Consider the following 56,373-nt stretch of genomic DNA (forward strand, 5'->3'; position numbering starts at 1 on the left):
GAAGCAGTCCTGCTCTTCTTCCTGTTGAGCGGCTTCGTTCTCACGCTGCCTTTCATGAACCATGCGCCATCTTATCCAGCCTATCTTATCCGACGCACCTGCCGCATATATCTGCCCTATCTCGTTGCGCTTTCGCTCGCGCTTGTCGGCGCCCTGTTTCTGAACGGGCCGATCCCGCAGCTCAGTAACTGGTTCAACCTCACATGGACCACGCCGGTGACGCCGCAGACGATCGCGCAGCATCTGCTGTTCATCGGCGCCTATCCCAATGGCGAAGTGAACACGGCTTTCTGGTCTCTGGTTTACGAGATGCGGATATCCATCATATTTCCCCTGCTCTTCGCCCTCACCATCGCATTGCGGCCGACAGCGGCCATTGTGGTGGCTTTCGGGCTTTCCATTCTCGCAAATGGTCTTCGGTCCGATCCCTATACGGGCGGCTGGTGGATAACCGTGCATTTTGCCAGCTTCTTCCTGCTGGGCAGCCTGATGGCGCAGAACCTGCCTGCCATCCAAAGCTTCTACCGGCGGCTATCAAACCGGATGGCGATCGCGATCAATATCCTGGCTCTGATACTCGTCACCTATGGAGCCGGGCCACCCATGCTCAAAAGCTGGCTCGGAGACCTGACGGACTGGGCGACGATCACAGGGCTGGTATGGGTCATGGTGCTTGCGGTTTCCAGCGACACGTTGCGCCGCTTCCTGCTCCTGCCCCTGCCGCAATTTCTGGGCCGAATTTCCTACAGCCTCTATCTCGTCCATGCGACCGTGCTTTTTGCGCTCGTGCATGTGTTTTACGGGCATGTCGCGCTGATCGCGCTGCTGCCGGCCTATCTTGTCCTGAGCGTGGGCGTTGCTACGCTGATGCATCGCTATATCGAGTTGCCGACTATGGCACGGGGCAAACTTCTCGCGGCGCGGTTTGCCTACTGACCGGAAACGGCCAGCAGGCAGCCACCATTACCCGAGACGGAATGCCGCCTGCTCATCGCGGCGGCGCTGCACTTCGCGACGCTTGTTGACGATGGATGCTACGATGACGCCGGTGGTGACCAGCGCGATCAGGATCGTACAGATCGCGTTGATTTCTGGTGTTACACCCCGTCGCATCTGGCTGTAGATTTTCATCGGCAAGGTGCTTGCGCTCGGGCCGGAGGCGAAGCTTGCGATCACCAGATCGTCGAGCGAAAGCGTGAAAGCCAGCATCCAGCCGGAAACCACGGCGGGAAGGATCACCGGTAACGTCACCTTCATGAAAGTCGTGACCGGCGGCGCGCCGAGGTCCATGGCCGCTTCCTCCAGCGAGCGGTCGAAGCTCACCAGACGCGACTGCACGACGACTGCCACGAAACACATGGCAAAAGTGATATGGGCCAGGACAATCGTCCAGAAGCCGCGGTCGAAATTCATCGCCACGAACAACAGCAGTAGCGAAAGGCCGGTGATGACGTCCGGCATGACAAGCGGCGCATAGACCATGCCCGAAAACAGGATACGTCCGCGAAAACGCGTATAGCGCGTCAGCGCCAGCGCGGCGAGCGTGCCAAGCACGGTTGCGACGGTCGCTGAAAGAAACGCGATGCGCAACGTTATCCATGCTGCCGCCATCAGCGATTCATTATCCAGAAGCCCCCGATACCATTTGGTGGAAAAGCCGGCCCAGACAGTCACCAATTGCGATTCATTAAACGAAAAGATCACGAGGATAACGATCGGCAGATACAGGAATGCAAAGCCGAGCACGACAGACGCAATATTGAAACGCGACCAATTGCTATTCATGGTCTATTTCCCCTTTTCCTGCGCACGTGCCTGAACTTGCTGGAATATGACGATCGGAATGATCAGGATGACCAGAAGGACGACGGCCACCGCAGATGCCACGGCCCAGTCACGGTTGGAGAAGAATTCGTTCCAGATCGTCTTGCCGATCATGAGCGTTTCCGACCCACCCAGCACATCCGGGATCACAAATTCGCCGATGGCAGGAATGAACACCAGGAAGCAACCAGCCAGCACACCCGCCAGCGACAGCGGGAAGGTAATTTTCCAGAAGGCGGAAAATGGTGTGCAGCCCAGATCCTGCGCCGCCTCGATCAGCGAATAGTCCATCTTTTCCAGCGACGAATAGATCGGGAGCACCATGAAAGGCAGATAGGAATAGACGATACCGATAAAGACCGCCGTATCCGTATTCAGGATAGTCAGCGGCGCATCGATAATATTGAGCCACATCAAAAACTGATTGAGCAGTCCTTCCGGCTTCAAAATGCCGATCCACGCATAGACGCGGATCAGAAACGATGTCCAGAACGGCAGGATCACCATCATCAAAAGCGTCGGGCGGATCGTCGTCGGCGCACGCGCAATGCCGTAGGCCATCGGATAGGCCACCAGCAATGTCAGGAAGGTTGAAATCGCCGCGATGCGGACACTCGACAGATAGGCCTTGTAATAGAGCGGATCGTCGAGCAGCCAGAGATAATTGTCGAAGGACAGTTGCTTGATCTTCGCCCAGTTCGCGGCAAGCCCCTCAGCGATCCCAAAGGTTGGAACATAAGGCGGGATCGACATCGCGACCTGCGACAGCGAAATCTTGAAGACGATGAAGAACGGGACGAGGAAGAATACCAGCAGCCAGAGATAAGGCACCGCGATGACGAGACGGCTGGCAATGGAAGCAATCAGCTTCTGCATGGGGCAATCCTCACGCTGTGAGCACCAGACCGGCGTCGGTATCGAAGGAAACCCAGACACGCTCGTCGTAGGTCAGCGGATTTTCGGTCCTGCGCACGGCATTGAGGCTTGCGGCCTTGATCGTGCGGCCATTGTCCAGCCGCACATGGAACACCGTCATGTCGCCGAAATAGGCGATATCCCAAAGCTCGCCTTCCACCGCGTTTATCGAAGCATCGTCCGGCTTTTCGCGCGTGATCCGCGTCTTTTCGGGACGCACCGCATACCAGACCTTCTGGCCCGGATTGAGTTCTTCGCGGGTTTCCGTCTGGATATGAAAGCCGAATTTTTCCGTGGCGATCTCAGCCTCGCCGTTGGCGGCTTTCACCACCTCACCTTCAATGATGTTCACATTGCCGATGAAGTCGGCCACGAATTTGGAGCGCGGCGCTTCATAGACTTCCGCAGGCGTCGCCACCTGCTTGATGCGCCCCTTGTCCATGACCGCGATGCGGTCGGCCATGGTCATCGCCTCTTCCTGATCGTGGGTGACGACCATGAAGGTCATGCCGAGCTTGACCTGCAGATCCATCAGCTCGAACTGGGTCTGTTCGCGCAGCTTCTTGTCGAGCGCGCCAAGCGGTTCGTCCAGCAGCAGCACCTTCGGGCGCTTGGCGACAGAGCGCGCAAGCGCCACGCGCTGGCGCTGGCCGCCGGAAAGCTGATGCGGCTTGCGCTTGCCATATTGCTCAAGCTTCACGAGCTTCAGCATTTCGGCCACGCGCGCATCGATTTCCGATTTCGCCATGCCGTCCTGTTTCAGGCCGAAGGCGATATTCTTCTCGACCGTCATGTGGGGGAACAGCGCATAGGACTGGAACATCATGTTGACCGGGCGCTTGTAGGGCGGGATGCCGCGCAAGTCCTGGCCGTCGAGCATGATGCGGCCCGATGTCGGCTCCTCGAAGCCTGCCAGCATGCGCATCAGCGTGGTCTTGCCGCAGCCCGAAGCGCCAAGCAGCGCAAAGAACTCGCGATTGAAAACATTGAGCGACAGATCATCGACGGCTGTAAAGTCGCCGAAAATCTTCGTCACATTTTCAAAAGAAATGAAGGGCTTGGCCGCAGGGTCGTTCCAAGGCGCAAACTTGCGGCGAAAACTGCCAAAAGATTCCATTCCGTTCCCCTATAAGCCTGCCGGAACCTGCATGAATATGCTGTTACAAGATTGAAAGCGGCCCCCTGATAAACAGCGAGCCGCTCTTCACGATTTTACCGGGCCTGCCCTCGGCAGGGATTACTGGCCTGTGACGATCTTGGTCCAGGCGCGCGTCACCACGCGCTGGGTCTTGGTGTCGTAAGGCGTCGGCACGAAGAGTTTCTTCATGACTTCTTCGGTCGGATAGATTTCCGGATCGTCAAGGATTTCCTTTTCGATGAACTCCTGCGAAGCCTTGTTGCCATTGGCATAGAACACATAGTTCGAAGCCTTGGCGGCCACTTCCGGGCGCATCATGTAATTCATGAATTCAAGCGCTTCCGGCACATGCTTGGCGTCTGCCGGGATCGCCATCTGGTCGAACCACATCAGCGCGCCTTCCTTCGGGATCGAATAGCCGATCTCGACGCCCTGCTTTGCCTTTTCGGCACGGTCGCGGGCCTGGAAGATATCGCCCGAATAGCCGACGGCCATGCAGATATCGCCATTGGCCAGTGCGTTGATATATTCCGACGAGTGGAACTTGCGGATGTTCGGGCGGATCTTGAGATAGAGATCCTGCGCCTTCTGCAAGTCGTCAGGCGATGGGGAATTCGGGTCGAGACCCAGATAGTTCAATGCCGGGCGCAGCATTTCGCTGGCGGAATCGAGCAGGTAGATGCCACAATCCTTCAACTTGGCCGACTGTTCCGGATCGAAAAGAACGGCCCATGAATCGATGGTGTCGGTGCCGAGCGCTTCCTTGATCTTGGCCTTGTTGTAGCCGATGCCGGTCGTGCCCCACATGTAGTTCACGGAATATTCGTTGCCCGGATCGTAGGTTGCCGCGCGGGTCGAAATTTCGTCCCACATGTTCTTGAGGTTCGGCAGCTTGTCCTTGTCGAGCTTCAGGAACACGCCTGCGGGAATCTGGCGGCCAAGGAATTCGCCCGATGGCACCACGAGGTCATAGCCGCTGCCGCCAGCCAGAAGCTTCGTTTCCAGAATTTCGTTGGAGTCGTAAACGTCGTAGACGACCTTGATCCCGGTCTCCTTGGTGAAGTCCTTGAGGATGGTGTCGTCGATATAATCCGACCAGTTATAGATATTGACCACCCGCTCCTGCGCGCTCGCGGAAAATGTGGCAGCTGCGACAAGGCCCGTCACGACGGTCGTTGTCAGAAGGAAGGATTTAATCCCCATCATTTGCTCCAATCTGCACAATAAATTCCGGTGCAGGTTCAAGGTGGATATACGGTTTCTTTATTGCACTTTTTTAGATTGCGCCGCGTTCGTCAACAGGGTCGTGACAGGACGAACATAAAAATTGCACCGCAGCCCCCCGCCCCAACCGTGGGGCAATGAGATTTGGGCTGTGCTGAGCCGAAAATGGTGGGGCTTGAGAACCGGAGCGGAGCGTACTTTTGGGTAGGTGAGCACCGGAAGCGAAAAGCCACGCCATTTGCAGGCCAGCAAAGCCGAAATATCGCGCCCCTACTGGAAGTCGAAGGCAGAAAGCCCCGCCACCATCTCGTCCAGCCCGAGCGGTCGGGTCAGCGGCGGCTCGGCGCGGGTGATGCAGCCCTGCCTTTCGCACAAACGACAGGCGGGACCGATCTCCGTATTGCCGGCCTTTGAAAGCGATGCGCCATAGACCGTGTCGGCTCCAGCTTCCAGCGCACAACCAAGCAGCAGTGCGGTGCGGCGCGGACGTTCGCTGAATGCGCCCTGCGGCCCTTCCAGCGTGCGGGCAATAGTCAGAAAGGCCGAGCCGTCCGGCAGTTCCACCGGCTCGACCAGTACCTGGCCTGCCTGGGCGAAAGCCGCATAGACCGGCAGCTTGGGACATTGCCCGCCGAAGCGGGTCGGAAAACCTTCCGCACCCGCAACCCGCAGGCGGTTGCCTGCATGGTCGATCTCCATGACGAAGAAGGGCAGCGCACTCGCACCTTGACGCTGCAGACTGGTCAGCCGGTTTGCCGCCTGCTGGAACGAGACCCCGAAGCGCGTGCGCAGCACGTCGACATCGTAACGGGCCCGCACGGCTGCATCGCGAAACTGGCGGTAGGGCATCATCAAGGCCTGCGCCGCGTAACGCGCCAGCTCGAACCGGGCGATGCGCTTCGCCTCGCCGGATGACAGCTTCAAGCCTTCCGTTTCGGCGCCAATCACCACCTGCATCCGGACAAGTGCTGCCTCCATGGCGATTTCCTGCAACTGATCGAAGGGCGACAGGCGCTCGGAAATGAAAAGCCGCTGCGAATGCCGGTCATAACGCCTGCGCCAGTTCGGCATTGTGGCAACCGGCAGCGTGCGAACCGTAATGCCGTGCTCGCGGCGCAGCCAATCCTTCAGGGCGCTCGATAAATCGCCGTCCGGTTTAAGAAGGGTGTAGAAACTCTCAGCCTCTTCCTCGATGCGCGGATAATGATTGATCCGCCGCGCCATCACATCGCGCACTTCATCGAGCGGCAGACGTGTGGCGGAAAGTTCCGCCCCGCTTCCCTCATGCGACAGCAATTGCGAAAGGTCGGACAGGCGCTGCTGCTGCTCGCGATAGGCGCGGTAAAGCTTCATGATGCCGACGGCGGCATTGGGCGCCGCCTCCCCGATCTCCACCAGTTCCTGATCGCCCGGCAGTTCGCCGGTCAAAAGCGGATCGGAAAACACTTCCTTCAGGCCCGTGATCGTGGAGCCGCTTTCAGCCTGGAGACTGTCGAGGTCGAGCTTGTAGACGCTGGCAAGCTTTAAAAGAAGCTGCACCGTCAGCGGGCGCTGGTTGCGCTCGATCAGGTTCAGATAAGACGGCGAAATGCCGAGCGCCTCGGCCATCGCCGTCTGGGTCAAACCGCGTTCATTGCGGATGCGCCTGATGCGCGGCCCGGCAAATATCTTGCGCTCGCTCAACTCGACCCTCCCGATCTTTACAATTCATGACAAGATAGACGCAAAGATCGGTTTTGACAATATTTACAAATTTACATGGCTTGCCAGTCAAAACACCGACAGCATTACCTCAATTATGCGGCAGTTTTGTCGGTTTTTGTGGCGGCAAGCCAAACACGATTGTAAATCTGGTCACAGAAAGAGCGCAGGAAAATTGCTCTTCCCGAACCAGTTCAAAGTGTGAGGAGACACCGAAATGACAGATTTTTACAGCCTTATTCCTTCGGCACCCAAGGGTCGCTTCGACGGCATCCAGCGTGCGCATACGGCCGAGGACGTAAAAAGGCTGCGCGGTTCGGTGGAGATCAAGTATTCGCTGGCTGAAATGGGTGCCAACCGCCTCTGGAAGCTGATCCACGAGGAAGATTTCGTCAATGCGCTGGGCGCGCTTTCCGGCAATCAGGCCATGCAGATGGTTCGCGCCGGTTTGAAGGCGATCTACCTCTCCGGCTGGCAGGTTGCAGCGGACGCCAACACGGCCTCGGCCATGTATCCCGACCAGTCGCTCTATCCGGCAAATGCCGCCCCTGAACTGGCAAAGCGCATCAACAAGACCTTGCAGCGCGCCGACCAGATCGAAACCGCCGAAGGCAAGGGACTTTCGGTCGACACTTGGTTCGCGCCGATCGTTGCCGATGCGGAAGCAGGCTTCGGCGGTCCGCTGAATGCATTCGAGATCATGAAAGCCTTCATCGAGGCAGGTGCGGCAGGCGTGCATTATGAAGACCAGCTCGCTTCGGAAAAGAAGTGCGGCCACCTTGGCGGCAAGGTTTTGATCCCGACGGCCGCCCATATCCGCAACCTCAACGCGGCGCGCCTTGCGGCAGACGTGATGGGAACGGCCACGCTGGTCATCGCCCGCACGGATGCGGAAGCCGCCAAGCTTTTGACTTCCGATATCGATGAGCGCGACCAGCCATTCGTCGATTACGATGCAGGCCGCACGGCGGAAGGCTTCTATCAGGTGAAGAACGGCATCGAGCCATGTATCGCCCGTGCGATTGCCTATGCGCCCTATTGCGATCTGATCTGGATGGAAACATCCAAGCCCGACCTCGAACAGGCCCGCCGCTTCGCCGAAGCCGTGCACAAGGCGCATCCGGGCAAGAAGCTGGCCTATAACTGCTCGCCGTCGTTCAACTGGAAGAAGAACCTCGACGACGCCACGATTGCCAAGTTCCAGCGCGAGCTGGGCGCGATGGGCTACAAGTTCCAGTTCATCACGCTGGCCGGTTTCCACCAGCTCAACTACGGCATGTTTGAACTGGCACGCGGTTATAAGGACCGGCAGATGGCAGCCTATTCCGAACTGCAGGAAGCGGAATTTGCAGCCGAAGCCAACGGCTACACCGCGACCAAACACCAGCGCGAAGTCGGCACCGGCTATTTCGATGCCGTGTCGCTTGCAATCACCGGCGGCCAGTCTTCGACCACCGCCATGAAGGAATCGACTGAAACAGCGCAGTTCAGACCGGCTGCTGAATAAAGCATTTCCAGCCAAAAGTGGGAACCGGTTTTGCGTTCGGAAATGCGCAAACAAACGGAATGCCAGTTATCAAACAGGAGGAACAGTTCCATGAATTCGCCAGCACGCGTCAAGGAAAGAGCAGAAGAACAATCTTCAAGCATGACCACGGATCAGCAGACCGTTATCCGTATGCTCGCCAACGATCTGCATCGCCTCAACTACACCGTCATGAAGGCGGTCGAGGCAGGCGTTTCCGTGGAACTGGTCCGCTCGGCCCGTCATCATGGCGGCGACGGCAACTGGGGAGACTTGCTCATCCCTGTCATCGTCACCCACGAGAAATGATGGCGCTCTCGACCATCGCCGTCGCTGCCATGCTCACCCATCTGGGTTTTGGCAGCGACACAATGTCCAAACGCGCTGTTGTCCGTAAAATTCGATGAAACGGACTTGATATACCACTCGCTTTATGGTCGGATTTCCTCAACTGACCTCCCCGGCTGGTCCTGCCAGTCGGGGCTTTTTTTTGCCTCGGGCAATCGGGACGCGGTGGCGACCGCCAATACCGCAATCTGAATCTTGACTGAAAATTCACCGAACCCCGACAAAGCGGCGTCCCATGCATTGACGCCGGTGCCTCATTGATGGTCCCTGCATCCCGGCCCGGTTTCTGTTTTCGGGTCGCCTGTAGATGGTTGGGGCGGAAGCCGTAGCGCCTTGCCTCCAACCGCGGTTTGAACCGCCCCTTGCGGGGGCAAGGAATACGGAATTTTCATGTCTCTCCAATCTCTCATCGATAGCATCGCCACCAAGATCAACATCGATCCGCAGCTTGCCGAAAAGCTCGCCGGCTCGGTGTTTTCCGTGCTGCAGCACAGCGCGCCTGAAATCGGCAACAAGATTTTCGCGCTCCTGCCGGATGCGCAGCAGCTCGCCAGCGCCCACGACGTGCTCGCCAACAGCGCCGGCGGCATCATGGGTGCGTTGTCGGGCCTGATGGATAATGTGGCGGGCGAAAAGATGAGCGCGCTTCTGAAAGCTGCGGCCACGCTTCGCTCCAGCGGCCTTTCCAGCGACCAGATCACCGAAGCAGGCGGACAGGTAATCAACTATGTGCGTGACCATGACCCGCAATTGATCGACCAGCTGGTGGCGAACGTGCCCGCGCTGAAGGGCCATTTCGGCCTCTGACACATGGATTTTCTTTTGTGTGCGCTTTCTGCGACGGCGCACACAAAAGCTTGGCCAACCCATTTGTCATTGCGGCCTGTCACGGCTATCATGCCGATATCGAAATCATTTTCTGGTGATGGATGTCTGCTGATACGACGGAAAAGAAGGTTACGCGCGCGCCGCGTCGCCGTACGCCTGCCTATGTCAAATCTCTTCGCGGTGTGAAGAACTGGAAGCAGGCAACCGAATGGCTCGCCTGGCGCGACATCGAAGACATCGAATGCATTACCCCCGATCAGGCGGGGGTTGCCCGCGGCAAGATGATGCCGTCGAAGAAATTCACCTCCAATACCTCGCTGGCATTGCCCTCCGCCGTCTTCATGACGACGATTTCCGGCGATTACCCGGAAGACGGCTACGGCTTCCACTATCCGGAAGATGACGGCGACCTCAAGCTGATGCCGGATCTTTCGACCCTTTCGGCTGTGCCGTGGGAGTCCGATCCGACGGCGCAGGTCATCTGCGATCTGGTCTATCAGGATGGGCGCGCGGTGGAATTCACCCCGCGCAACGTTCTGCGCAATGTGGTTGCCGCCTATAACAAGCGCGGATTGAAGCCCGTCGTGGCGCCGGAAATCGAGTTCTATCTGGTTCGCAAGAACCCCGATCCCGATTATCCGCTGACGCCGCCCGTCGGCCGTTCGGGCCGCGCCATTGGCGGTGGTCAGGGCTATTCGATCGCGGGCGTCAACGAATTCGACGAACTGATCGACGATATCTATCATTTCTCCGAAGGTCAGGGGCTGGAGATCGACACGCTGATCCACGAGGAAGGCGCAGGCCAGCTTGAAATCAACCTGCGCCATGGCGACCCGGTGGAACTGGCCGATCAGGTGTTCATGTTCAAGCGCACCATCCGCGAGGCGGCGCTGAAACACGACATGTACGCCACCTTCATGGCCAAGCCCATTCAGGGCCAGCCGGGATCGGCGATGCATATCCACCAGTCCATCGTGGACAAGAAGACCGGGCGCAACATCTTCACCAATGAGGACGGCAGCGAAAGCGAGGCTTTCCGCCATTTCATCGGCGGCATGCAGCGCCATGTGCCGAACGCGCTCGTCATGTTCGCGCCCTATGTGAATTCCTACCGCCGTCTGACGCCGGACGCTTCGGCACCGGTCAACGTCAAATGGGGTTATGACAACCGCACCACCGCTTTCCGCGTTCCGCGCTCAGACCCCAATGGACGGCGCGTGGAAAACCGCATCCCCTCCTCCGACGCCAACCCCTACCTTGCCCTTGCTGCGTCCCTCGCCTGCGGCCTGATCGGCCTTGTAAACAAGATCGAGGCGGAACAGCCTGCGACCACGAGCGTCAACACCAAGGAAATCGACCTGCCGCGCGGCCTTATCGACGCGGTGGAACTGTTCGAGGAAGACGCGGAACTGCGCAATCTTTTCGGCAGTTCCTTCATGACCACCTATGCCGCCATCAAGCGCGCCGAATTCGAAACCTTCATGGAAGTCATCAGCCCGTGGGAACGGGAGTTTCTGCTGCTCAACGTTTAAGGGAGTAAGGGAGTAAGGGAGTAAGCAGATATGCGGGGGCGTGGCTGTGGCAATCAATTCTTATCGCGATATACTTGCGTGGCAACAAGCAATGGAGCTCGTGACGGTCATATACAAATCGACTGACACCTGGCCGAAAGAGGAAATTCATGGCCTTATCGGCCAGATTCGGCGCGCTGCCGTTTCCGTGCCAGCCAATATTGCCGAAGGTTACGGACGCGACACGCGCGGTTCCTACCAGCAGTTTCTGCGTATTGCTCAAGGCTCACTGAAAGAAGTCGAAACTCACTTGCTCATTGCTGAAAGGTTGGGTTTCATCAGAAGCGAGAAAATGGAACCCATAATGGCCAAGAGTGAAAGTGTCGGAAAACTGCTACGGCTTCTGATCCGCAAATTATCGGAAACCTGACATACTCCCCTATTCCCTTATTCCCCTACTCCCTTAAACGGAATCGCCCATGCCCTACCAGTCCCCAATCTCGCCCGGCTATTCCTGGTACGAGGCGACCGTTCCGGACCGCCCGCAATATCCGGAGATGGATGGGGCGCGGCAGGCGGATGTCGTTGTCATCGGCGGCGGGTATACGGGGCTTTCGGCGGCTTATCATCTCGCAAGGCAGGGCGTGGACGTCACGCTGATCGACGGAGCGCGGTTCGGGGATGGGGCGTCGGGCCGCAATGGCGGGCAGTTCGGCACCGGCCAGCGCACATGGGCCGAAGACCTCGAAGCCCAATATGGCTTTGAACGCGCCAAGGCCCTTTTCGATGTGGCGGAGGAAGCCAAGGCCCATCTTCTCGCCTTTGCCGATCAGCACGGGATCGACATGGAATATGTGCCCGGCCAGATTTCGGTCGTGCACAAGCCGCGTTATCTGAAATCGTATGAGCGTCATGTCGAGCTGATGGCGAGCCGGTTCAACTATCCGCATCTGCGTCTGCTCGACCGTGGGGAAACGGCAAGCCTGCTCGGGTCCGAACGGTATCTTGGCGGCGTCTATGATGCGGGGACCGGCCACATTCATCCGCTGAAACTGCTGGTCGGAACCGCAAAAGCGGCGCAGGCGGCAGGCGCAAAACTGTTCGAAGACACCAGAGCCACCAAAATCAGCACGGCGAGCGGACGGGTCGAGGTCGAAACCGATCGCGGAACCATCGTCGCGAAAAACGCCTTCATCGCCGTCAATGCTTACGGTGGACTGCTGGAGCCGGTCAGCGCATCGCATGTCATGCCGATCCGCTCCTTCATCGGGGCGACGGTGCCGCTGGGCGATAACAGCCCGGTTATTCCGGGCGGTGAATCCATCGACGATTCCCGCTTCGTGGTGCGCTATTTCCGCCGCTCGAAGGACGGCAGGCTGCTTTTCGGCGGGCGCGAGGCCTATACAGCCGACAATCCGCGCGACATCAGCACCCATATTCGTCGCCAGATCGCCGAGATTTATCCGGCGCTGGACAATGTCGAGATCACCCATGCATGGGGCGGTTCGGTCGGCATAACCATGCCGCGCCAGCCCTTCGTGCGCGAGGTCATGCCGGGCGTCATTTCAGCGGGCGGCTATTCCGGCCATGGCGTCATGCTGGCCAACTACATGGGCAAGCTTTATGCGGAAACCCTTGCAGGCAATCGCGACAGGCTGAAACTGTTCGAAGAACTGCGCATCCCCGCCTTCCCCGGCGGCCGCACCTTCCGCTCGCCGCTCCTGTTCCTTGCCCTGTCATGGTATGCATTGATGGACAGGATCTAGGCCGGACTGCTCTCAGGAAAAAGGCGGGGTGCAGTCGGCACCCCGCCATTCTTACCATCGTCCGGTGCTTCATGTTCTACGCTACGATTGCACCTGCCTTCGCGGCCAGACGCTGATAGGTTTCCTCAACCACGTCCCGCACAGGGAGAATGCCGCTCATGCACAACAGCGCATGGATGTGCTGGCGGGCACCTTCATAGCCCATCAGCGGCGCATAGGGCTGCATGATGATATTGGCTTCCTCGGGATATAATTCCTGATATTCGGCAAAATTGGTGAAACTCCTGTAGCTGTCGCCGCGCATCAGGTAGGTCTCCACGGCAGCCCCTTCCGCCAGCACGGCATCATGGCTGTCGAGAACGATGTTGTAATAGTCGATCAGCTTGTCCATCGACACGCGCGCGATGCTCTGCCCGTTGACCAAATCCTTGACGCGGATCAGCACGTCATCGATGAGCAGCGCATGGTTGGGCGAAAGATAAAGGTCGCGCTGCGGTGTTTTCCCGTCGATGGCATGGCGCCTGACGCGGATCGGCATCACGCTCTCGTCCCATTGCATGCCGCCCTTTCTGTGGCTCTGCCAGCCGACCCACTTGACGGGGCGTGCGTCGCCCCGGACCGTAGTCACAAGATCGCCGACAGACAATGCCTCCACCGCCACCGGGCCGCCGGGCGTTTCGATCAGCGTTCCTTTCAGGAGACAATTGGCGCCGGAGCCTCCTCCGCCGCCACCGCCATGTCCGCCATGCCACCATTTCGTGCCCAGCGCCTGTGATGGACGGGAAGACACCGTTGCCGCAAACACGCCCAGCGCCGCAACCTTGGCGGCAGTGGCGGCTGTGAGGCCCAGAAAATGCCGTCGCGCACGACTGCGCGGCGAATGCCCGTTCTTGTCTGAAGACATGAATCCCTCCGCTCTTCTCGTTACGGCACCGGCCTGAAAATCAGCGTGGATTTCTAGCAAAGCACGATGCGCAGCTTCAAATTCCGAAGCGTCGTTCCGCGTTGCCCGGACCAGCGGCGCTTCGATGCTTTGCCCCAAGTTACGACTCCGATATTAGCCGATCCCGCCCCCGAAAAGATTCCTGCAATCAGGCCATAAGGCCTCTCGAATAGGTGTAGGTCCTACCGCTAAAGGTGAATTTTTCTGCCGTTGAGAGGCGTTGCCAGCGGTCGTTCCAACTGAGGTTAAACGCTCCCCATGAAAGTGTGATTTGTAACATGCTCAAAAATAGTATACCCCCCTATTCTAACAAGGGAGCGTTTCCATGAGCACGCATCACCATGCCGACCATTCCGGGCGTCATCCAGTCTCCGGACACGACCATGTCTTTCTGGGAGAAAACCACCGGCGCAATGAAAAGCGGACATGGCTCGTTATCGCCATCACGGCGACGATGATGATCGTGGAGATCATCGCCGGAAACCTTTACGGCTCCATGGCGCTCACCGCCGACGGCTGGCATATGTCCACCCATGCGGCGGCGATGCTGATCGCGGCCCTCGCCTATGTTTATGCACGCAGACACGCGCATAATGCGCGGTTCACCTTCGGCACCGGCAAGCTCGGCGATCTGGCAGGCTTTGCCAGCGCCATCGTTCTGGCGCTGATCGCACTCCTGATCGGCTGGGAAAGCTTCTGGCGGTTCAGCGCACCGGTCAACATCGGCTTTCAGGAGGCCATTCTGGTCGCTGTCATCGGGCTGATCGTCAATCTCGTCTGCGCCTGGCTCCTGAGGGACGACCATTCGCACCACCATGGCCATCATCACCATGAACCGGGCCACGATCATCATCACGGTCATGACCAGAACCTGCGCGCCGCCTATATGCATGTGCTCGCCGACGCACTGACATCGGTGCTTGCCATCGCGGCGCTTCTGCTGGGCAGTCTTTATGGATGGCTTTGGCTTGACCCGGCGATCGGCATCGTCGGTGCGGTGGTGATCGCACGCTGGTCGTGGGGGCTGATCAAGGACACCGGCTCGACCCTGCTCGACTACCTGCCCGATGGAGAAGACCTGCCGGACGAGATCGCCGAAATCATCAGCCGCGAGGGCGGGGAGATCGCCGACCTGCATGTCTGGCAGCTCGGGCCGGGCCATCACGGCGCCATCGTTTCCATCATCGCGGAGGAGCCGCGAGCGCCGTCCTATTATCGGAACAAGCTTGCTGCAATCCATGATTTGTCGCATGTGACGGTGGAGGTTGAACCGCGCACCGCGTGAATGCCAGCTACATTGCCATGAAGGACCGAAGCGCTCATGACCCATACCATCCGCGAGAAGCAGAAGCTCATCAACCGCGTGCGCCGCATTCGTGGCCAGCTGGAGGGCGTGGAACGGATGCTCGAAGACGAAAAGGGCTGCGCGGAAGTCATGCAGGTGATTGCGGGCGTTCGCGGCGCGGTCAACGGGCTGATGGCGGAAGTGATCGAAGACCATATTCTCGTGCATGTGGCCGATGGCGCCCTTCCGCAAAAGGAGCGTGATGAAGGCGCAGGCGAACTTGTCGACGTGGTTCGCGCCTATCTGAAATAAACCACATGTTGACATGCGCCCGAAGCAGGAATAGCTAGACGGCATGAACAAAGCACGCATCAGCACCCGGTCTTATTACGCCCCGCGCACATAGCGGCGGGTTTGCTTTGTCATAGTTCAACCGCTGCATTGCCAGCGGTTGAGTTTCAAGGACAGCGCCTCTGGCCATGCGGCCCTTAAGAGGTCAGTCCATGTCTCGCGACAGAAATCAGCATACGAAAATCGGCATTATCGGCTTTGGTGCATTCGGGCAGCTTATTGCCCGTCACCTGAACCCGTATTTCCGGCTCTATGCTTACGATCCCGCCGCAGAGCTGGAACAGACCGCACTTCTGCACGGCGTTGCCCTGGCCTCCGTGGAGCAGGTTGCGGCCTGCGATATCGTCATCCTTGCAACGCCGGTTGCGACGCTCGAAAGCGTGGTGGATAAGATCGCCCCGCATCTTTGCCCCGGCACGCTCGTTCTTGATGTCGGCTCGGTCAAGGTCGGGCCTGCCGACATCATGCGGCGTGGTCTACCGGCGCATGTCGATATCGTCGCCACGCATCCGCTGTTCGGTCCGCAAAGCGCGCGCCACGGCATTGCCGGACTGAAAATCGCCGTCTGCCCCGTGCGCGGCACGCGCTTCCACCGCGTTGCGGCCTTCCTGAAAAAGCACCTTTCCCTCGATGTCATCATAACGACACCGGAGGACCACGACCGCGAGGCGGCAATGGTTCAGGGCCTGACGCATCTGATCGCCCGGGTTCTGGTGCAGATGGAGCCATTGCCAACCCGCATGACGACGAAGAGCTTCGATCTTCTGATGCAGGCGGTCGGCATGGTGCGTCACGATGCGCCGGAAGTATTTCAGGCCATCGAACACGCCAACCCCTACGCTCCGCAGGTGCGAAGGCACTTCTTCGCACTGGCCGATCAGATCAATGAGGAACTGGCGCGCGTGCAGCCCATGGCTGCCAGAGAGGAGGCTGCATAATCGCATCCCCCCGACAAATGCCGCTACAGGGGCATTTCGGAAGTCTGCTTGACCGTCTGGCTCGGTACGTCGGTCTTCAGGTTCTGAACGCCCTTGATCCGGCTCAGATATTCCGACTGGAAGCGGCGGTAATCCTCGATATCCGCCGCGACCACCCGGATCATCGCATCATAGTCGCCCAGCATGAAATAGCATTCGAGCACCTGCGGCAGCTTCAGGATTTCCTTGGCGAAGGTCTGCAGCGTCTCCTCGTCCTGCTGGTCCAGCCGGATGCGCGTGAAGAAAGTCAAACCCTTGCCGACCTTGGCCGGGTTCAACACGGCGACATAGCGGTCGATCACGCCCGCCTCTTCCAGAAGCTTCACCCGCCGCAAGCAGGGCGAAGGCGACAGGCCAACCTCGCGTGCGAGGTCGTTATTGGCGATGCGGCCATCGCGCTGCAGCACGCGGAGAATCCGTTTATCGATCTCATCCAGTTTCATTGGCTTCAGATTCCATTTATGGCGATATCTGTGGCATTTCCTGCCAAACATTGACCCATACCGGCGTAATTCGCAACCAAATTGCCGAAGAGAACGGTTATAGTTGCGAAACCTCTCAAGAAAGCCCGCAAGAGACTGACCAAGGGGCGGCCGCGAACCAGCGGCCAGCCACAGTATCTTGCAGCCAGATGAGACGCCCGACGCTGCACAAGCGCCGCCAAACAACCAGACAGAGCGCACCGCTCCAGCAGGAATTCTATGGATATTTCACAGGCCTATGCGCCTCAAAAAAGCAGATCCGGGCGCGGCTCGGAATTCCGTCGCGGGGCCGCAGCCGGTCTGCCGGTTCTGCTTGGCATCATTCCCTATGCGCTGGTGCTGGGCGCGCAGGCTGCTCAAAAAGGCCTCAGCATCGTGGAAGTGCCGCTGATGACCGGACTGAACTTTGCAGGCGGGTCGGAATTTGCGGCCATCCAGCTCTGGACCTCACCGCCGCATGTCCTGCTGATCGTCGCCATCACCTTTCTGGTCAACAGCCGCCACCTGCTGATGGGTGCGGCGCTGGCCCCGTTCATCCGCCATCTGCCCAAGCGCAAGGCATTCGCCAGCCTGTTTCTGATGTGCGATGAAAGCTGGGCGCTCGGCCTTGCCGATGCCAAACGCCGCCAGTCGAAGGGCATCAATCCGGCCTTGAGCCTCACCTTCTATGCCGGCGTGGCGATTCCTTTCTACCTTGCATGGGTTTTATTCACCACGCTGGGCGCTGCCTTTGGGCCGATGATGGGAGACCTGCGCCCCTATGGTTTCGACATGGCGTTTCCGGCGGTATTTCTGGTGCTGCTGGCGGGCATGTGGAAAGGCTTCGCGGCCGCGCGGCCCTGGCTGGTCAGCCTTGTCGTGGCCGCACTGACCTATCTCACCATTCCCGGCGCCTGGTATGTCGCCGCCGGGGCCTTGTCCGGTCTCGTTGCAGCCTATCTGCTGGCAGGTGAAGAATGATCGATCCGTTAGCTGTTCTGACCATCGTCCTGATGGCAAGCGTCACCTATCTCACGCGGATCGGCGGCTATGTGCTGCTGCGCAACCGCACGCTCAGCAAACGTGCAACGGCGGTGATGGAAGCAGCCCCCGGCTGCGTCCTGATCTCGGTCATCGCGCCCGATTTCGTGTCGGACAAGCCTGCCGACCTGATAGCGCTCGCGATCACCATCTTCGCTGCAACGCGCTTTTCCATGCTGCCGACCGTGCTGATCGGCATCGGCGCGGCGGGGCTTTGCCGCTATTTCATCGGATAGCCGCGCTCCAGTTCAGTGCAAGTGCTTCAGCTTGTCGGGATTGCGTACGACATAAATCCCGACGATCTTTCCTTCTTCGATATCCAGCGCCGTCGTCTGGATTTCTCCATCGGCTTCTTGCGTGATGAAGCCGGGCAACCCGTTGATGAAAACCGTGCGCAAGAGCGCGGACTGGTTGCCGCTGAAATAGGCGGCCAGTTTCTCGTGAGTCTTCATCACCTCCTCGAAGCCGAAAACAGGCTTCGGGAAAGCCGGACGCTTGCCGCCGCCATCGGCATGAAGGTTCACATCTGCCGCCAGCATCGCACCAAGCGCATTCATGTCGCCACTGCGTGACGCCATGAAAAAGGCCTGCGCCAGTTCGAGCCCGCGCTGCCTGTCGACCTGAAAACGCGGACGCTCTTCGCGCACATGCTTGCGGGCCCGCGCCGCAAGCTGGCGGCAGGCTGCGGCATCGCGCTGGATGGTCCGCGCTATCTCGTCGAAATCCAGCCCGAAGACATCGTGCAGCAGGAAGGCCGCACGTTCCAGCGGCGAAAGACGCTCCAGCGCCAGCATGAGCGGCAGGGTCACGTCATCATCCGCTTCTTCTTCCACAACCGGGTCGGGAATCCACGGCCCGAAATAGGTTTCGCGCTGGTTGCGCCCTGATTTCAAAAAATCGAGACATAGACGGGTGACGGTGCGGCGCAGGAAGGCTTCCGGCTCGCGCACCTCGCTGCGGTCGGCGTTCATCCATCGGATGAACGCCTCCTGCACCATATCCTCGGCATCGGCGACCGAACCCAGCATACGATAGGCAACGCGGATCAGTTTCGGGCGCAGCGGATCGAAGCTTTCGGCTGCATCGCCTTGGGAGGATATGTCGGTCATCAGACGGCTGCCTTTGCGACAGGCTGCTTGGTTTCGGGTTCGAACCAGAGATTGAAGCCGACCGCCATGCGGTTCCAGCCATTGATGATGTTGATCATCAGCGTAAGGTTCACCTGTTCTTCCTCGGAGAACTGTGCCTGCATGGCGCTGCGTGCTTCTTCCAGATCGTGGCCTTGTGACAGGCGGGTCAGCGCGTCGACCCAGCCCAGCGCCGCACGCTCGCGCTCAGAATAGCATGGTGCTTCGCGCCATGCCGACAACAAATAGATGCGCTGTTCGGTCTCGCCCAGCGAACGCGCCTCGACCGTATGCATGTTGATGCAATTGGCGCAGGCATTGATCTGCGACGAGCGGATTTTGACGAGTTCGATCAGGCTCGCTTCCAGACTGGAGGCGATGGTCATCGAAGCGGCCATCCAGGATTTCATCGTGGCGGGGGCAACGTTGAACGGGTTGAGCAGAGGGGTCATGGTATCGTTCCTTTTGGTTGAAGGGCTTTCGATAGACATGACGAGCGGGCAATGCCGAATGTGACATGAGACAGAAAAAAATTTGAGCGCCTGGCGTTCTGGCGCTTATGCGATGGAGCAAGTCTCCCCCGTAGAGCGACGAAGGAAAAGACGCACGAGCAGGCCCCACGATCGGCATTGCATGTTTTGACTGGACAATTGGACTGCTGCATCTGGATGTTTACGCGGGTCTCCTCCCCGTTGCGATGGTATCTCCCTTTCGCTGTTCTCTTCGCACCTGCCGCCACCTTCCCGGCTTTTCATTGCCCGGCACGCTGCTTCGCCCCCGCCTCTTTCTCCGTTTCCCAATCCGTCCCTCCTTTCCTGTTATCCTCGGCCCGATCTCCTCACCGTGTCTCCCCTTCCTGAAACAACAGTTGCGTTCCTCGTGATGCCGGGCGGCAAAGAACATTTTTTGCGCTCCGGTGCTCGCGTATCCTTAACCCCGCTCCCCTCCGTGCTCGAAAATCGCTCTGTTCGCCACGACCTGATGAATGTGCAACTGTAGTGCTAGCTTTTCACCCGCGTTGACAACATACCAACTGGTCGGTATTGTTTGGAGAACAAGGCGGAGATTGCATCGGAAAGCCCGGCTTCCATTTGAAGTGATGTTGAGGAGGAACCATCATGACGAAAACGCCTTCCAGCGGCGACAGTCCGCCACGTCCTATCATCACCGCATTTGAAAATTCTCCCGATCGCGGCCGAGGGATGGCGCGGGACATGCCCGTTCGATGGGCGCTTGAAGAGACCGGGCGGGACTATGATATGCGCCTCGTCTCGTTTGAGGCGATGAAAGCCCGCCCCCACCTCGATCTTCAACCCTTCGGGCAGATACCGACCTATCAAGAGGGCGATCTGGCGCTGTTTGAATCCGGCGCGATCGTGCTTCATATCGCGGAGCAGAACCCCGGTCTTCTGCCGGATGACGCCAATGGCCGCGCACGCGCCATCACATGGATGTTCGCTGCGCATAACACCATCGAACCGGTAATCGTCGAACGGGAAATGGCCGGTTTTGTCGAACGGCAGGAAAGCTGGTACGAGCAGCGCATGCCGATCGTGGAAGCGCGTATCCGCAAAAGACTGGACGCACTTTCCGCCTGTCTGGGCGATAATGACTGGCTTGAGGGCGCATTCAGTGCCGGTGATCTTTTGATGGTGTCCGTACTGCGGCGGCTGAAGAGTTCAGGCATATTGAACGACTATCCGAACCTTGCCGCCTATGTCGCGCGCGGGGAGGCACGCGCGGCTTTCAAGCGCGCATATGACGCCCAGCACGCGGTTTTCCTCGCCGCATCGAAAGATTGAGCCTTTCTGCTGCCATCTATCCGCAGTCGAGTTCGCTCAATATCCATTCCCTGAATGCGCGGATTTTTGGCGTGGTGCGGCGGGATTTGGGATAGACCAGCCAATAGGCGCGACCATCGTCGCCGAGAATGTCGAAGGGCTGGATAAGCTGGCCGGTGGCGATTTCCATCTGGTGGAAAGCGGGCGTCAGGATGCCGACGCCCTGCCCTGCGGCAGCCGCCCGCCCTTCAATGTGCTGCGCTCCAAGCCGGTTCTGCGTATTGCCCGGTAATTGCGGGTTTTCGATCCCCGCCGCCTCGAACCAGATTTTCCACCAGGGGTCGCTCGCGTCGATGATCTTGAGCCGTAGCAGGTCGGCAGGTTCCTTCACCCCGCCGATGGTTGCGGCCAGAGCCGCGCTCAGCATCGGCGTGAAACTCGCCTTGATGAGCTGATGCGCTTCCAGTCCCGGCCATTTGCCGAAGCCGCTTCGGATCGCGATATCGACATTGGTCGTCGCGAAGTCGATCAAGCTGTCGGACGTGTCGAGCCTGACCGCAAGCGATGGATGCCGCATCTGGAACGAGCCGAGCCGATGCGCCAGCCAGTTGGCGGCAAAGGTGGCCAGAACGCTGATCGACAGGGTGCCCTCCGCATCCTCCCGCAGGCTGGCAAAGGCATTGCGCATCGTCTCGAACGCCTCCGTGATCGCGGGCGCGAGCTGCTTGCCAAGTTCGGTCAGCTCCACCTGCCGCGGCATACGCAGAAACAGGGGCGCGCCGACGCGCTCCTCCAATATCTTGATCTGGTAGCTGACCGCAGCCTGCGTCATGCCCAGCTCCGCCGCAGCGCGGGTGAAACTTGCATGGCGGGCGGCGGATTCAAAAACGCGAATGGCCGATAAAGGGGGAAGCGCTGTCGTCATGATGCATAAGTTCTCCTTATGCACACTACTCGATGTTCAATTGGAAAACAAAGGTTTTCCGGCGCATAGCTATAGGCAGAATTTAACAGGCGGCTGCCTCCCACAGCCGCTTCATCCGATAGGTGAGATCATGAAAAACCTCGATTCTGCCTGCGCGACCGCCACGCCCTGCCCGATCAGCCACGCAACGGAAAGCGGCTGGAGCGCGCTGTTTTCACGCCTGTTTTCGTTCAGGCGCACCCGTGTCACCATCAACGAATATTCGCCGGAGTATCTCTTGCGGGATATCGGCATCGGTGATGGGCGCACGCAATATTATTCGCGAGACGGGCATAAGCTGCCCGAATGGCGGTGACCCCGTCACGCGCTGATGACGGCAAAGCCGCGCGCCTTGAGGCCGCGACGGTCCTCGTGCAGATTGCTGACGAGGCGGCTGCGGCTTCCGTCCAGATGCGCGCCCATCAGCGCCGTCGCCTTTTCGGCATTTCCTTCGCGCACCGCGTCGAGAATGGCGCGGTGTTCGGCCCATGCGCGGGCAAGTGCTGCCTCGTCGCGCACCTCCAGCCAGCGCGCCCGTGAGAGGCGCTGCATGGCATCGCGCACGCCACGGCTGAGAAACTCGTTGCCGGAAAGCCGCGCCAGCTCGATATGAAAATCCATGCCGATCCGGTGCCATTCCTCGCGCGAGGTGTCGGCATCGCAACTGTCCAGCATGGCCGCAATCGGCTCTACGCCGTTGCGATCTTCCAGCGCGCAGGTCAGCTTTAACGCGGCGATTTCCAGCGCCTCGCGGTAGACGCCGATCTGTTCGATTTCGCCAAGATTGATCGGCGAAACCGTCCAGCCGCGCCCTTCGCGGCAGATCAGCCCCTCCGCTTCCAGCCGCAGAAGTGCCGCCCGGATCGGGGTGCGCGAGGCGGCAAACTGCGCCTCAATCCAGCGTTCGGTCAAACGCTCGCCCGGCCCCAGTTCAAGGCCGAGGATCATGTCGCGAAGCTGCGTTTCAACCTGCCTCATCTGTGACATTGGCAACCATTCTCCGTTTTAAGGCAGCGCCCCGATTGACAAGTCGTTTTGACAGGCGCATTCATGCATACCGTTTTGGTATCCCAAAATGGAATACATTGCAATCGCGAGACATGACATGAGCACCGCCCAAGCCGCTGCCGACGATGAGACCGCAGCCTGCCAGGAAAATGTGACCGCCGAAGACAACCCGGAACGCTACTGGAAGCAGAACCTGCTGATCTGCCTCCTCGGCTCCTTCACCACGCTCATCGCCATGTCGCTCCTTCTCCCCTTCCTGCCGCTCTATGTGGAACAGTTGGGTGTCGCGGATCATGCGGCGATCGTGCAGTGGTCGGGCATCGCCTACGGCGCGACCTTTCTGGCCGCAGCCTTCGTCGCGCCGCTGTGGGGCAAGCTCGGCGACCGTTACGGGCGCAAGCTGATGCTGATCCGCGCCAGCCTCGGCATGGCCATCGCCATGTCGCTGATCGGCATGGTGACGAGCGTGTGGCAACTGGTGGCGCTGCGCCTTTTCGTCGGCATTGCGGGTGGCTATTCGTCCGGCTCCATGATCCTCGTCGCCACGCAGACGCCAAGGGAAAAAACCGGCTGGGCGCTGGGCGCGCTTTCTGCGGGCATCATGGCGGGCAATCTGGCAGGCCCGCTGCTCGGCGGCGCATTGCCGCCGCTGATCGGCATCCGCGCAACCTTCTGGCTGGCGGGCGGCGTGATCTTTCTCACCTTTCTGGCCACGACATTCCTGATCCGCGAAGAGCGCAAGCCGCCCAAGCCGACGAAAGAGCAGAAGGCGGAATCCATCTGGGCAGCCGTCCCCGACAGGAAACCGGTTATCGCCATGCTGGTGACGGGCATGCTGCTGCTTTTCGCCAATATGTCGATAGAGCCGATCATCACCGTCTATGTGATGCAACTGATGGACGACCAGACGAAAGTGACGCTGATTTCCGGCGTGGTGATGGCCGCTGCCGCACTTGGCAGCATCCTGTCGTCCTCACGGCTCGGTCGCCTTGCCGACCGCATCGGCCATACGCGCGTCATCATCGGCGCCCTGTCGGTTTCCGCACTCCTGTTGATCCCGCAGGCCTTCGTGACGGAAGCCTGGCAGCTGATCGGCCTGCGCTTTCTGATGGGGCTGGCACTGGGCGGCCTCCTGCCCTGCATCAGCAGCGTCATAAGGCACAATGTCCCCGACCGTGTGGCGGGCGGCATTCTCGGGCTTTCCGTCTCGGCGCAATATGTCGGCCAGGTTGCCGGGCCGGTCGCGGGCGGCTTTGTCGGCGGTCACTTCGGCATGCGCTCCGTGTTCCTCGGCACATGCCTGATCATGATGCTCGGCGCATTTTATAACTGGACCGTGCTGCGCAGGAACCCGTAATTCTGTCATGGACCGAATCCCCAACCATGGCGGAACCAGCATGACAGCACATATCTTCGCGCCCTTTGAAACGCTCGCCGAAAGGCTGCTGCCCCATGCGCTCGAACATGGCGAGGACGGGTCGCACGACCTGTCCCACCTTGCCCGCGTCTGGAAGAATGCAGCCGCCATCCAGCGTCATGAAGGCGGCGATGCGGAAGTGCTTTGCGCCGCTGCACTGCTGCATGATTGCGTGAGCGTGGAGAAGAATTCGCCTGACCGAAACCGCGCTTCGCGTCTGGCGGCGGAAAAGGCGACGGGGCTGCTGCGCGATCTCGGCTGGAATGAAGCGAGCATCGGCCTTGCCGCCCACGCCATCGAGGCGCACAGTTTTTCGGCGAATATCGAGCCTGTCACGGTGGAAGCGAAAATATTGCAGGATGCCGACCGGCTCGATGCCATCGGCGTCATTGGTGCAGCGCGGTGCTTCTACATTGCGGGCCGCATGGGCAGTGCGCTTTACGACTGGCGCGACCCGCACGCCGAAAACCGCCCGCTGGACGACAAGCGTTTCGCGCTCGACCACTTCCGCACGAAACTGTTCGGCCTTGCCTCCGGTTTCAAGACGGAAACCGGAAAGCTCATGGCAGCCGAACGGCACAGGCGGCTGGAAGCCATCTTCGATGACTTCCTCGCCGAAGCCAACAGCTAGATTGGTAGATTGTGGTTATGGCGAGCCGAAAATGGTGGAGTTTGAGCACCGGAAGCGCAAAACAACGCCATTTGCAGGCCGCCAGAGCCACAATCTCAGATTGAGTAACCGCCGTCGATATTGAGTGCCGTCCCTGTCACCATGGAGGCGGCGTCCGAGGCCAGCCAGAGAGCGGCTTCCGCCACATCGTCGGGCGTCGAGAACCGGTCGAGCGGAATGGTCGCCTTGAGCGCTGCCCGGGCTTCCGGCGTATCCTCCTCCAGAAACAGCTTCAATGCCTCACCCTCGCTTTCGGCAGGGCAGATGCAGTTGACGCGGATGTTCTTTTCCGCCAGCTCCAGCGCCATTGCCTTGGTCGCGCTGATGATCCAGCCCTTGGAGGCGCTGTACCAGACAAGCCCCTTGCGCGGACGCAGCGCGGTTGCCGAAGCCGTGTTGATGATGACGCCGCTGCCCTGATGCTCCATGATCGGCACGACGATCTGGGTCGAATAATAAAGCGCCTTCATGTTGACCGCGGCGATCAGATCGAAATTGTCCTCCGTGACTTCCGTCAGCGGCATGTTTCGATGTGTGAAACCGGCATTGTTGATCATGATGTCGATGGAGCCGAATGCTTCAAACGCCGCGCGCGCCACGCGCTCCATGTCGTCCTTGCGCGAAACATCGGCCTGCACGGCAAGGCCGTTCTTGCCGATCTCGGCGAGTTCATCCTCAACATGCTTCACGTTCACATCGGCGAGAACGACCTTGGCACCCTCGGCTGCAAATCGGCGCGCCATGCCTGAACCGAAGCCCGAACCGGCGCCGGTGATGATTGCGACCTTATCCTGCAGCCTCTTCATGTCATTCTCCTTTGGCATAACGTCGTAAATCTATTCGTTAATTGGGTTTGCCCCAGAAACCCAAAAATCTGCTTCAATTCCGCTCGTTCGGGCAGGCAGCTCTATCTGCTTTCCCACCCTTCCGTCGAGTGCAATTCGATTTCAGAGCCTGAATCAAATAGGTTTTGAAGCGGGTTCTCAGGCGGCATCCGGGCGTGAACTGGTGAGATGATAAGGCTGAAGCAATATCTCGGCGGGAATACCCCACGCGCGATTGATCTTGTAGGCCATGTCCATATTCAGCGCCCTGCGCCGGTTGAGAATTTCCGAGGCACGGGAACGCGACCCTATGACCGCTGCGAAAGCGGACTGATTCAGCCCATGCATCTGCATATATGCCGTGATCGTTTCTATCGGCCCGGCAAGCGGGATCGGAAACTGTTCACGCTCATAGGTTTCGATCAATGCCGACAACACATCAAACCGGTCAGCCTCAGGCGAACCCACTTCCGGCAGCTTGTCAAAATATCCGGCAATTTCTGCCAGAGCCCATTGATAATCAGCTTCGGTTCTGATCGGACGAATATTTTCCATCACACTGTCTCCGGATTGATGCGATCATATTCCTTATGCGTGCCGACGAATTTCACCAGCGCGCGCCCGAACGGGTAAGCGACGTGAACGATCAGGCGGTATTTGTTCCCGGCGATATCAAAGATGACACGATTGTCCGCTACGAAATCAACTGTCGAACCAAACATCTTCTTGATGTCGGATGGACCGGTCCATTGCGCCTTGCTCACGAGAGAAAACCACACCACCAGAGGAATTTCGGCTTGCGGATGCCTGATCCAGAAATCCCTCAGGGTTTTGCGAGCGATGATCTGCATGAAGCCTAAGATAGTCTATTCCCATAATGGGAACAAGCCAAATGTTCCCAATCCGGGAATATTGTCTTGGGTTGCTTCACTTTCGCGGGAATGCGGCATTGCGACTGTTGAATTTAAATCGATTAGATAATAGACAAGGGCAGCGTTAAAATCGCATGCTGCCCACAGCCAGACTGATTTGCGCAAGAAGAGAAGAGAGCGATAGATGACCAGCCAGACAATCCCGGTAGAGCCCTTCGACTGCATCGTGTTCGGCGGTTCCGGCGATCTTGCCGAACGCAAGCTCATCCCGGCGCTGTATCAGCGTCAGCGTGCAGGCCAGCTCACCGACCCGACGCGTATCATCGGCGCATCGCGCAGCGCCATGACGGATGACGAATACCGACAGTTCGCACGCAATGCCATTCATGAGCATGTGAAGCCAGAGGAAGTCGACGAGAAGGAAGTCGACGGGTTTCTCGCCCGCCTCAGCTATGTGGCTGTCGATGCGAAGTCGGAAGAAGGCTGGGATGCACTCAAGACCCTGATCGGCAAGAAGCCGGAAAAGATCCGCGCTTTCTATCTCGCCGTCAGCCCGACGCTGTTCGGTGATATCGCCACTCGGCTGAAAGCGCACGGGCTGATCACCCGCGACACGCGCATCATCGTGGAAAAGCCGATCGGTCGCGATCTGGAATCCGCCATGGCGCTCAACGACACGCTCGGCAGCGTTTTCCGCGAAGACCAGATTTTCCGCATCGACCACTATCTCGGCAAGGAAACCGTGCAGAACCTGATGGCGCTGCGCTTTGCCAATGCGCTTTATGAGCCGTTGTGGAACTCCGCCCATATCGACCATGTGCAGATCACCGTCGCCGAAGCGGTCGGCCTGGAAGGACGCGCCGGCTATTACGACAAGGCGGGCGCGCTGCGCGACATGGTGCAGAACCACATTCTCCAGCTTCTCTGCCTTGTTGCGATGGAGCCGCCTTCATCGGTCGAAGCCGATGCGGTCCATGACGAAAAGGTCAAGGTTCTGCGTTCTTTGAAGCCGATTACCAATCTCAATGTCGAAGATGTGACGGTACGCGGTCAGTATCGCGCCGGTGCCTCGGCGGGCGGGCCGGTGCGCGGCTATCTGGAAGATCTGGAAAGCGACACCAGCAATACCGAAACCTTTGTGGCGCTGAAGGCCGAAATCGCCAACTGGCGCTGGGCTGGCGTGCCGTTCTACCTGCGCACCGGCAAGCGGCTTGCCACGCGCGTTTCGGAAATCGTCGTTACCTTCAAGCCGATCCCGCATTCGATCTTTGGCGAAAGCGCCGGCAAGGTGATCGCCAACCAGCTCGTCATCCGGCTCCAGCCCGATGAGGGCGTAAAGCAGTGGCTGATGATCAAGGATCCGGGCCCGGGCGGCATGCGCCTGCGCCATGTGCCGCTGGACATGAGCTTTGCCGAATCCTTCAGCGAGCGCAATCCGGATGCCTATGAACGCCTCATCATGGATGTGGTTCGCGGCAACCAGACGCTGTTCATGCGGCGCGACGAAGTTGAAGCCGCATGGCGCTGGGTCGATCCGATCCTGCAAGGTTGGGAGTTGAACAGCCAGCCTGTGCAGGGCTACACGGCAGGAACATGGGGGCCGTCATCGTCCATCGCGCTCATCGAGCGTGACGGGCGTACATGGCACGAAAGCCTCTGATTTCTGTCTTGGAAGGGAATGGAATGAGCATCGAACGGCACGATTTCACCAGCGGAACAGAACTGGCGCAGGCGCTCTCCGAAGCCATTGCGAACAAGCTGAATGCCGCCATCGCTGAACGGGGACAGGCAACGCTCGCCGTCTCCGGCGGCACCACGCCGCTCAGGCTGTTCGAAGTGCTCTCCCGCAAGATGATCGACTGGAACCTCGTTACGATCACCCTTGTGGATGAGCGTTTCGTGCCCGTCGAAAGCGACCGCTCCAACGAAAAGCTGGTGCGTGAGCATCTTCTGCGCGACCATGCGGGCGTGGCACGGTTCGTCGGCCTTTACAATCCGGCGGCGACGGCAGAAACGGCGGCGCTTGCCGCCGCCAGCCGCATTGATGCGCTGCGTCGTCCTTTCGACGTGGTGGTGCTTGGCATGGGCAATGACGGGCATACCGCCTCCTTCTTTCCGGGTGCGGACCGCCTCGATCAGGCGATCAACCCGAAAACCCGGGCGCTCGTGCTGCCGATCCATGCCGAGGGTGCTGGCGAGAAACGCCTGACCCTGACCCTTCCCATCATCGCCGAAGCCGAAATGCTGGTTCTGCATATCGAAGGCGCCGCCAAGCAGGCAACGCTGGAAAAGGCGCTTTCCGGCGATGACGAGAATGAAATGCCCGTGCGGGCTGTCTTCCATCATGCCCGCACACCGATCCAGCTTTACTGGAGCAGCTAGAGCGCATCCCGAAAAGTGGGAACCGGTTTTCGGAAAAGATGCGCGATAAAACAAACAGATCGAGCATTTCCGGCGATTCATGAAAAGCAGGAAATGCTCTGGTTATATCGGCAAAGGTGACACCCATGCCCACCGAGACGGCGCATAAACGCATTCAGGAAATCACCGCGCGCATTCGCGAACGGTCCAAGCCGACGCGCGAAGCCTATCTTGGCCGTGTGCGTGAGGCTGCATCCAACAAGCCGAAGCGGGCGGTGCTGGGCTGCGCCAATCTCGCGCATGGATTTGCCGCCTGCGGTCCGCACGACAAGGCGGCGCTGACCGGCGACGAGATTCCGAACCTCGGCATCATCACCGCCTATAACGACATGCTGTCGGCGCATCAGCCGTTCGAAACCTTTCCGCAGCTCATCAAGCAGGCTGCGCGTGAAGCAGGCGGCGTGGCGCAGGTTGCAGGCGGCGTGCCCGCCATGTGCGATGGTGTCACGCAAGGGTTCGCGGGCATGGAACTGTCGTTGTTCTCCCGCGAAGTGATTGCGATGGCGACCGCCGTCGGCCTGTCCCATGATATGTTCGATGCCGCCGTCTATCTCGGCGTCTGCGACAAGATCGTTCCCGGCCTCATCATCGGTGCGCTGGCCTTCGGCCACCTGCCCGCCGTGTTCGTGCCTGCCGGACCGATGACCAGCGGCCTGCCGAACGACGAAAAGGCCAAGACCCGCCAGCTTTATGCCGAAGGCAAGGTCGGTCGCGCCGAATTGCTGGAATCGGAGTCGAAATCCTATCACGGCCCCGGCACCTGCACTTTCTACGGTACTGCCAATTCCAACCAGATGCTGATGGAAATCATGGGCCTGCATCTGCCGGGCGCATCCTTCATCAATCCGGGCACGCCGCTGCGCGACGCCTTGACCCGTGAAGCGGCCAAGCGTGCACTGGCGATCACCGCGCTCGGCAATGAATATACGCCGGTCGGCGAAATGCTGGACGAGCGTTCCTTCGTCAATGGCGTCATCGGTCTCAATGCGACCGGCGGTTCCACCAACCATACCATCCACCTGATCGCCATGGCCGCTGCCGCCGGCATCAAGCTGACATGGCACGATATTTCCGAGATTTCCGACGTGGTGCCGCTGCTGGCGCGTGTCTATCCGAACGGTCTTGCCGATGTGAACCATTTCCATGCCGCTGGCGGCATGGGCTTTCTGATCCGCGAGCTTCTCGATGGCGGGATCCTGCATGAGGATGTGCGCACCGTCTTCGGCGAAGGTCTGCGGCCTTACGCCATCGAGCCGAAGCTTGGCGCGGACGGCAATGTCGTGCGGGAGCCGGTGCCGGAAAAAAGCGGCGACGACAAGGTTTTGGCGAAGATCCATGCGCCGTTCCAGCCTACCGGCGGCATCAAGGTCCTGACCGGCAATATCGGCAATGCGATCATCAAGGTTTCCGCCGTGAAGCCGGAACGTCAGGTTATCGAAGCGCCCGCCAGGGTATTCAACGATCAGGCGGCAATGCAGGCCGCGTTCAAGGCGGGCGAACTGACCGGCGATTTCATCGCCGTGGTTCGCTATCAGGGTCCGAAAGCCAATGGCATGCCGGAACTGCACAAGCTGATGACAGTTCTGGGCATCTTGCAGGATCGCGGCCAGCGTGTGGCCCTTGTCACCGATGGCCGCCTGTCCGGCGCATCGGGCAAGGTTCCCTCCGCCATCCATGTCACGCCGGAAGCGCTTGATGGCGGCGTCATCGGGAAAATCCGCGACGGCGATGTTATCCGCCTCGATGCCGTCAACGGCACGTTGGAAGCCTTGACCAATATTGCCCTGCTGAACGATCGCGGCGAGGATCGCCCCGATCTTTCCGGCAATGAACATGGCATGGGACGCGAATTGTTTCGTGCTTTCCGCCAGATCGCCGGTCGGGCTGACGAAGGCGCTTCGGTGTTCTGAAAAGGCCCAAAATGAAATTAAGGCAAAACAGTGATTTCAGCTGTTTTGCCTCTCAAACCATCAAAACCGGAATGAAACTGCACAAAAAGCGCAGTTCAATTGTGTCAAAAAACTGGCTTTTTCACGCCAGCAGTGCGGCAAGCCGAGGTGAGCGTGTTCGCCATCAGCATGGCGATGGTCATCGGACCGACGCCGCCGGGAACCGGCGTGATCGCTCCGGCGACCTTTTCGGCTTCCGCGAAATCGACATCGCCGACCAGTCGCGTCTTGCCTTCGCCCCTTTCAGGCGCCGGAATGCGATTGATGCCGACATCGATCACTGTTGCGCCGGGCTTGACCCAGTCGCCCTTGACCATCTGCGGGCGTCCGACCGCCGCCACCAGAATGTCCGCCGTGCGGGCAATCGCGGGCAGGTCTTTCGTGCGGCTGTGCGCTACCGTAACCGTCGCATTGGCGGCGAGCAGGAGATTGAACATCGGCTTGCCGACAATGTTGGAACGCCCGATCACCACGGCATTGAGCCCCGAAAGATCGCGGCCATGGACGCGCTCGATCATGATCATCGCGCCCGCTGGCGTGCAGGGAACGAAAGCCGTTTCAACCTCACCGGTGCCAAGCTTTCCGACATTGATGAAATGAAAGCCGTCGACATCCTTGTCCGGGGAAATGGTCTGGATCACCCGGCCTGAATCAATGTGCCTGGGCAGCGGCAACTGCACCAGAATGCCGTGGATGGCGGGGTCGTTGTTCAGGCTCTCGATCAGGTCGAGAAGCTCGCGCTCCGACGCCGTTTCCGGCAGGTCATGCTGAACGGAGTGAAAACCGCATTCCTTGGCCTTGCGGCTCTTGGAGGCGACATAGACCTGACTCGCCGGGTCTTCGCCGACAATCACCACTGCAATACCGGGCACGATGCCGGTTGCAGCCACGAGCTTTTCGGTCTCGGTCTTCACCGTGGAAACCACATCCTCGGCGAGCTTCTTGCCATCAATCAGTTGGGCCATAGCGAGCGCTCCGTTCATTCGGGATTGTCTGGGAAATACACGACATATTTTCCGCACACATGCCCATAAGCGTCATGACGCCCGATGACAATTGGCGAATGCGCGACAATGCAGGATTTTATGGCAGGATTTTATGAAATTTCAGAACGCCGGGTCATGTCAGAGCCGCGAAGCACGGGACGAACGCACCTCGTCGATGGCACGACCGAGGGCGGTGTTTTCCCTCGGTCGGCTGACACCTTCATTCTCGGCTTCCCACCGCGCATTGGCCTCGCGGATCACGGCGGCAAGACGCGTCTCGCCATAGGTTTCAAGAACCTCTTCCGGTTCGGCTTCCATCTTTGACGGCGACCGGGGCTTGCGCCCGGCCAGCGCCATGGAAAGAAGGCCAAGCAGGAAACCGCCCCCAAAGCCAAGGGCGATGATCCACTGCGGCGGGAGATCGCGCGGGTTCGGTTCAGCAATGGCCGGCGCTACAATCCGCACCGTCGCCGCGGAACCAGCCGAGGCCGGTTCGCCGCGCGCCGCACGCATCTGCAAATCTTCAAACAGCGCCTGCTTCGCCGCTGCATCGCGCTCCAGCATTTGCAGGCGGGCTTTGTCGTCGTCCGTAGCGGGCGCCGAGCCGAAACCGGCAATGGCGGCGGCGGCTTTTTGCTCGCGTTCGACCGCATTCTTAAGATCGGCCTGCAAAGCGCTGCGCTGGCTTGAAATCTCCGTCGCGATCTGGGCCTCGATCTGCTTCGCTTCGCCCCCCTGCCCCGCGGTGCGATAGCGCTCCACCAGCGCTCCGAGGGCTCCGGAACGCATGCTTTCCGGCACGCCCTTGCGGACGAGACTTTCGGCGTTGGCGCCATTCAGGCTGTTGGCCTCGGCTGCTATCCGCGCCGTCTCGGCCTTGCTGTCGGCGAACTCGCGCTGAAGCGCGGCCTTGTTGTTGTCATCGCCGAAATCCCGGCTCATACGAAAGGCATTAGCCGCCTGCCGTGCCGCTTCGGCATCTGCTTCCAACCGTTGCAGGCGCGCCGGGAGGTCGCCTTCAGGCCCGCCCGTGGAAGCGCCGCCCTGCAGATGATCGCGAAACGCCTGCGCAACGGCATTGGCGAGCAGTGCCGCCGTTTCCGGCTTGTCTGCCGTCGCTTCGACATTCACCGTCCCGCTGTCCAGCGCCTGCGTGAAATCGAGGCGCTGGCGCAGCAATTGCGCGCCCGACAAGTGGGGCCATGCAACTGCGGGGGACCGCAGGTCTTCGGGCAGCAGTCGGGTCAGGCGAAAACGCAGTTCCTCCAGAACGGATGGGGCTCCGAGGTCGGTGGCACGTTCGATACGCGCCATCTGCGCGGCCCGCTCAAGAACGGCATTGGAGGCAATTTCGCTGCGCCGCTCCGGCGGGAAGACCTGCAGGGAAGCAGTAGCCGCATATTGTGGCGGTACCAGAAAGGCATAGGTAGTTCCGATAATTCCGCCCAGCAGCGTGAAACCGGCCAGAAGCCCCCAGCGCCGCCTGCGACGGGGCAATTTCACCGGCTGGCCTTCAGGCTTTGAAGCGGTTGCGGGAGTTTGCGGCACTGGTTGCGCCCTGGCCGCTGCACCATCGAGATTGGCCTGCAAGGCGTCACGCACGGCGTACATCCGGCCTTGCATATCAGCCTTCGGATCAATGGAGCCATCATGCTCGGCGTCCAACAGTTCCTGCTTGCGGCGAAGCAGTTCTTCCCGGCGTCTTTGATGTTCGCGCTCTTCAGTATCCTGAAATCCACGGAACGAGGAAGCAGGTTGCAGGAATTCCGGCGCATAGGCCAGAAGCGGGCGGCCAGCCGCACGTTTCCCCTCTCTGTCCCTCTCCACCATCGTTCCGTCCCGATTGCACCCTGTTTATTGATCCAGATTAATATTCATCATGGCAAATAAACCGTTAAAATTGCAATTATATACGTTGATTCATGCAGATAAATCAGGAGGCCCGCATGAACGCCGAAACGGAATACACCATTGATCCAGACCGGCTGAACGGCATCATTCGATTTATCCAGAATGCAGAACGACTGAAAAGCACATTACGTTCCGGCCATACCTCTCAAGGCCGACCGGAAAGCACCGCCGAACATAGCTGGCGGCTTTGCCTGCTGGTATCGCTGTTCGACCGGGAACTGGGCGATTGCGACCGGCTGAAACTCATCAAGATGTGCATCGTCCACGATCTGGGCGAAGCGATTTCGGGCGATGTGCCCGCCATCCATCAATCCGCCGATGACGGGCGAGCCGAGCGCGAAAGAGCCGACCTCATGACGCTGTGCGAACCGCTGCCGGACGATCTGCGCACGGAAATCATCGAGCTTTGGGCGGATTATAACGAAGGCCGCTCACCGGAGGCGATCTTCGCCAAGGGCTTCGACAAGCTTGAAACCATGATGCAGCACAATATCGGGCTCAATCCGCCCGATTTCGACTATGCTTTCAATCTGGGTTACGGCGTCAGGCAGACCGCCCGCCACCCGCTGCTGCGCCAGTTCCGCGAAATCGTGGACGGTGAAACCCGGCGCAATGCAGGAAAGGTTTAACTCAAGGTCGCGAAATGGCGTAGCGTGAAGGTGATCTGATAAACCAGCGCAACTGCAGCAAAAGCCGCATGATAGCGCCTGTCTCCCCAGAACACGGCAATCAGGCTGAACAGGATGAAGCAGGCGACCTGTATGGGATATTCGATCCCGTAGACCCGGTAGTGATCGGCGCCCTTCAACAGCGTGTCGATGAAATCGGCGACATAGACCAATGCCAGAATGCCGAAGAACCACTTGCGCCGGGAAATGAAGTAATCGCGGTAGCCGGTATATTCCTCCATGCTGTCGGGAAAGAGCAGCGTGCAGAGCAGGAAATGGAGACCGGCATAGAAGATCACGAAGAGATACTTCTCGAAGGTCCACAGTTGAATGGTGCGCAAGCCGAATTCGAACCACCAGAAATGGATGACCGAAAGCAGGATGAATCCCACCCAGGCCAGATGGACCGGATAAATCTTCTGCTTGCCGGGATGCTGGATGAACCGCGCCAGTCCTGTCAAAAGGCGGGAAACGCACAAGCCGAGGATCATGCCTATGATGATGCGGACATGGCCGAAAGCTTCGGCGGGCGGCACGCCCGTTGTCAATGCCGGATCCATTCTTCCCCTCCGAAACTGCACTCAATTCAGGCTCATAGTGCGCGATATAGCCTGATCGATCAATGATTTAACCTTAGAAACACGTGGATAGGCCGCATATGCTTGCGCAGTCCGGCGAGGCGGCGCTATACCATGCTCCAAACGAACTCCAAGGGTGGAACGATCAATATGCATGACACGGTAATTCTGGTCGGTTGCGGCAATATGGGCTTCGCCATGCTCAAGGGCTGGCTCGATAGCGGTATCCTCAAGGCGAAGGACGTTTATGTCGTGGAGCCGACCGAAGCGCTTCGCGATCGCGCTGCCGGCGCTGGCGTCCATGCCTTTGCCGATGCAGACGCCCTGCCCGGTGATCTGAAGCCGCGCATGGTTCTCGTAGCCGTCAAGCCGCAGGTCATGGCAAAGGTTCTGCCCGCCTATAAGCGGTTTGCATCGGCTGCCACTTTCGTCAGCGTCGCAGCGGGCATTCCGGTCGCGCTTTTTGAAAGCGAGCTGGGACAGGACGCTGCCGTGCTCCGCTGCATGCCCAACACGCCAGCGGCTATCGGCAAGGGCATGCTCGTCACCTACAAGAACGCCAATGTGAGCGATGAGGACGAAGCTTTCATCGCGCGTCTGCTTGAGACCTCCGGCAAGGTTGCGCGTGTGGACGAGGAAGCGCTTATGGATGCCGTCACCGCCGTTTCGGGTTCCGGCCCGGCTTATGTGTTCCACTTCATCGAGGCGCTGACCGACGCCGGCGTGACCGCCGGTCTGCCGCGTGAAACGGCAGCGTTGCTTGCCATGCAGACCGTGATGGGCGCAGGCGCTCTCGCCGATGCCAGCACGGACACGCCATCAAAACTGCGCGAACAGGTGACGAGCCCGAACGGCACCACCGCTGCCGCGCTTGAAGTGCTCATGGGCGGCGACCGTCTCAAGACGCTTGTGGCCGAGGCCGTGGAAGCGGCCCGCAAGCGTTCGGTGGAACTGGGCAAGGCCTAGACAAATAGTCTCGGCACCGCATCGATTAGCGCCTTTGTGACAAGCGCTTGCGGTGCCGTTATCAATTCCTGCGTCGGGCGGCATTCAACGATCTGCCCGCGCTCCATCACCGCGATACGATCCGCCATCCGGGCCGCGACCGCGAGATCATGCGTGATGAAAAGATAGGCCGTCCGCTCGGCTTTCTGTATTTCCCGCAACAGGGCGAGAATGGCGCCGCGCACGGTGACATCGAGCGCCGAAACCGCTTCGTCCAGCACGACCAGCGACGGAGCAGTTGCAAGCGCCCGCGCTATCGCCACACGCTGGCGCTGCCCGCCGGAAATCTCATGGACGCCGCGCCGCGCCAGCGCCGGATCAAGCCCAACCCTTTGCAGAAGGCTGGCAATGTCGCGCTTCAGCCCGTGAATGCGCAGCGGCTCGCGCAGGAGATCATAAACGCTCGCACGCGGATTGAAGGCTGAAAGCGGGTCCTGAAATACCATCTGCATGCGCGCGCGCTGCCTGCGCAGTTCAGCTCCCTTGAGCGCCATCCAGTCGCGGCCTTCAAAGCGGATTGCGCCACTTTCAGGCGGGTGAAGCCGCAGAAGTGCCCGCGCCAACGTGGACTTGCCGCTGCCCGATGGACCGACCAGCGCCAGCGTTTCGCCCGGCTCGATCGTGAGGCTGATGCCGTCAAGCGCAATGGTGTCGCCATAGCGAACCACAAGCTGATCTGCCTGCAAAAGCGGTTCAGCCATGCGCCGCCTCCAGCAACGGGACGGCGGCAATCAGTGCCCGGGTGTAATCCGTCTGCGGGTTGGAGACGATATTTCGTGCCGGGCCGAACTCCACCAGCTTTCCCTGCCGGAAAACGGCGATGCGGTCGGCCAGTCCCGAGGCCAGCGCGATGTCATGGGTGATGAAGATCAGCGTCATTCCGTCCGTGCGCACCAGTTCGCGCAGGAGAGAGACGATCTCCTTCTGCACGATGGTGTCGAGCGCACTTGTCGGTTCGTCCGCGATCAGCAGGCGCGGGCTGGCGGCAATGGCGAGCGCAATCGCGATGCGCTGTTTCTGCCCGCCGGAAAACTGATGCGGATAGCGTGCGAAACTGGCGTCGGCTTGCGGAATATGGACACGCTGTAAAAGACCTGTCGCTCTTGCTTTCGCCGCCAGCCTGTCGATTTGCGCATGGGCGCGAATGGTTTCCACAAGTTGTGCGCCGACGGTCATCAGCGGATCGAAGCTCGACGCCGGGTCCTGAAACACGAAGCCTATATCGCGGCCCGCTCGCGGCTTGCCATCCGCCCAATCCAGTTGACCGGAAATGTGCGCATTGCCCGGCAGGAGAGAGGCCAAGGCCAGCGCCAGCGTGCTTTTGCCCGAACCACTTTCGCCAATGATCGCCAGCGTTTCGCCCTGCCCGATATCGAGATCGATATTCTCCAGCGCGGGCTCGCTGCCGTAGGATACGGAGAGCTTCTCAAGGCGGACAAGGGGGCTCACGACAGCACCTCCCGCCGGGATATGGCGTTCGTCAGCCCTTCGCCTGCCAGATAGACGCCGACAACAGTCAATGCCAGCGCCAGACCCGGCAGGATGGAAAGCCAAGGGGCGGAACGCAGGACCGTGCGCCCTTCGGCGATCATGCCGCCCCAGGTGACGCGGTTTGGATCGCCCAGCCCCAGAAAGGACAAGGCCGCTTCGATCAATATGGCGGAAGCGACGATGACCGGCGCCAGCGCCAGCACCGGCGGCAGCGCATTGGGCAATATCTGGCGGAAGGCGATTTCCATCGGGTGCATGCCGATGACGCGGGCCGAGGCCACATAGTCGCTTTCGCGGATCGAAAGCACCTGCCCGCGCGTGAGACGCGCGGCCTGTGTCCAGCTTGAAAGGGCGATTGCAGCAATCAGCACCGGCAGCGACGGCCCGGCAATGCTGGTGAGCGCCAGCGCCAGCAGGAAGCCCGGAACTGTCTGGAAGGCTTCGGTGATGCGCATCAGCACTTCATCAACGATGCCGCCCGCAAAACCAGCCAGCGTTCCGACGATGCTGCCAAGGACAATTGAAGCAAGGGCCGCGGCCAGCCCGACGCCCAGCGATGTGCGCGCACCATAGAAAAGCTCCGCCAGAACATCGCGCCCAAGCCGGTCCGTCCCGAAAAGAAAATGCGAATTTTCAAGGGGTTGCAGCAGCGGTGTTGCGACAATGCTTAAAGGATCACCGGGAAAGACGAGAGGTGCGGCAAGTGCCGCCAGCACCAGCAGCGCCAGCAGGATTGTGCCTGTTATACCCTCACCCGTTCTGAAATAACGTTTAGGCTGGTTCATGCCCTGCCATCTCCCCTCGCGATGCGCGGATCGAGCCAGAGATAGATCAGGTCGATGAGGAAATTGACCGCGATCACCATGATGGCGCTGACCAGAATGACGCCGAGCAGAAGCGGCGTGTCACGGCTCGCAACAGCCTCCTGCGCCAGCCGCCCCAACCCCGGCACGGCGAAAACGCTTTCGATCACCACGCTGCCGCCCAGCATGGATGCGGCCTGCAAGCCCAGCACGGTCACGAGCGGCAGCAAGGCGTTGCGCACCACGTGGTGCAGGACAATGCGCGAATGCGAAATGCCCCGCGCCCGCAAGGCCCGCACGAAATCCATGCGCCATATATCGGCCATGGCGGCCCGCATGACCCGCAGGTAAAGCGCCAGATAGATCACCGCCAGCGAGACAACCGGCAGCACCAGATGGACGGCAATGTCGCCTGCCCGCGCCAGCCCTTGCTTGCCGGAGGCGATTGTTTCAATGCCGCTCGACGGCAACCAGCGCAGCCTGATCGAAAACAGGATGACCAGCACGAGCGCCAGCCAGAAACCGGGGATCGCATAGAGAACGAGCGATGCGACTGACAGCACCCGGTCGCGAAAGCTTCCGGGCCTCGCCCCGGCCACAATACCGAGGAGCGAACCCGCCGCAAAGGAGAGAGCGGTCGCCGCTCCCATCAGAAGCAGCGTGTTGGGCAGGCGTTCCAGTATAACGTCAAGAATGGGCCGGTTGAAACTGACGGACCAGCCGAGATTACCCTGCGCAAGCGCTGCCAGATAGGCACCAAGCCGGTGCCAGATGGATTGATCCAGCCCCCAGCGCGCCCGCATTTCTGCAATGGTTGCCGCATCCCCGCCAAATGTCACGGCATAGGCGTCGACGGCATCGCCGGGCGCGCTTTCCAGCATGAAGAAGCAGCCGACAATGACAATCAGCAGCACGATGATGCTGCCGACCAGTCGCTTGCGGAAAAGGGCCAGAATCTGTTTCACAATGGCAGGATACAATCAATCCAGGTGGTTCGTCACTGTTCGAGCCAGGTATCCCCCCAGTTGGAAACAGCCCAGCGCGGATTGTTGGAAACATTCTTCACGCGGTCGCTTGCAACCGTGATGAAACCCCATTCCGCGACATTGATGAGCGGCAAATCCGCCTGCACCATCTGCTGGAACTGGTGGTAAAGGGCGGTGCGCTTTTTCTCGTCGATCTCGCGCGCGGCCTTGGCGATCAGCGCATCCAGTTCCGCATTGGCATAGCCACCCTGATTGGAGAACGGCACGCCTGCCGGAATGCCGCTTTCGACCAGAATTGTGGTCGATATGGCCGGATCACCCCGATAGACCGTGGGCGCAATGGCGAGATCGAAATCATGATCGGTGTAAACCGCCTTCTGATGCGCGGCGGAATCATTGTTGATGATGTGCGCATCGATGCCGACAGCGGCAAGCGCCTGGCGCAGATAATCGCCGAACTGTTTCGTTTCGTTGAAATAGGGTGCGGGCAAAAGCCTCAGCGTGAAGCGCGTGCCATCCTTGCCCCGCCTGTAGCCCGCCTCGTCCAGAAGCGCGTTGGCCTTGGCGACGTCGAACGGATAGGACGGCACGTCATCGGTATGAAACTGGCTGTCATAACGCGGCACGGGGCCGGTCGAAGGCTTGGCGTAGCCGAGGAAAATCGTCTTCACGACGAAATCGCGATCGATAGCGTGGGCGATCGCCTGCCTGACCTTCAGGTCGGCCAGTTCCTTGCGGCGATGGTTGATCTCCACCACCAGCTGATAGGTCAGCGCCTCATACCCCTTGGAAATGACGGTGAGGCCCGGAACTTTCGAGATACGATCAAGATCGGCAAGCGGCACGGCGGAAAAGGCGGCCAGGTCGATTTCCCCGGCCTCCAGCGCACCCGCCGCTGCTGCCCTGTCCGGCAGCACGCGATAGACGATCTCGTCCAGATAAGGCTCGCCTTCGCCCCAATAATCGTCGTTGCGGGCCAGTCGGTAATATTCGCCGGTCTTGTGCTCGGCATATTTGAAGGGGCCGGTGCCAATGAGCTTTTCATTGGCAGGATTGGCCATGATGTCACTGCCTGCAAAGACGTGCTTCGGCAGCACTGCTGTCAAGGTTGGCAAGGCATTGCGGATAAGCTGGAAGGGCGTCGGCTCGGAGAAATGGAAGATAGCCGTCAGATCATCCGGCGTTTCGACCTTTTCCAGCGCCTTGAAGACGACACGGCCAAGGTTTTGCAGCGGTTTCCAGACTTCCATCGCCGAAAAGGCCACGTCCGCCGATGTGAAGGGCTTGCCGTCATGCCATTTGACACCATCCCGCAGGCGGAATGTCGCCGTCAGCCCGTCAGCGGAACCTTCCCAGCCGGTGGCAAGACGCGGCGCGAGACCGCTCTCGCCCTCGAAGGAGGCTTCCGCCAGAGGCTCGACCACCTTGCTTGCGACGAAAAAGACGCCATTCGATGCCACGATGGCCGGATTGAGATTGCGCGGCTCTGAATCTGCGGCCACAACCAGCCGCCCGCCTTTCTGCGCCTGACCTGCCGCAGCCGACCGTTGCGGCCAGACGGCGACAGCAGCCAAGGCGGTTGAGCCCGCCAGAAAAGCCCTACGCGACAGAACCAGTTGCGCCATATCCCGTGCCCCGCAATCTTGCCTCAGTTGTTCGCATTTCTACATCAGTCACCCATAAATGACAGGATCAAAATCTGTTACGGTGACAATAAATGCCGAAAAAGACTTCGCTTTCCGGCATTTGTAACCGTAGAGTAAAACTAATATTTCAAAGATTGGCCAGCTTATTATTGCAGTAATTCAACCTATGCGTTTGAATTATTTTTCCGCCAAAAGCTGAATTAAAGAAAATCGCCTCTTGTCAAACAGGGCTTTCTCCGTAGATCATGGTTAATTATGTGTTGTCGTATTTCGTGAGCTTCAGTTTCTGATCGGCACACATAGACCGGTGAAGAGCATTTCATGGCTCTTGTTTGAAATGCATTTGTGCGCTGCCAGTTCATCCATCCAGCGGCAAATGCCCCCTGAAAAACTGAACCACATTGGAAGAGAGGAAACAGAAATGTCCAGTTTGCTGCCCCCGCTTCATGACGGTCACGCACCGATCTATCTGCATCATGCATTTCAGGATGCAGTCGATGCCTATGAGGATTGGGCCTTGGAAACCGCCGAGCCGTCCGTTCAGATCAACGGCAAGGTGACACGGATCAGCGTCGTCTTCCGCCGCCTGTGGAACTGCACCGACATGGTGCCCCGCCACACGCTGGAAGCGCTGAAAGCTATCGTCCCGACCGGCATCATTCATGCTGAACACTGGAAGGAAACGCCCACATTCGCAGAAGCTGCCCGCATCATGCGTGCCGCTCTGGAAAGGCGCAAGGCACGACTGCTCCCGGTCGTGTGCTGATTTTCCCGAACAAATAGAAACGGGCGGATTTTCCGCCCGTTTTGCATGCCCAGGCTCAGGAAAGCCGTTCTAGACAGCAGGATCGAGCTTGCGGAAACGCACGCGGGCGCTGCGCTCGATGGCGGCGACGGTCAGTTCATCCAGCGTCCAGCGGTCACGCAGCATCTGGAGGAATTCAAGCTCTTCCTGCTCCACATGCAGATCGGCGGCCGCCACTTCGACCGCCAGCGCATAGGCCGTATCGTAGAGGCGTTCCGGCAAGGCGTCATGCGCGAGATCCAGGATTTTTTCCAGTCCGTCCTCGTCCGCCAGAAGCGCATAGCAGTCGCTGGCGAGTTTCGGCAGGCGCTCCTTGTCGAAGCCCTGAAAGACCGGCAGGCGGGAAACGACATTGCCGATGGACGACAGTTCGGCATCGGTCATCGTCGTGTCCGCAGCAGACGTCGTGATCATGATGTAGACAAGCGCATCCTGCGGCGTGATCTTTTTCATCGGGCTACTCCTGTACAACATGATCGGAATCATCATTTCATTGGAATTGACCAGAAAATTAGGAAGCCTCACGCGGTTACGCAAGGAAATTCGGCGCTGACCGTTGACGGCACCGGGGTTGCCGCGCCATAGAGCAGGGGTGCGCATTTCGCGCATCGTTTTCAAAGAATAAAGCCCTTCACAGGATATCAGGATAAAATCATGACTTCGCACCGCCTTCCCGAAATCACGCTGACCCCGGAACTGACCGCGGCGGCTGCGGAAGCGAAAGCATGGCCCTTTGAAGAAGCGAAGAAAATCCTCAAGCGCTATGAGAAGACCGGCCTGCCCGATACGGTGATCTTCGAAACCGGCTATGGCCCATCCGGCCTGCCGCATATCGGCACCTTTGGCGAAGTGGCGCGCACCTCGATGGTGCGCAATGCCTTCCGCATCCTGACCGGTGACAAGGTCAAGACGCGCCTGATCTGCTTCTCCGACGACCTCGACGGCATGCGCAAGATCCCCGACAATGTGCCGGACAGGGCAGCGCTCGAGCCCTATCTGCAAATGCCGCTTTCGGCCGTTCCGAACCCGTTCGGCGGCGACTACAAGAGCTTTGCGGATCACAACAACGCCATGCTGTGCCGCTTCCTCGACACTTTCGGCTTCGATTACGAATTCGCCAGCGCGACCGAATATTACAAGTCCGGCAAGTTCGACGCCGTGCTGCTCAAGGCCGTCGAGCGCTATGACGACATCATGAAGGTGATGCTGCCGACGCTCGGCGAAGAACGGCAGGCTACCTACAGCCCGTTCCTGCCGATCTCGCCCAAGTCCGGCCGCGTGCTCTACGTGCCGATGAAGAGCGTGGATGCCAAGGCTGGCACCATCACCTTCGACGATGAGGACGGCGTTGAGACCACCCTGCCCGTCACCGGCGGCAATGTGAAGCTGCAATGGAAGCCGGATTTCGGCATGCGCTGGGCGGCGCTCGGCGTTGATTTCGAAATGTTCGGCAAGGACCACCAAACCAATGCGGGCGTTTATGACCGCATCTGCGAAATCCTCGGTGGCCGCGCACCGGAACATTTCGTCTATGAACTGTTCCTCGACCAGCTTGGCCAGAAGATTTCCAAGTCGAAAGGCAACGGCATTTCCATTGACGAATGGCTGGCCTATGCGCCGACCGAAAGCCTTGCGCTTTACAATTTCCAGAAGCCGAAGACCGCCAAGCGGCTCTATTTCGATGTCATCCCGAAGGCGGTGGACGAGTATTTCAGCTATCTTTCGGCCTATGAGCGTCAGGAATGGAAGGACCGGCTGAACAATCCGGTCTGGCACATTCATTATGGCAACCCGCCGAAGGTGAACCTGCCGGTCACCTTCGCGCTTATGCTCAATCTGGTCAGTGCATCGAATGCCGAAAATCCGGGCGTGCTGTGGGGCTTCATCTCGCGCCACGTGCCGGGCGTCACACCGGAAAACAATCCGGAACTCGACGCGCTCGTCGGCTATGCAATCCGTTACTTCAACGATTTCGTGAAGCCGACCAAGCAGTTCCGTGCGCCGGACGATGTGGAACGCGCAGCCCTCGAAGCGCTGGATGCGAAGCTCGCAACGCTGCCTGCCGGCACCGATGGCAACGACATCCAGAACGCCATTCTCGATGTCGCCCGCGCCATTGAGCGTTATCAGGACCATACCAAGAAGAGCCCGGAAGGCGGTCCCGGCGTTTCGGTTTCCTTCTTCCAGATGCTCTATGAAGTGCTGATCGGTCAGGAACGCGGCCCGCGTTTCGGCTCATTCGTCGCGCTTTACGGCATTGATGAAACCCGCGCGCTGATCAAAAAGGCGCTGGCTGGCGAACTGGCGTAGAGATCAATACTTAACCCGGATCAATGAATCGAACAAAAGGGCGGCTTCGAGCCGCCCTTTTGTTTATACCGACACCCTCATCCCGAGGTGCGGAGCGAAGCGCAGCATCATCCTGAGCCTGCCGAAGGATCGAAGGACGAGGGTCAGGAACTCCAGCACGCCCCTTCGACACGCTGCTTCGCACCGGCTCAGGATAGGGCTGGTTGCAGCCCATAGCGGGATGATGGCTTTGACTTGGAGCGTTTCCTGTTCTGCTTAAATTACTGGAAATGCTCTCAATTCGTCCCGCTCTATTGTGCGGGCGGCGCGGGTGGAAAACCGTCCAGAGGCTGTGGCGATGGCGATGACGGCTGCGGTTCCGGTTCAGGGGCCAGAGGTGAAGGGTTATCCATCATATCGCTGCTGCCGGGTTCCGGATTGGGCAGCGACGTATCGGGCTTGTCGCCGAAAATCCCAAGGCGTGCTTCCACGGCCTTGCGGCCTGCTTCCTCATAGGCGCTGCCGGGGGCAGCCTTCGCCCAGCCATTGGCGACGAGCCACGCGGCGGCATCTTCATTGCCAAGCGTGCATTCGGTCGCGACCGCGGCGCCACTATCGTTTTGCGGCAGGCGGCACATGACGGCGCGGGAGCGCAGCCACTGCCGGAAGGCTGTGCGCGCCTGCATGCCGCACGGCCAGCTTTCGCCGGAAGCGGTCTGGCAGGTTTGTTCGACGGGGACGATTTCAATGCCCTGCAACTCGATCGTGCGGCCCTGGCTTTCCAGCCGTCCGGCCGCCACGGCGACGGGACGCTGCAAAAGCTGCATCTGCTCGCCTGCGTCAACAGGCGTAGCGGGTGCCGGTGGCTCGGGTGGCTTTGGCGTGGATGCAAGGCCGAGATCGCTCAGCGGCGGGCGTGGCGCTTCGCGTTCCATGCCGCCATCATCAGCCTGATCGTTTGGCTTGCCCGGCTCCGACGCCTGCCCATCGGCGGAACCTGTCTGGCCCGGCTGCGACGGCGTTCCCTCCGGCGTATTGCCCGTTTCAGGCGAGCTTCCCGGCTCGTTATAGGCGAACTGTTCGACAACGATGCCGTTGCCCGTACCGGTCTTCGTCTGTGCATCACCGGAAACGATGACGACGACGGGACGGTCCAGCGCGCCATAGAACGGCGCCACGAAGGCCGCGACCAGTACAGCGCCCGTTATACCCGCCAGCCCGCCGAAAACGGCGCGCGCGTGGCTTTTGTTCTGCGATTGCGCCATTACTGGCTCGCCCACAAAATGCGGGCGACCCATTCGATATCCTTGGACTCGAAGACGCGGTTCGGATGCTCTGGATTGAGCGAATGAAGCTCAATGGTTCGCGGCGTCTGGCGATGCAGAATCTTGGCCATCACTTCTCCGTCTTTCGTTCGCACCACCACGCGATCGCCCCGGCGAATGGCGGTATTGGGAGCAACGATCAGCGTATCGCCATCCCGGTAAAGGGGCAACATGGAGTCGCCCGAAACCTCCAGCGCATACACCCCTTCGCCCGTGCTGGCGGGAAATTCCACGATGTCCCAGCCCTGCCCTGCCGGAAAACCGGCATCGTCGAAGTAGCCGCCCGCGCCCGCTTCGGCCATGCCGAGCAGCGGGATCGACTGCATGTCCTGCGTATATTCGCCAAATTGCGGCGTGCGGGTTTCCCCGCCGATGAGCCGCGTGAACTCATCGAAGGTCGAGCCGGTCGCTTCCATCACCTTGGCCAGCGATTCCGTCGAAGGCCAGCGCGCGCGCCCGTCCGACGCATAGCGCTTGGATTTGTTGAAGGTCGTCGGGTCCAGCCCTGCCCGACGCGCCAGCCCGGACGCACTCAGGGAATGACGTTCGGCCAGAGCATCAATAGCCGCCCACACGCTCTCGTGAGAAAACATAGTCATGATCCGCCACATAGGTTCCGACATATCATCCAGACAGCCCCGTCAGGAGATATGTTTCAAAGGATTTTAAACCTAATCTTCCGTCCCATCTTCAGCTGCAACCTACCGAAAAAGCGTGAATTGCGCAAGATGGCTGAATTAACAGGGAAAATTTTCTTATTGGCGGTGAACGCAATCCAGCAGCGGCGGAAGCGCAAACAAAAGCGCGGCATGAAACATGCCGCGCTCCGATGATCCTGCGAAGGGTGAGCTTACGCTGCCTTCTTCGTTTCCGCCTTGTACGGATTGAAACGCTTGTAGAAGCTTTCGCCGTTTTCAGCCATGTCGATGAGAAGCTTCGGCGCCTTGAACTGCTGGCCGTATTTCTTCTGCAATTCCTTGGCGAGCTTGACGAACTTCTTCGCACCCATGCCATCGATATAGGACAGCGTACCGCCGGTATAAGGCGCGAAACCGAACGCCAAAATGGAGCCGACATCGGCTTCACGCGGGTCGGTGACGATGCCTTCTTCCATCACGCGGGCAGCTTCCAGGGCGATGGTGACGAGGAAGCGTTCCTTCAACTCCTTCACATCGACCTTGTCAGGGTCCTGCTGCGGGTAAAGGTCCTTCAGGCCCGGCCACAGATGCTTCTTGGCGGGCTTGGCCGGATAATCATAGAAGCCCTTGCCATTTTTGCGGCCCTTGCGGTCGAACTCGTTGACGAGACGATCAACCAGTTCCACATGGCGCGGATCGACAGCCTTTTCGCCCAGATCGGCAAGCGTTGCCTTGAGGATCTTCTGCGACAGGTCGATAGCGGTTTCGTCATTGAGCGCCAGCGGACCGACCGGCATGCCGGCCATGCGGGCGGCATTTTCGATCATCGCAGCAGGCACACCTTCAACGAGCATGTTGTAGGCTTCCGACATATAGCGCAGCACGCAGCGATTGACGTAGAAGCCGCGCGTGTCGTTGACGACGATCGGCGTTTTCTTGATCGCACGGACGTAATCGAGCGCGACGGCCAGCGCCTTGTCCGACGTCTTCTTGCCCATGATCACTTCGACCAGCATCATCTTGTCGACAGGCGAGAAGAAATGAATGCCGATGAAGTTTTTCGGACGTCTGGAGACTTTCGCCAGGCCGGTGATCGGCAGGGTCGAGGTGTTTGACGCGAAAATCGCGGACGATTTCAGAACTTCCTCTGCCTTTTCGGTCGCGACACGCTTGACTTCACGATCCTCGAACACGGCTTCGATCACCAGATCGGCACCGTCGAGAAGAGCATAATCCGGCGTCGCGGTGATGAGCGACAGGAGCTTTTCCTTGTCGGCCTCAGTGGCGCGGCCTTTCTGGATTTCCTTGGTCACCAGATCGGCGGTGTGCGCCTTGCCCTTGTCGGCGGATTCCTGATCGCGGTCGATCAGCACGACGGGAATGCCGGCCTTCGCCGTCACATAGGCAATGCCTGCACCCATGAAGCCAGCGCCGATAACGCCGATCTTCTTGAGCTTGGTCGGCTTTTCGTCCGCCGGGCGGCGCGCGCCCTTGTTCAGTTCCTGCAGCGACACGAAGAGCGAGCGGATCATCATGCCTGCTTCGGTCGTCTGGAGGATTTCGGTGAAATAGCGCTGCTCTATCTTCAGGCCGGTATCGAACGGCACCAGCAGGCCTTCATAGACCGATTTCAGGATGGCAAGCGCTGCCGGATAATTGCCGGAGGTTTCGCGGCGCAGGATTGCCGTTGCGGCAGGCCAAAGGTTCGCACCGGCAGCCGAATAGATCGCGCCGCCCGGAAGCTTGAAGCCTTTTTCATCCCATGGCTGAACCGGCTTCAGACCGCCCTTGATGAGCTTCTTGGCGGTTTCGACCAGCTTCTTGGCCGGAGCAATCTCGGTGACGAGGCCCATCGCCTTGGCGCGCTGCGCCGTCAGGCTGGAGCCGGTCGTCATCATCTGCAGCGCATCCTGCTGGTTAGCAAGGCGAGGAACGCGCTGCGTACCGCCAGCGCCCGGAAACAGGCCGACTTTCACTTCCGGCAGGGCCATCTTCACGCCCGGCGCATCGGATGTCACGCGGGCATGGCAGGCGAGCGACATTTCGAACGCACCACCCATGCAGGTGCCATTGATGGCCGAAACCCAAGGCTTGCCGCAGGTTTCAAGCTTGCGGAAAAGGCCGCTCATCTTGCCGACATTGTCGAACAGCGCCTGCACGGCGGCCTGATGGTCCTTGGCCTTCTGCTTCTGGAATTCCTTGAACATGCCTTCCAGCATGGTCAGGTCCGCGCCGCCGGAGAAGCTGTCCTTGCCGGATGTTATAACAACACCCTTGACCTTCTCGTCGGCGGTCGTTGCGTCGATGATGGCGTTCAGTTCCTGCATCGCCTCGACGGTGAAGACGTTCATCGACTTTTCAGGCATGTCCCAGGTGACGAGAGCAATGCCGTCGGCGTCGGTTTCAACTTTGAAATTCGTGTAAGCCATTCGTAAAACCTCCCTCGCCCTATACGCGCTCGATGATCGTCGCCGTGCCCATGCCGGCACCGATGCACAAGGTCACCAGCGCGGTATTGAGATTACGGCGTTCCAGTTCATCCAGCACCGTGCCGAGGATCATTGCGCCGGTTGCGCCCAGCGGATGGCCCATGGCAATGGCGCCGCCATTGACGTTGATCTTGTCGTGCGGAATGTCGAAGGCCTGCATGTAGCGCAGAACCACGGCGGCGAAGGCTTCGTTCAGTTCGAACAGATCAATGTCCGAGAGCTTCATCTTTGCCTGCTTGAGAAGCTTTTCCGTCACATCGACCGGGCCGGTGAGCATAAGCGCCGGTTCGGAACCGATATTGGAGAAAGCGCGGATGCGGGCGCGCGGCTTCATGTCGAATGCCTTGCCAGCCTTCCTGGAGCCGACGAGGACGCCAGCCGCGCCATCGACAATACCGGACGAGTTACCGGCATGGTGGACATGGTTGACTGTCTCGATTTCCGGATGGGCCTGAATGCCGACGGCGTTGAAGCCGCCCATTTCACCCGGCATCACGAAGGACGGGTTGAGCTGGCCCAGCGCCTGCATGTCGGTTGACGGGCGCATATGCTCATCATGATCGAGAATGGTCAGACCGTTCTGGTCCTTGATCGGGATGACCGAGTTCTTGAAATAGCCCTTTTCCCACGACTTCGCGGCACGTTTCTGGCTTTCGACGGCATAGGCGTCGACGTCATCGCGGCTGAAGCCGTATTTCGTGGCGATCAGATCGGCGGAAACGCCCTGCGGCATGAAATAGCCGGGGAAGCCGACCGAGGGGTCCATGTACCAGGCGCCGCCCGACATGCCCATGCCGACGCGCGACATGCTTTCGACGCCGCCGGCGATCACCAGATCGTCGGAACCAAACGCGACTTTGGCTGCGGCCAGATTGATCGCATCGAGGCCCGAAGCGCAGAAGCGCGAAATCTGGATGCCCGGCGCCTTGAAATCGTAACCGGCTTCAAAAGCGGCGGAACGCGGAATAACTGCACCAGCTTCGCCGACAGGATCGACGCAGCCGAAAATGATGTCATCGACCTTTGCCGTGTCGATGCCGTTGCGGTCGCGCAGGGATTCAAGAACCTTCGCGCCCAGACGGACGGCTGGCACTTCGTGCAACGAACCGTCCTTCTTGCCACGCCCGCGCGGTGTGCGCACGTGATCGTAAATATAAGCCTCAGCCATTTTTGCTCCTTCCCGCCAAATTTTGGCCCGCCAGGCCCGAAAGCCCGGCGTAATCTCTGGTTCAGAATGTGTCCGCTTCGAGCGCCATCATCGAATCCGCACCCGACTGGATGCGTGCGAGATGGGCTGCACTTTCCGGCATGATCCGCTCGAAATAATAGCGTGCAGTGACAAGCTTGGCTTCGAGGAAAGCCTTGTTGCCTTCACCCCTGCCAAGCTTTTCTTCCGCGATCCTGGCCATCCGCGCCCACATGAAGCCGAGCGCCACCAGACCGAACAGATGCATATAGTCGTTGGAGGCGGCACCGGCATTGTCGGGCTTGGCCATCGCATTCTGCATCAGCCACATGGTGGCGGCCTGAAGATCGTTGAGGCCCTTCTTCAGGTGCTTGGTGAAGAAGGAAAGCTTCTCGTTCTTACGATTGGCTTCACAAAATTCTCCCACTTCCTTGAAGAAAGCCGTAACCGCGCGACCGCCGTTCAGCGCCAGCTTGCGGCCCACCAGATCGAGCGCCTGAATGCCGTTGGCGCCTTCGTAGATCATGGCGATGCGCGCATCGCGCACATACTGGCTCATGCCATGTTCTTCGATATAGCCGTGGCCACCGAACACCTGCTGCGCCATAACGGCATGTTCAAAACCCTTGTCGGTCAGAACGCCTTTCAGCACGGGTGTCAGAAGCCCGACGAGATCATCGGCAGTCTGACGCTCGGCCTCGTCACCGGAGCGGTGCGCGATGTCGGAGTTGAGGGCCGTCCACAGAATGAGCGCGCGACCGGCTTCGTTGAAAGCGCGGATATTCATGAGGTTGCGGCGAATATCCGGATGGACGATGATCGGATCGGCCTTTTTATCGGGCGCTGCGGCACCCGAAAGCGCACGGCCCTGAATGCGCTCACGCGCATAGATCACGGCATTCTGGTAAGCGGTTTCGGCAATCGAAAGCCCCTGCAAGGCCACGCCCAAACGCGCTTCGTTCATCATGGTGAACATGGCGCGCAGGCCCTTGTGGGCTTCGCCGATGAGATAACCCTTTGCCTCGTCATAATTCATGACGCAGGTGGCATTGCCGTGAATGCCCATCTTTTCTTCGATGGAACCGCAGGAAACGCCGTTGCGCTCGCCCGGATTGCCGTTTTCATCGAGAATGAACTTCGGCACGATGAACAGCGAAATGCCCTTCACGCCTTCCGGCGCGCCATCGATGCGGGCCAGCACCAGATGGATGATGTTTTCCGCCATGTCATGTTCACCAGCCGAGATGAAAATCTTCTGGCCGGAAATCTTATAGGAACCGTCTTCCTGCGGGGTGGCGCTGGTGCGTAGCAGGCCCAGATCCGTGCCGCAATGCGGCTCGGTCAGGTTCATCGTGCCGGTCCAGGTGCCTTCCACCATCTTCGGCAGATAGGTGTCCTTCTGCTCGTCGGTGCCATGGGTCAGGATCGCGGCAATCGCGCCCTGCGTCAGGCCCGGATACATGGTGAGCGCCATATTGGCGGAAGACATATATTCGCCGACAGCCGTATGCAGCAGATAGGGAAGCCCCTGTCCGCCATATTGCTCCGGCACGGCGAGGCCGAGCCAGCCGCCTTCACGATAGAGATCATATGCTTCCTTGAAGCCCTTCGGCGTCGTGACCGAGCCATCCGACAAACGCTTGCAACCTTCACGGTCGGCCGTGTGGTTGACCGGGAACAAGGTGCCTTCCGCAAGCTTCGCGCCTTCCGACAGGATCGCCTCGACGACATCGGGCGACGCGTCGGCAAAGCCCGGCAGATTGTTGTAACGCTGATAATTCAGAACGTCGTTGAGAACGAAATTCGTATCCTCAACTGGCGCGCGATAGCTCGGCATAGAAATCCTCCAATTCACCACCTGAGCCGTTCCGCGATGATTGGAACGAGCCCTTAACCGCGTTTCATGCCTGCATGCCACATTATAGCGAAATGTTGTGACAGCGCGCATGTTGCAGCAAAACCGGACGAATTTCTCCGAAAAACAGTCCTTTTTGCCGCTTTTTTGACCGAGCACCTCACGGAATCCGCGCTCACCCCGTCAATTTCGGACCGAAGCTAACCTACTTTGACGTTTCCGTAAACGTCAAAAATTACACAACTTCGTGCGGGATGGGGAAATGCGCACCTGTAAACGCCGCCTAGGTTTGTCTCCCTGCGCCTTGGTATGGTCATTTCGTTGCGTTTGATTTGTCCAGATAAGAAAAACCCGCGAAACTTGGCTCCAGAATTTTACATCGCGGGCCATACGAATCCGTGAACTTGATCGCTGTCTTATGTCCGCGTTGGCGAAGCAGGCGGCAGTCACCCTAGCGGAGCAAAATTCATATCGATATAGTGACGGTTGAAAAGGGCAACTGTCGGGGCAAATATGGCGGATATTATTTCGAATATTAGCGTCTGTAGAAACGCAGGAATTCTCGAAGAAAGAAATGGCCGTTCGGAAAGCCTTAGCTTCCGAAAATACAATCTCATTTACGGCTTCAATGGTGCAGGTAAGAGTACCTTGTCCAGGCTTTTCTCATCTTTAGAATTCGGAGAAAGGCACACTAAACTGCCTAAGGACTGTGCCTTCGAGATAAGCTTGAGCGACGGCACTACATATGGCATCCCCGCCAATCCGAAAGGGCTGGAACGACGGGTGACAGTCTTCAATAGTGACTTCGCCGAAAACAATTTCCAGTGGGTTCACGGAAAGGCGCGACCGATTTTTCTCATCGGCAAAGACCAGGCTGATGCTCATAAAGAATTGGGAAATATAGAGAATCATATTCTCGAACTACAGGGCCGATTTGCAACCGCCAAAACATCTGAACAGCATGCTCTCAAAGCCCTAACTGCATTCAAGCGTGACCGGGCGAAGCTAACGGCGGATCGTCTGAATCTCGGTGGCCGCAAATATGAAGCGCCCCAGCTCACAAAAGATTATGAGCAATGGCCAGCGGCAGATACGCCTGTAATCTCGGTAGACGCCCTCAGAACAGCCGAAGATCTGAGACGAGCATCCGAGCCGATGGCTCCAATTCCAGAGATTCAGTTCGATAGCACGACAGTGCCAGCTGCATTCCGCTTCATTCGAGACATGTGCGTACAATCCCTCGGTACCGTCGCACTTAAGGAAGTCGAGAATTATCCGGATGCATTGCTTTGGATAAAACAGGGACATGAACTACACACGAAGCACGACCTCTCGGTATGTCTTTTATGCGGGAACCAGTTAACACCCGAACGTCGTGACGTTCTGCGCATCGCGTTGGACACAACTATCGATCAATTTATAGATCGTCTCTCCAAAACCTCGTCAAAATTGAATTTCGTAATCGATATTCTATCTGAACTTCGCGACCATTCCCCTCGCGCTGACTCCTTATATTCAAACCAAATCGACCAATACAAATCGCAGAGAGCGGACTTTGATGAAAAACTAAAAGAAACATTGAGAGTCTTGCGACTTCTTAGAGAAATTCTCGATCAAAAAATTGCCGCCCCAGCGAGCCCTGTAGATATATCGCATCTGCCCGAAGCGAATGAAATTGAAACCATCAACGATCAATTGTCGGCTTCGGTATCTTCGTTGAACGTGATGATTGCTGAACACAACAAAACGGTAAACGGGTTTAAGCAAGCCAAAGAAGAAGCTGAAATTACAATTCGCAAGCATTTTATCGGTGCTTGTAGAGCTGATTTCGACATAAATGTTAATGCAGTCAGCGAGGCGATCAAGTCTCGGGAAACGATAGAACGCACGCTTGCTGAGGCTCAAACCAAAGCCGAGAATCTTCGACAGGCCATTCGTACTCATGGTCCAGCGGCAGAAGCTATCAATAAACTCGTGAAGTCATACCTTGGTCATGGGGAGCTTACGATCCACCCTATTGAAGAAGGTTATGAGGTTCGCCGTCACGGAGCGGTGATAGAAGGATTACCTAGCGAGGGGGAGAAAACTGCGATCTCGATAGCATACTTTCTCTCAACCATTGAAGCAGACGGCAAGGCTTTTAAAGATGCCATCGTCGTAGTCGACGATCCGGTGTCCAGTTTGGATACGAAAGCTCTGAATTTTGCGTGTTCATTAATTCGCACACGGCTATCCGGCGTCTCTCAGCTTTTCGTGCTTACACACAATCAGCAATGTATGAATGAGTTCAGAAAAGCGTGGAAGAAGGGAGCTGAACTGCGAGATGGTAAACAACCGACTACTTCTTTACATTTTCTTGATGTCAAGATCGCGCAAGATAGTTCGAAGCGTTCTTCAAAGATAATACCGCTACCAACGCTCCTACGCGAATACGATTCCGAGTATCATTTTCTTTTTGGGCAGGTACTTCGTTTCCGCAATGCAGGCGAAGAACATTTTGAACACGGTTACATGATGCCGAACGTGCTGCGTCGGGTTCTAGATGTTTTCCTCGCGTTCAGATGCCCTGGGAACTCGGGCCTTACAGGAAAAATCGACCAGCTGTGCAAGGCACATCCTGAATTGGACCGGGATCGCATCGTGGCATTAGAACGACTGACGCAAGTTGAATCCCATTCAGATAGCCTCGATGATCTTATATCTTTTTCTTCGATGACAATCGAAGAAACACGCGATGCCGCAAACGCGTTGATTGTCATGATGGATCATGTAGATAAGTCGCATCTGGCGGCCCTTACAAAACTTTGCAAATAAATTGGTTCGCATACTCCTTAAGTAATCTATGGGTGAGCCAAAACGCCGAATAGATTTTGTCTACAGAATAGCAAAAAACCTGAGATGGCCAGGAATTATTGAGCATGCGTGCAGAAGACCAAATATTTAAGGACCTTTCCGAACTATGTCAGTCACCTGGGTACATACACGCCTTGGCTATACTTTGTTTTCGCAATACGGCCGTTGGAATTTCTGAAGAGCTGAAACCTCACGATTTGGCTAGACTTGCAGATCCATCCACCTTAATACGTACCGAGCTAAATACCCTTTATGGGTTGATGATCAACGGCGCAATCGACTTCGCATTGCCGACACAAGAACAACTGTCGAGATATGTTGAGAAAAGCTGCCAACTACTAGAAGAATTGCATAACGCTATATCTGCGTCCGCAGCGACGCTTTTTAAAGCAGAGAACATTCTGGATTCCAGCTTTAACCCGTTTGCTTCGGCGGCAGTTATGCGCGAACCAATATTTTACGCTGCGGAATCCGCGTATCCGTTTCAATATCGAGATCTAGAGCGCGTCCACTTTACTCGGGGTCATATCCGCAGGATTTGAAGTAATTGGCGCATTCTTGTGGTTCGAACAGCGTGACGATCTGGCCGACGGTATTCCATAAGCCCTCGACGGTTCGCTCGGCTTTGGCGCGCAAGACGGCCTTGAGCTTAGCGAAGGCCTTCTCGATGGGGTTGAAGTCTGGACTGTATGGAGGAAGGTAGAGCAAGCGGCACCCCACACCTTCGATTGCAAGACGCACGCCCTGCGCCTTATGTGACGGCAGGTTGTCCATGATGACGATGTCGCCGGTCACCAAGGTTGGAATGAGAACCTGTTCGACATAGGCCTGGAATGCGACGCCGTTCATCGCACCGTCGAGGACCATGGGCGCGGTCATGCCGGATAGTCTGAGTGCACCGGTAAATGTCGTTGTCTTCCAATGGCCGTGTGGGACCGGTGAACGGCATCGATCTCCGCAAGGGGCTCGTCCGCGAAGCCGGGACATCTTCGTGCTCAGGCCGGTTTCATCAATGAAGACGAGGCGCGCTGGATCGAGATCGAGTTGGCCGTCGAACCAGTCCTGGCGACGCTTCAGCAGATCAGGACGGTCCTGCTCCAGTGCATGTGCGGTCTTTTTTTGAAAGTCCAGCCGCGCTTTCGCAGCCAGACGTCAAGTCCACTGCGACCGATCGATACGGCTCTCTCCTTATACAATCGCCGGACCATCTCGTTGAGCGTGATGTCCTTCGCCTCTTCGATCATGCCGAAGATGAAGTCCTCGTGAGGATCCAGGCGTGAGCCGCCGCGTCGGCCCTGCTTCGCCGGGGTCAACAGACCTGCCCGCGCACTCGCAATCCAGGCGATGGCTGTTGAAATCCCAATCCCAAATCGGGCTGCCGCTGAACGCGCCGACATGCCATCCCGTGACGCAGCCAGAACGCGGCTACGCAGATCATCACTGAAAGCCCGGGTCATATTGCCTCCAACCAAATCACCAGTCGGAGCGATGGAATCAGAATTCGGCCACCAAGGGAATCCTCAACGCGATTCCGCGTTCAATGGACGCGCTCTAGCTCATTATAAATACCAAAAAGACACCCAATGGTTGTTGGAAAAAAGAGCGTTCGACATCGAAGCCGCCCAATTAGTCTGCAAAGCAATACTGGATTTGTTGAACCAGCGCCTTTTTTCAACGTTGTTTGCCTTGAAAGGGCAACCCAAAGAAACATGGACAGTACTGCCCGGTTTCTCGTTTTCATGTGCGGAATTGGCAATGATCACTGGCCTTTCGCAGGATGTCATACTGAAATGCATAGAACCTTTCTGCGTTCCCACTGCACCAGCCAATGCGGAATTCACCTCATTACATGCGTTTAATAAGGCATATGCGCTCCCTATTATTAGAAAGGGCGAGGACGAATTCGTCATTCTGCAACCAGCCTACGGTTACAGCGAAGCAATATATGACGCGCCATTCTATTGGATGGGCGCTGATAAAGAATATTG

55 protein-coding genes (2 of these 55 only partly in view) are annotated in these 56,373 nt (G+C 58.6%); 26 read left to right on the forward strand and 29 right to left on the reverse strand.

Annotation, left to right across the window (positions count from 1 at the left end):
* Positions 1-936, forward strand: the 3' portion of a protein-coding gene (locus ABWW28_RS10820) for an acyltransferase family protein (protein ID WP_176587564.1). 171 nt of this gene lie to the left of the window's left edge; only the last 936 of its 1,107 coding nucleotides appear in the window; the start codon falls outside the window, past its left edge; the stop codon is at positions 934-936.
* Positions 937-963: 27 nt separating this feature from the next.
* On the opposite strand, the gene ABWW28_RS10825 is transcribed toward ABWW28_RS10820, so the two are convergent.
* The 5 genes from ABWW28_RS10825 to ABWW28_RS10845 form a co-directional block, all read right to left on the reverse strand.
* Entirely contained in the window at positions 964-1,785 is an 822-nt protein-coding gene (locus ABWW28_RS10825; protein WP_025091033.1) for an ABC transporter permease, read from the reverse strand.
* 3 nt (positions 1,786-1,788) lie between these two features.
* A complete protein-coding gene (locus tag ABWW28_RS10830; RefSeq protein ID WP_100650828.1) occupies positions 1,789-2,700 on the reverse strand; it encodes an ABC transporter permease subunit in 912 nt (303 codons plus the stop codon).
* A gap of 10 nt (positions 2,701-2,710) precedes the next feature.
* Positions 2,711-3,856: an ABC transporter ATP-binding protein gene (locus ABWW28_RS10835; protein ID WP_176587563.1), complete on the reverse strand. Its 1,146-nt coding sequence runs from the start codon at positions 3,854-3,856 to the stop codon at positions 2,711-2,713.
* 120 nt (positions 3,857-3,976) lie between these two features.
* A complete protein-coding gene (locus tag ABWW28_RS10840; protein ID WP_113464649.1) occupies positions 3,977-5,080 on the reverse strand; it encodes a polyamine ABC transporter substrate-binding protein in 1,104 nt (367 codons plus the stop codon).
* A gap of 291 nt (positions 5,081-5,371) precedes the next feature.
* Positions 5,372-6,784 (reverse strand): helix-turn-helix domain-containing protein, encoded by a 1,413-nt coding sequence (locus ABWW28_RS10845; protein ID WP_176074611.1) that lies wholly within the window; start codon positions 6,782-6,784, stop codon positions 5,372-5,374.
* Positions 6,785-7,019: 235 nt separating this feature from the next.
* On the opposite strand from ABWW28_RS10845, the gene aceA reads away from it, so the two are divergent.
* The 6 genes from aceA to ABWW28_RS10875 all read left to right on the forward strand — a co-directional run bounded on the left by aceA (position 7,020) and on the right by ABWW28_RS10875 (position 12,780).
* Entirely contained in the window at positions 7,020-8,309 is a 1,290-nt protein-coding gene (gene aceA, locus ABWW28_RS10850) for an isocitrate lyase (protein WP_006469275.1), read from the forward strand.
* Positions 8,310-8,399: 90 nt separating this feature from the next.
* Positions 8,400-8,636, forward strand: coding sequence for an SMc00767 family acetate metabolism repressor (locus ABWW28_RS10855; protein WP_006473055.1), 237 nt, complete (start codon positions 8,400-8,402; stop codon positions 8,634-8,636).
* Between the two features lie 429 nt (positions 8,637-9,065).
* Positions 9,066-9,482, forward strand: a complete 417-nt coding sequence (locus tag ABWW28_RS10860; RefSeq protein ID WP_021587386.1) for a DUF2267 domain-containing protein — start codon at positions 9,066-9,068, stop codon at positions 9,480-9,482.
* A 122-nt stretch (positions 9,483-9,604) separates the two neighbouring features.
* Positions 9,605-11,035, forward strand: a complete 1,431-nt coding sequence (locus ABWW28_RS10865; protein WP_006469280.1) for a glutamine synthetase family protein — start codon at positions 9,605-9,607, stop codon at positions 11,033-11,035.
* Positions 11,036-11,081: 46 nt separating this feature from the next.
* A complete protein-coding gene (locus tag ABWW28_RS10870) occupies positions 11,082-11,444 on the forward strand; it encodes a four helix bundle protein (RefSeq protein WP_025091029.1) in 363 nt (120 codons plus the stop codon).
* Between the two features lie 49 nt (positions 11,445-11,493).
* On the forward strand, positions 11,494-12,780 hold the full coding sequence (locus ABWW28_RS10875) for an NAD(P)/FAD-dependent oxidoreductase (RefSeq protein WP_176587562.1): 1,287 nt from the start codon (positions 11,494-11,496) through the stop codon (positions 12,778-12,780).
* A 76-nt stretch (positions 12,781-12,856) separates the two neighbouring features.
* Here the strand turns inward: ABWW28_RS10875 and ABWW28_RS10880 are convergent, their stop codons facing one another.
* Positions 12,857-13,684 (reverse strand): Hint domain-containing protein, encoded by an 828-nt coding sequence (locus ABWW28_RS10880; protein ID WP_176587561.1) that lies wholly within the window; start codon positions 13,682-13,684, stop codon positions 12,857-12,859.
* Positions 13,685-14,048: 364 nt separating this feature from the next.
* On the opposite strand from ABWW28_RS10880, the gene dmeF reads away from it, so the two are divergent.
* From dmeF to ABWW28_RS10895, 3 genes are all read left to right on the forward strand, one after another.
* Positions 14,049-15,008, forward strand: coding sequence for a CDF family Co(II)/Ni(II) efflux transporter DmeF (dmeF, locus tag ABWW28_RS10885; protein WP_063620267.1), 960 nt, complete (start codon positions 14,049-14,051; stop codon positions 15,006-15,008).
* A gap of 36 nt (positions 15,009-15,044) precedes the next feature.
* Positions 15,045-15,320 (forward strand): metal/formaldehyde-sensitive transcriptional repressor, encoded by a 276-nt coding sequence (locus ABWW28_RS10890; RefSeq protein WP_176587560.1) that lies wholly within the window; start codon positions 15,045-15,047, stop codon positions 15,318-15,320.
* Between the two features lie 191 nt (positions 15,321-15,511).
* Positions 15,512-16,297: a prephenate dehydrogenase/arogenate dehydrogenase family protein gene (locus tag ABWW28_RS10895; protein WP_176587559.1), complete on the forward strand. Its 786-nt coding sequence runs from the start codon at positions 15,512-15,514 to the stop codon at positions 16,295-16,297.
* A 23-nt stretch (positions 16,298-16,320) separates the two neighbouring features.
* Here the strand turns inward: ABWW28_RS10895 and ABWW28_RS10900 are convergent, their stop codons facing one another.
* The gene (locus ABWW28_RS10900; protein ID WP_006473061.1) at positions 16,321-16,779 is read right to left on the reverse strand and encodes an Lrp/AsnC family transcriptional regulator; all 459 of its coding nucleotides are present in this window, start codon (positions 16,777-16,779) and stop codon (positions 16,321-16,323) included.
* Between the two features lie 258 nt (positions 16,780-17,037).
* Between ABWW28_RS10900 and ABWW28_RS10905 the strand changes: the two genes are divergently transcribed.
* Positions 17,038-17,778, forward strand: a complete 741-nt coding sequence (locus tag ABWW28_RS10905; protein ID WP_176587558.1) for an AzlC family ABC transporter permease — start codon at positions 17,038-17,040, stop codon at positions 17,776-17,778.
* Positions 17,775-18,074 (forward strand): AzlD family protein, encoded by a 300-nt coding sequence (locus ABWW28_RS10910; protein WP_006469288.1) that lies wholly within the window; start codon positions 17,775-17,777, stop codon positions 18,072-18,074. The genes ABWW28_RS10905 and ABWW28_RS10910 overlap by 4 nt, the downstream gene beginning before the upstream one ends.
* A 12-nt stretch (positions 18,075-18,086) precedes the next feature.
* Here the strand turns inward: ABWW28_RS10910 and ABWW28_RS10915 are convergent, their stop codons facing one another.
* Both ABWW28_RS10915 and ABWW28_RS10920 read right to left on the reverse strand, forming a co-directional pair.
* Positions 18,087-18,947, reverse strand: coding sequence for a sigma-70 family RNA polymerase sigma factor (locus ABWW28_RS10915; protein WP_176587557.1), 861 nt, complete (start codon positions 18,945-18,947; stop codon positions 18,087-18,089).
* Positions 18,947-19,417 (reverse strand): carboxymuconolactone decarboxylase family protein, encoded by a 471-nt coding sequence (locus ABWW28_RS10920; RefSeq protein WP_006473063.1) that lies wholly within the window; start codon positions 19,415-19,417, stop codon positions 18,947-18,949. The genes ABWW28_RS10915 and ABWW28_RS10920 overlap by 1 nt, the downstream gene beginning before the upstream one ends.
* Before the next feature lie 666 nt (positions 19,418-20,083).
* Here ABWW28_RS10920 and ABWW28_RS10925 point away from each other — a divergent pair.
* Positions 20,084-20,767, forward strand: a complete 684-nt coding sequence (locus ABWW28_RS10925) for a glutathione S-transferase family protein (protein ID WP_075041842.1) — start codon at positions 20,084-20,086, stop codon at positions 20,765-20,767.
* A gap of 16 nt (positions 20,768-20,783) precedes the next feature.
* Here the strand turns inward: ABWW28_RS10925 and gcvA are convergent, their stop codons facing one another.
* Positions 20,784-21,671 carry a transcriptional regulator GcvA gene (gene gcvA, locus ABWW28_RS10930; RefSeq protein WP_176587556.1) on the reverse strand — a complete coding sequence of 296 codons (888 nt, stop codon included), beginning with the start codon at positions 21,669-21,671 and terminating at the stop codon, positions 20,784-20,786.
* Positions 21,672-21,801: 130 nt separating this feature from the next.
* On the opposite strand from gcvA, the gene ABWW28_RS10935 reads away from it, so the two are divergent.
* Positions 21,802-22,026 (forward strand): hypothetical protein, encoded by a 225-nt coding sequence (locus ABWW28_RS10935; protein ID WP_176587555.1) that lies wholly within the window; start codon positions 21,802-21,804, stop codon positions 22,024-22,026.
* A 5-nt stretch (positions 22,027-22,031) separates the two neighbouring features.
* Here the strand turns inward: ABWW28_RS10935 and ABWW28_RS10940 are convergent, their stop codons facing one another.
* The gene (locus ABWW28_RS10940; RefSeq protein ID WP_176587554.1) at positions 22,032-22,697 is read right to left on the reverse strand and encodes a GntR family transcriptional regulator; all 666 of its coding nucleotides are present in this window, start codon (positions 22,695-22,697) and stop codon (positions 22,032-22,034) included.
* A gap of 118 nt (positions 22,698-22,815) precedes the next feature.
* Here ABWW28_RS10940 and ABWW28_RS10945 point away from each other — a divergent pair, with 118 nt between their 5' ends.
* Positions 22,816-24,075, forward strand: a complete 1,260-nt coding sequence (locus ABWW28_RS10945; protein WP_247886185.1) for a multidrug efflux MFS transporter — start codon at positions 22,816-22,818, stop codon at positions 24,073-24,075.
* 40 nt (positions 24,076-24,115) lie between these two features.
* Positions 24,116-24,766, forward strand: a complete 651-nt coding sequence (locus ABWW28_RS10950) for an HD domain-containing protein (protein WP_176587552.1) — start codon at positions 24,116-24,118, stop codon at positions 24,764-24,766.
* Between the two features lie 95 nt (positions 24,767-24,861).
* On the opposite strand, the gene ABWW28_RS10955 is transcribed toward ABWW28_RS10950, so the two are convergent.
* The 3 genes from ABWW28_RS10955 to ABWW28_RS10965 all read right to left on the reverse strand — a co-directional run bounded on the left by ABWW28_RS10955 (position 24,862) and on the right by ABWW28_RS10965 (position 26,480).
* Positions 24,862-25,611 (reverse strand): SDR family oxidoreductase, encoded by a 750-nt coding sequence (locus ABWW28_RS10955; protein WP_006473068.1) that lies wholly within the window; start codon positions 25,609-25,611, stop codon positions 24,862-24,864.
* 177 nt (positions 25,612-25,788) lie between these two features.
* Positions 25,789-26,184 carry a helix-turn-helix domain-containing protein gene (locus tag ABWW28_RS10960; protein WP_176587551.1) on the reverse strand — a complete coding sequence of 132 codons (396 nt, stop codon included), beginning with the start codon at positions 26,182-26,184 and terminating at the stop codon, positions 25,789-25,791.
* The gene (locus tag ABWW28_RS10965; RefSeq protein WP_176587550.1) at positions 26,184-26,480 is read right to left on the reverse strand and encodes a type II toxin-antitoxin system HigB family toxin; all 297 of its coding nucleotides are present in this window, start codon (positions 26,478-26,480) and stop codon (positions 26,184-26,186) included. The genes ABWW28_RS10960 and ABWW28_RS10965 overlap by 1 nt, the downstream gene beginning before the upstream one ends.
* Positions 26,481-26,685: 205 nt before the next feature.
* Here ABWW28_RS10965 and zwf point away from each other — a divergent pair, with 205 nt between their 5' ends.
* From zwf to edd, 3 genes are all read left to right on the forward strand, one after another.
* On the forward strand, positions 26,686-28,161 hold the full coding sequence (zwf, locus tag ABWW28_RS10970; protein ID WP_006469298.1) for a glucose-6-phosphate dehydrogenase: 1,476 nt from the start codon (positions 26,686-26,688) through the stop codon (positions 28,159-28,161).
* 23 nt (positions 28,162-28,184) lie between these two features.
* On the forward strand, positions 28,185-28,883 hold the full coding sequence (gene pgl, locus ABWW28_RS10975) for a 6-phosphogluconolactonase (protein WP_021587394.1): 699 nt from the start codon (positions 28,185-28,187) through the stop codon (positions 28,881-28,883).
* 125 nt (positions 28,884-29,008) lie between these two features.
* Positions 29,009-30,832, forward strand: a complete 1,824-nt coding sequence (gene edd / locus ABWW28_RS10980) for a phosphogluconate dehydratase (RefSeq protein ID WP_176587549.1) — start codon at positions 29,009-29,011, stop codon at positions 30,830-30,832.
* A 104-nt stretch (positions 30,833-30,936) separates the two neighbouring features.
* Here the strand turns inward: edd and folD are convergent, their stop codons facing one another.
* A complete protein-coding gene (folD, locus tag ABWW28_RS10985; protein ID WP_025091015.1) occupies positions 30,937-31,836 on the reverse strand; it encodes a bifunctional methylenetetrahydrofolate dehydrogenase/methenyltetrahydrofolate cyclohydrolase FolD in 900 nt (299 codons plus the stop codon).
* 159 nt (positions 31,837-31,995) lie between these two features.
* Entirely contained in the window at positions 31,996-33,687 is a 1,692-nt protein-coding gene (locus tag ABWW28_RS10990) for a Wzz/FepE/Etk N-terminal domain-containing protein (RefSeq protein WP_121995975.1), read from the reverse strand.
* A 116-nt stretch (positions 33,688-33,803) separates the two neighbouring features.
* Between ABWW28_RS10990 and ABWW28_RS10995 the strand changes: the two genes are divergently transcribed.
* Positions 33,804-34,397: an HD domain-containing protein gene (locus ABWW28_RS10995; RefSeq protein WP_121996023.1), complete on the forward strand. Its 594-nt coding sequence runs from the start codon at positions 33,804-33,806 to the stop codon at positions 34,395-34,397.
* Here ABWW28_RS10995 and ABWW28_RS11000 read toward each other — a convergent pair.
* Positions 34,394-34,996, reverse strand: coding sequence for a hypothetical protein (locus tag ABWW28_RS11000; protein WP_006470580.1), 603 nt, complete (start codon positions 34,994-34,996; stop codon positions 34,394-34,396). The genes ABWW28_RS10995 and ABWW28_RS11000 overlap by 4 nt on opposite strands.
* 168 nt (positions 34,997-35,164) lie before the next feature.
* On the opposite strand from ABWW28_RS11000, the gene proC reads away from it, so the two are divergent.
* A complete protein-coding gene (proC, locus tag ABWW28_RS11005; RefSeq protein ID WP_006470579.1) occupies positions 35,165-35,980 on the forward strand; it encodes a pyrroline-5-carboxylate reductase in 816 nt (271 codons plus the stop codon).
* On the opposite strand, the gene ABWW28_RS11010 is transcribed toward proC, so the two are convergent.
* Genes ABWW28_RS11010 through ABWW28_RS11030 form a run of 5 tightly spaced genes read right to left on the reverse strand, consistent with a single transcriptional unit; the run spans position 35,977 to position 40,924 of the window.
* Positions 35,977-36,720, reverse strand: coding sequence for an ABC transporter ATP-binding protein (locus tag ABWW28_RS11010; RefSeq protein WP_176587548.1), 744 nt, complete (start codon positions 36,718-36,720; stop codon positions 35,977-35,979). The genes proC and ABWW28_RS11010 overlap by 4 nt on opposite strands.
* Positions 36,713-37,468 (reverse strand): ABC transporter ATP-binding protein, encoded by a 756-nt coding sequence (locus tag ABWW28_RS11015; RefSeq protein WP_121995973.1) that lies wholly within the window; start codon positions 37,466-37,468, stop codon positions 36,713-36,715. The genes ABWW28_RS11010 and ABWW28_RS11015 overlap by 8 nt, the downstream gene beginning before the upstream one ends.
* Positions 37,465-38,295 carry an ABC transporter permease gene (locus tag ABWW28_RS11020; protein WP_176587547.1) on the reverse strand — a complete coding sequence of 277 codons (831 nt, stop codon included), beginning with the start codon at positions 38,293-38,295 and terminating at the stop codon, positions 37,465-37,467. Before ABWW28_RS11020 ends, ABWW28_RS11015 begins: the two co-directional genes overlap by 4 nt.
* Positions 38,292-39,293 carry an ABC transporter permease gene (locus tag ABWW28_RS11025; protein WP_176587546.1) on the reverse strand — a complete coding sequence of 334 codons (1,002 nt, stop codon included), beginning with the start codon at positions 39,291-39,293 and terminating at the stop codon, positions 38,292-38,294. Before ABWW28_RS11025 ends, ABWW28_RS11020 begins: the two co-directional genes overlap by 4 nt.
* 17 nt (positions 39,294-39,310) lie before the next feature.
* Complete coding sequence (locus ABWW28_RS11030) at positions 39,311-40,924, reverse strand: ABC transporter substrate-binding protein (RefSeq protein ID WP_176587545.1); 1,614 nt, start codon at positions 40,922-40,924, stop codon at positions 39,311-39,313.
* A gap of 442 nt (positions 40,925-41,366) precedes the next feature.
* Between ABWW28_RS11030 and ABWW28_RS11035 the strand changes: the two genes are divergently transcribed.
* Positions 41,367-41,711, forward strand: coding sequence for a BRA0787 family protein (locus ABWW28_RS11035; protein ID WP_353390975.1), 345 nt, complete (start codon positions 41,367-41,369; stop codon positions 41,709-41,711).
* Positions 41,712-41,780: 69 nt separating this feature from the next.
* On the opposite strand, the gene ABWW28_RS11040 is transcribed toward ABWW28_RS11035, so the two are convergent.
* A complete protein-coding gene (locus ABWW28_RS11040) occupies positions 41,781-42,203 on the reverse strand; it encodes a tellurite resistance TerB family protein (protein ID WP_006470576.1) in 423 nt (140 codons plus the stop codon).
* A 201-nt stretch (positions 42,204-42,404) separates the two neighbouring features.
* Between ABWW28_RS11040 and ABWW28_RS11045 the strand changes: the two genes are divergently transcribed.
* The gene (locus ABWW28_RS11045) at positions 42,405-44,060 is read left to right on the forward strand and encodes a lysine--tRNA ligase (RefSeq protein ID WP_176587544.1); all 1,656 of its coding nucleotides are present in this window, start codon (positions 42,405-42,407) and stop codon (positions 44,058-44,060) included.
* Positions 44,061-44,350: 290 nt separating this feature from the next.
* Here the strand turns inward: ABWW28_RS11045 and ABWW28_RS11050 are convergent, their stop codons facing one another.
* The 5 genes from ABWW28_RS11050 to ABWW28_RS11070 all read right to left on the reverse strand — a co-directional run bounded on the left by ABWW28_RS11050 (position 44,351) and on the right by ABWW28_RS11070 (position 51,514).
* Complete coding sequence (locus ABWW28_RS11050; RefSeq protein WP_176588008.1) at positions 44,351-45,304, reverse strand: thermonuclease family protein; 954 nt, start codon at positions 45,302-45,304, stop codon at positions 44,351-44,353.
* The gene (locus ABWW28_RS11055) at positions 45,304-45,957 is read right to left on the reverse strand and encodes a S24 family peptidase (protein ID WP_113464674.1); all 654 of its coding nucleotides are present in this window, start codon (positions 45,955-45,957) and stop codon (positions 45,304-45,306) included. Before ABWW28_RS11055 ends, ABWW28_RS11050 begins: the two co-directional genes overlap by 1 nt.
* Before the next feature lie 257 nt (positions 45,958-46,214).
* Positions 46,215-48,431, reverse strand: coding sequence for a 3-hydroxyacyl-CoA dehydrogenase NAD-binding domain-containing protein (locus ABWW28_RS11060; protein ID WP_176587543.1), 2,217 nt, complete (start codon positions 48,429-48,431; stop codon positions 46,215-46,217).
* 19 nt (positions 48,432-48,450) lie between these two features.
* A complete protein-coding gene (locus ABWW28_RS11065; RefSeq protein WP_006469316.1) occupies positions 48,451-49,659 on the reverse strand; it encodes an acetyl-CoA C-acetyltransferase in 1,209 nt (402 codons plus the stop codon).
* 61 nt (positions 49,660-49,720) lie between these two features.
* Complete coding sequence (locus ABWW28_RS11070; RefSeq protein WP_176587542.1) at positions 49,721-51,514, reverse strand: acyl-CoA dehydrogenase C-terminal domain-containing protein; 1,794 nt, start codon at positions 51,512-51,514, stop codon at positions 49,721-49,723.
* 531 nt (positions 51,515-52,045) lie between these two features.
* Between ABWW28_RS11070 and ABWW28_RS11075 the strand changes: the two genes are divergently transcribed.
* Positions 52,046-54,346: an AAA family ATPase gene (locus ABWW28_RS11075; protein WP_176587541.1), complete on the forward strand. Its 2,301-nt coding sequence runs from the start codon at positions 52,046-52,048 to the stop codon at positions 54,344-54,346.
* 104 nt (positions 54,347-54,450) lie between these two features.
* Positions 54,451-54,927: a hypothetical protein gene (locus ABWW28_RS11080; protein WP_353390978.1), complete on the forward strand. Its 477-nt coding sequence runs from the start codon at positions 54,451-54,453 to the stop codon at positions 54,925-54,927.
* Here the strand turns inward: ABWW28_RS11080 and ABWW28_RS11085 are convergent.
* A protein-coding gene (locus ABWW28_RS11085) for an IS630 family transposase (protein ID WP_353390980.1) occupies positions 54,899-55,842 on the reverse strand; the annotation gives its coding sequence in 2 pieces (ribosomal slippage) (positions 54,899-55,518 and positions 55,518-55,842; 945 coding nt in all). The genes ABWW28_RS11080 and ABWW28_RS11085 overlap by 29 nt on opposite strands.
* 31 nt (positions 55,843-55,873) lie before the next feature.
* Here ABWW28_RS11085 and ABWW28_RS11090 point away from each other — a divergent pair.
* A protein-coding gene (locus ABWW28_RS11090; RefSeq protein WP_353390982.1) for an NERD domain-containing protein crosses the window boundary here: on the forward strand, positions 55,874-56,373 show its beginning. It continues 1,267 nt past the right edge of the window; the window shows 500 of its 1,767 coding nt (coding positions 1-500); the start codon lies at positions 55,874-55,876; its stop codon lies beyond the right edge, outside the window.

This window comes from Brucella sp. NBRC 14130 (assembly GCF_040371715.1).
Classification (GTDB): domain Bacteria; phylum Pseudomonadota; class Alphaproteobacteria; order Rhizobiales; family Rhizobiaceae; genus Brucella; species Brucella intermedia.

Excerpts from the sequence above, each read along its gene's own strand:
- ABWW28_RS10825 (WP_025091033.1), bottom strand. The coding sequence starts at position 1,785 with ATGAATAGCAATTGGTCGCGTTTCAATATTGCGTCTGTCGTGCTCGGC.
- ABWW28_RS10830 (WP_100650828.1), bottom strand. The coding sequence starts at position 2,700 with ATGCAGAAGCTGATTGCTTCCATTGCCAGCCGTCTCGTCATCGCGGTG.
- ABWW28_RS10835 (WP_176587563.1), bottom strand. The coding sequence starts at position 3,856 with ATGGAATCTTTTGGCAGTTTTCGCCGCAAGTTTGCGCCTTGGAACGAC.
- ABWW28_RS10840 (WP_113464649.1), bottom strand. The coding sequence starts at position 5,080 with ATGGGGATTAAATCCTTCCTTCTGACAACGACCGTCGTGACGGGCCTT.
- aceA (WP_006469275.1), top strand. The coding sequence starts at position 7,020 with ATGACAGATTTTTACAGCCTTATTCCTTCGGCACCCAAGGGTCGCTTC.
- ABWW28_RS10855 (WP_006473055.1), top strand. The coding sequence starts at position 8,400 with ATGAATTCGCCAGCACGCGTCAAGGAAAGAGCAGAAGAACAATCTTCA.
- ABWW28_RS10860 (WP_021587386.1), top strand. The coding sequence starts at position 9,066 with ATGTCTCTCCAATCTCTCATCGATAGCATCGCCACCAAGATCAACATC.
- ABWW28_RS10865 (WP_006469280.1), top strand. The coding sequence starts at position 9,605 with ATGTCTGCTGATACGACGGAAAAGAAGGTTACGCGCGCGCCGCGTCGC.
- ABWW28_RS10875 (WP_176587562.1), top strand. The coding sequence starts at position 11,494 with ATGCCCTACCAGTCCCCAATCTCGCCCGGCTATTCCTGGTACGAGGCG.
- ABWW28_RS10880 (WP_176587561.1), bottom strand. The coding sequence starts at position 13,684 with ATGTCTTCAGACAAGAACGGGCATTCGCCGCGCAGTCGTGCGCGACGG.
- dmeF (WP_063620267.1), top strand. The coding sequence starts at position 14,049 with ATGAGCACGCATCACCATGCCGACCATTCCGGGCGTCATCCAGTCTCC.
- ABWW28_RS10890 (WP_176587560.1), top strand. The coding sequence starts at position 15,045 with ATGACCCATACCATCCGCGAGAAGCAGAAGCTCATCAACCGCGTGCGC.
- ABWW28_RS10895 (WP_176587559.1), top strand. The coding sequence starts at position 15,512 with ATGTCTCGCGACAGAAATCAGCATACGAAAATCGGCATTATCGGCTTT.
- ABWW28_RS10900 (WP_006473061.1), bottom strand. The coding sequence starts at position 16,779 with ATGAAACTGGATGAGATCGATAAACGGATTCTCCGCGTGCTGCAGCGC.
- ABWW28_RS10905 (WP_176587558.1), top strand. The coding sequence starts at position 17,038 with ATGGATATTTCACAGGCCTATGCGCCTCAAAAAAGCAGATCCGGGCGC.
- ABWW28_RS10910 (WP_006469288.1), top strand. The coding sequence starts at position 17,775 with ATGATCGATCCGTTAGCTGTTCTGACCATCGTCCTGATGGCAAGCGTC.
- ABWW28_RS10915 (WP_176587557.1), bottom strand. The coding sequence starts at position 18,947 with ATGACCGACATATCCTCCCAAGGCGATGCAGCCGAAAGCTTCGATCCG.
- ABWW28_RS10920 (WP_006473063.1), bottom strand. The coding sequence starts at position 19,417 with ATGACCCCTCTGCTCAACCCGTTCAACGTTGCCCCCGCCACGATGAAA.
- ABWW28_RS10925 (WP_075041842.1), top strand. The coding sequence starts at position 20,084 with ATGACGAAAACGCCTTCCAGCGGCGACAGTCCGCCACGTCCTATCATC.
- gcvA (WP_176587556.1), bottom strand. The coding sequence starts at position 21,671 with ATGACGACAGCGCTTCCCCCTTTATCGGCCATTCGCGTTTTTGAATCC.
- ABWW28_RS10935 (WP_176587555.1), top strand. The coding sequence starts at position 21,802 with ATGAAAAACCTCGATTCTGCCTGCGCGACCGCCACGCCCTGCCCGATC.
- ABWW28_RS10940 (WP_176587554.1), bottom strand. The coding sequence starts at position 22,697 with ATGTCACAGATGAGGCAGGTTGAAACGCAGCTTCGCGACATGATCCTC.
- ABWW28_RS10945 (WP_247886185.1), top strand. The coding sequence starts at position 22,816 with ATGAGCACCGCCCAAGCCGCTGCCGACGATGAGACCGCAGCCTGCCAG.
- ABWW28_RS10950 (WP_176587552.1), top strand. The coding sequence starts at position 24,116 with ATGACAGCACATATCTTCGCGCCCTTTGAAACGCTCGCCGAAAGGCTG.
- ABWW28_RS10955 (WP_006473068.1), bottom strand. The coding sequence starts at position 25,611 with ATGAAGAGGCTGCAGGATAAGGTCGCAATCATCACCGGCGCCGGTTCG.
- ABWW28_RS10960 (WP_176587551.1), bottom strand. The coding sequence starts at position 26,184 with ATGGAAAATATTCGTCCGATCAGAACCGAAGCTGATTATCAATGGGCT.
- ABWW28_RS10965 (WP_176587550.1), bottom strand. The coding sequence starts at position 26,480 with ATGCAGATCATCGCTCGCAAAACCCTGAGGGATTTCTGGATCAGGCAT.
- zwf (WP_006469298.1), top strand. The coding sequence starts at position 26,686 with ATGACCAGCCAGACAATCCCGGTAGAGCCCTTCGACTGCATCGTGTTC.
- pgl (WP_021587394.1), top strand. The coding sequence starts at position 28,185 with ATGAGCATCGAACGGCACGATTTCACCAGCGGAACAGAACTGGCGCAG.
- edd (WP_176587549.1), top strand. The coding sequence starts at position 29,009 with ATGCCCACCGAGACGGCGCATAAACGCATTCAGGAAATCACCGCGCGC.
- folD (WP_025091015.1), bottom strand. The coding sequence starts at position 31,836 with ATGGCCCAACTGATTGATGGCAAGAAGCTCGCCGAGGATGTGGTTTCC.
- ABWW28_RS10990 (WP_121995975.1), bottom strand. The coding sequence starts at position 33,687 with ATGGTGGAGAGGGACAGAGAGGGGAAACGTGCGGCTGGCCGCCCGCTT.
- ABWW28_RS10995 (WP_121996023.1), top strand. The coding sequence starts at position 33,804 with ATGAACGCCGAAACGGAATACACCATTGATCCAGACCGGCTGAACGGC.
- ABWW28_RS11000 (WP_006470580.1), bottom strand. The coding sequence starts at position 34,996 with ATGGATCCGGCATTGACAACGGGCGTGCCGCCCGCCGAAGCTTTCGGC.
- proC (WP_006470579.1), top strand. The coding sequence starts at position 35,165 with ATGCATGACACGGTAATTCTGGTCGGTTGCGGCAATATGGGCTTCGCC.
- ABWW28_RS11010 (WP_176587548.1), bottom strand. The coding sequence starts at position 36,720 with ATGGCTGAACCGCTTTTGCAGGCAGATCAGCTTGTGGTTCGCTATGGC.
- ABWW28_RS11020 (WP_176587547.1), bottom strand. The coding sequence starts at position 38,295 with ATGAACCAGCCTAAACGTTATTTCAGAACGGGTGAGGGTATAACAGGC.
- ABWW28_RS11030 (WP_176587545.1), bottom strand. The coding sequence starts at position 40,924 with ATGGCGCAACTGGTTCTGTCGCGTAGGGCTTTTCTGGCGGGCTCAACC.
- ABWW28_RS11035 (WP_353390975.1), top strand. The coding sequence starts at position 41,367 with ATGTCCAGTTTGCTGCCCCCGCTTCATGACGGTCACGCACCGATCTAT.
- ABWW28_RS11040 (WP_006470576.1), bottom strand. The coding sequence starts at position 42,203 with ATGAAAAAGATCACGCCGCAGGATGCGCTTGTCTACATCATGATCACG.
- ABWW28_RS11045 (WP_176587544.1), top strand. The coding sequence starts at position 42,405 with ATGACTTCGCACCGCCTTCCCGAAATCACGCTGACCCCGGAACTGACC.
- ABWW28_RS11050 (WP_176588008.1), bottom strand. The coding sequence starts at position 45,304 with ATGGCGCAATCGCAGAACAAAAGCCACGCGCGCGCCGTTTTCGGCGGG.
- ABWW28_RS11055 (WP_113464674.1), bottom strand. The coding sequence starts at position 45,957 with ATGTTTTCTCACGAGAGCGTGTGGGCGGCTATTGATGCTCTGGCCGAA.
- ABWW28_RS11060 (WP_176587543.1), bottom strand. The coding sequence starts at position 48,431 with ATGGCTTACACGAATTTCAAAGTTGAAACCGACGCCGACGGCATTGCT.
- ABWW28_RS11065 (WP_006469316.1), bottom strand. The coding sequence starts at position 49,659 with ATGGCTGAGGCTTATATTTACGATCACGTGCGCACACCGCGCGGGCGT.
- ABWW28_RS11070 (WP_176587542.1), bottom strand. The coding sequence starts at position 51,514 with ATGCCGAGCTATCGCGCGCCAGTTGAGGATACGAATTTCGTTCTCAAC.
- ABWW28_RS11075 (WP_176587541.1), top strand. The coding sequence starts at position 52,046 with ATGGCGGATATTATTTCGAATATTAGCGTCTGTAGAAACGCAGGAATT.
- ABWW28_RS11080 (WP_353390978.1), top strand. The coding sequence starts at position 54,451 with ATGCGTGCAGAAGACCAAATATTTAAGGACCTTTCCGAACTATGTCAG.